Consider the following 43576-nt stretch of genomic DNA (forward strand, 5'->3'; position numbering starts at 1 on the left):
AGCGGCGTACGTCCGCCCGAAGACCGCGCGGAGGTTCGCCTCGATCTGGCCGAACTGGTCCGAGCTCGTGCCCTCGTGGCCGAAGTACATCCGGTCCGTGTCGGTGGTGATCGGCATGATCGACCGGCTGACCGACACCCGCGGCTCGCCCTCGTGGCCGGCCTCCTTCCACGCCTCGCGGAAGACCTCGATCTGCTTGCGCTGCTGGACGTGGAACGGCTCGCCCGTCTCGTCGGCCTTCAGCGTCGAGCTCATCAGGTGCATGCCCTTCTGGGCCGCCCACCGCGCGGTGGCGTCGGAGGCGGCGCCCCACCAGATGCGCTCGCGCAGGCCCGGCGAGTGCGGCTCGATGCGCAGCAGGCCGGGCGGGTTGGGGAACATCGGCCGCGGGTGGGGCTGGGCGAACCCCTCCCCCTCGAGGACCTGGAGCAGCACCTCGGTGTGCCGGCGCGCCATGTCGGCCTGGTCCTCGCCCTCGGCGGGGGCGTAGCCGAAGTAGCGCCACCCGTCGATCACCTGCTCCGGTGATCCGCGGCTGATGCCGAGCTGGAGCCGGCCGCCGGAGATGAGGTCGGCGGACCCGGCGTCCTCGGCCATGTAGAGCGGGTTCTCGTAGCGCATGTCGATCACGCCCGTGCCGATCTCGATCCGGCTGGTGCGCGCGCCGACGGCCGCGAGCAGCGGGAACGGGGAGGCGAGCTGGCGGGCGAAGTGGTGGACGCGGAAGTACGCCCCGTCCGCGCCGAGCTCCTCCGCCGCGACGGCGAGGTCGATCGACTGCAGGAGCGTGTCCGACGCGGAGCGCACGTGCGAGTGCGGCGAGTCGGTCCAGTGGCCGAAGTTGAGGAACCCGATCTTCTTCATGACTGGTTCAACGCTCAACCACCGTCGTTGTTCCCGCGACGCCCACAGCCCGCCGAACGTGCGCGGATCGCTAGCGTTGCCCGGGTGATCGACGTCCCGGCCGCACTCGCCTGGGCGGGCGCCGAGGTCGGTGCGTCCGTCCAGGGCTGCGTACGCCTCCACGGCGGCCTGACATCGAGGATGCTCGCCCTGCGGCACGCCGACGGTTCGGAGACGGTCCTGCGGCTGATGACCAACGAGCCGTGGCGCACCCACGGCGCCGAGCTCACCACCCGCGAGCGGGACGCCCAGCTCGCGATGGCGGGCACCCCGGTCCCCGCGCCGACGACGCTCGCCCTCGACGCCGAGGGCGCGGTCGCAGGCGTCGCCGCGCACCTCATGACGCGACTCCCCGGCGCCCCGATGACCGACGTCGACGGCGGCTCGGTCCGCGCCATGGCCGACCTGCTGTCGACCGTCCACGCGCAGTGGCCGGCCGAGCCGTTCCGGACCTACCAGTCCTGGGCGTGGCCGGAGAAGTGGGTGGTGCCGGCCTGGACGCGCCACCCGCGTGCCTGGGAGCGCGCGTTCGACGTGCTGGCCGCGCCCGCCCCGGCGTACGCGCCGACCTTCCTGCACCGCGACTTCGGCCACCGCAACCTGCTCTGGTCCGACGGCGCGATCAGCGGGATCGTCGACTGGGTGGAGACCTCGACCGGTCCCGCGTGGCTCGACGCGGCCCACGCGGCGTCCAACCTCGCGGTGATGTGCGCGACGGCGCTGGGCGAGGACCTCCTCGAGGCATACGCGCCCCTGGCCCCCGAGCCGCCGCACCCGTACTGGCTCGTGATGGACGCTGTCGGCTACCTGCCCCCGCCCGGGCGGCCCCCGATGTTCCGACAGGCCGACCAGCTCGCCCGGTTGGACGACTGGCTCGACCACGTCATCCGCAGGCCGAGTGGCGGGACCAGGACTCCGGGGCCGTAGCGGGACGGACGCGCCCGCGCGGCGGGAGGGACAGCCGCAGCACCTTGTGCCACGCGCTGGCGACCTGTTGCAGGAGCGGTCGGCTGTTGTAGGCGAGACCGTGGCGCTCGAAGACCTCGCGCACCGGACCCGCGACCTCGCGGTAGCGGTTGCTCGGCAGGTCGGGGAAGAGGTGGTGCTCGATCTGGTGGGACAGGTTGCCGCACAGCACGTGCAGCAGGGGCGGACCGGAGATGTCGGCCGACCCGAGCATCTGCCGGACGTACCACCTCCCCCGGGTCTCGTCCTCGGCGACCTCCTCGACCTCGAAGGTCTCCACGCCCTCCGGGAAGTGGCCGCACATGATCACGGAGTGGCTCCACAGGTTGCGGGCGACGTTGGCCGCGATGTTGGCGGTCAGGGTGGTGCGGGCCGATCCGGTGAGGCCCGAGAGCAGCGGGTGCAGCACGTAGTCGCGCAGCGCGAAGCGGGCGGCACGACGGGCCGTCGTCCGCAGCTCGCCGCGCAGCCGTGGCGAGAATCCCGTGCGCTCACGCAGCGCCGCCCCGAGATCGAGGTCGTACATGGCCACGCCCCACTCGAAGATGCAGGCGTTGACCAGGTTCACCACCGGCTGCAGCAGGTGCCGCGGCTGCCACTCCTGGGCCTCGTCGACGCGCAGGATGCCGTAGCCGAGGTCGTTGTCCTCGCCGATGACGTTGGTGTTGACGTGGTGCCTGTCGTTGTGGGCGCGGCGCCACTGCTCGGGGGCCGAGGCGTGGTCCCAGTCCCACGTCGAGGAGTGGATCCGCGGGTCCCGCATCCAGTCCCACTGGCCGTGCAGCACGTTGTGCCCGATCTCCATGTTGTCCAGGACCTTGGCCACGGCGAGCGAGGTCGCGCCCAGCCACCACAGACCGCGGTGACGGCTGCCCAGGAGCGCCACCCGGCCGGCGACCTCGAGGCCGGTCCGTACCGCGATGACGCGTCGGATGTACGCCGCGTCGTCGGCACCGCGGGACGCCAGGACCTGCTCACGGAGCGCGTCCAGGTCCCGCCCGATCTCCTCCACCTCGTCGTCGGTGAGGTCGGCGTACGAGCGACCGGACAGGGTGGGGGCGGACGGGGTGGCGTGGGAGTGCCGGACGAGAAGGGCCATCGCACCCAGTGCCCCACCCCGCGCTGCCCATGCGTGGACGTCAGTGGGCCGCGAGGTCCCGGCTTCGCTTCCCCAGCACGACGCCGAGCCCGATCATGCCGAGCCCGAGGCCGAGGTGCAGCCAGTCGTCCGCGGCGTTGAGGGGCATGAAGTTCGCCTGGGACGTCTGGTCGACGAGGAGTCCGTAGAGCCAGAGGACGAGGTAGGTCGCGCCCCCGCCGAGGAGGAAGGCCCGCGCCGAGCGGACGGTCCGCGCGAGCGCGATGCCGGCTGCGCCGAGGAGCAGGTGCACGAAGTTGTGCAGGATCGAGACCTGGAAGATGCCGAGCAGCTCGGCGTGCGACTGGTGCCCGGCGGCGCGGAGGCCGTCGGTGCTCGTCGTGGTCCCCGGGATGAACCCCAGCACGCCGACCAGCACGAAGGCGACGCCGACCAGCGCGGCGGCCGCCTGGACCGGTGACCCCTGGGTGGTCCGATCGGTGTGGTGGTGCGTTCTCTGGCTCATGACCGTTCCGTACCCCCTCGACCTGCTGAACAGCCGCGACCCCACCCCGACAGGCGTGGCGTGGCACCCGTGGCACAGGTCACGGTCTGGACTCGTCGCGACTGGGTACGTCACGGGCCCACCTGCCGCGCATCCGACGAGAGGACCCCCGCGTGAACCCCATCCGCACGGCCACCGGACTCATCCAGCTCCCCGCCCACGCCGCAGCAGCGGCAGCCGGGACGGCGGCAGGCGTCGCCACCACCGGTGTACGGACCACCGCGCGCGTCCTCGGCTGGGTCGCCGGTCGCGTCACCGGCCCGCCCGCGCAGCAGTCGCCGTGGGCGACCCGTACGGACTCGCCCCGACAGGACTCCGGCGTCGCCGCGCCGGGTGCGACCCGTACGCCCGCCCCGCCCGCGTCTGCCGGGGAGGAGACGCCCGCGACGGCGGCTCCCGCGACGGCGGCTCCCGCGGCCGCGGCACTGGCGAGGAAGGCCCCCGCGAAGAAGGCCCCCGCGAAGAAGGCCCCCGCGAAGAAGGCCAGGAAGGCCCCGTCCAAGAAGGCCGCCGTCGTGGCGCCCGCGCTCGGGCTGACCGAGGCCGAGGCGGAGGACGTGCTGCGCACGCCGTCCAGGATCCCGGCGGCGGGTGACGGGATCAACCCCGACACCACCGAGACGGACCTCCACCAGCCCGGCACCGAGCCGCTGATGGACCCCGCGACCGTGAAGGCGGTCGCGAGCGAGGCCGAGGTGCTGCAGCGGGCCGCCGACCCCGACAAGGGCTGACCCACAGCCGACCCAGCCGGGTGTCGGTCCCCCGGCCTACCCTCGGACCATGCACCGGATCTTCACCACCAGCGTGGCCTCGGTCTACCCGCACTACGTGGCCAAGGCCGAGCGCAAGGGCAGGACGCAGGCGGAGGTCGACCAGGTCATCGAGTGGCTGACCGGGTTCGACGCCGCCACCCTGCGCCGCCACCTCGACGAGGGGACGACGTTCGCGGAGTTCTTCGGGGCCGCGAGCCTCAACCCCCGCGTCGACCAGATCACGGGCTCGGTGTGCGGGGTCAGGGTGCAGGAGGTCGAGGACCCGCTGATGCGGCAGATCCGCTACCTCGACAAGCTGGTCGACGAGCTGGCCCGGGGCCGTCCGATGGACAAGGTGCTGCGCAGCTGAGCGGGACGGACGCGGTGGCCCGCGCCCTCACTCCTCGCCGCTCCGCCGGCGCAGCCAGGTGAGCGGGTCGCCGTCGTCGACCGCCAGCCCCTGAAGGCGCAGCAGGTGACGGACGAGCTGGCGTCGCGCGGCGGCGTACGTCACGACGTGCGCGAACACGCTGCCCAGCACGAAGCTCTCCGGCGGGTCGCAGAGCGCGTCGACCAGCCGGTCCCCCCACGCCCCGCGAGCGTCGAGGTCGCGGACGGTGGCGAGCCACCGCGGCGCGACCTCGTCGTGGCGGGCGAGGAGGCTCACCGGGTCCCGCTCCCCCGCGGGCGGGAAGTCCGCCCCCTCGATGGCGGCCAGCCAGATCTCCTTGCTCGCGACCTGGTGCTCCAGCAGCTGGGCCAGCGACTCGTCCGGACCGTCGAAGCCCAGCACCTGCATCGACGGCAGGCCGGTCGCCTCGTACGCCTCGCTCGGCACACCCTTCGCGAGGTCGAGGAGGTGGCGGGTGTCGTCGAGGTCGTGGCGGACGAGGTGCTCGGTGATCGGGTTCATGGCCTGCTCCGTGGACTGCACCCACAGCGAGGTGGGCGGGTGGAAGTGGATGCCGTTGGGCGCCGGCAGCCACTGCCGGACGGCCGGCGTGCTGGGCGGGTGACCGAAGGCGCGCGCGTACGCCCGCCCGAAGCCCTCCACGCTCTCGTAGCCGGCCTCGAAGGCCGCGTCGGTGACGCTCGACCCCTGCGCGATCCGCCACGCGGCCCGCTCCAGCATCACCCGCCGACGCATCGCCACCGGCGGCTCGCCGGCGTCGCGCCGCAGGCGACGGCTGAAGTGGAACGGCGAGGAGTACGCACCGCCGGCCATGTCCGCCAGGGTCACGTGGTCCTCGTCCAGCACGGCGTCGAGGAGCTCGCGCAGCCGGTCGCGTCCTGACTCGCTCATGACCTCAGTCTGGGTCACGGGCCGCCGTCGCGACCCGACCGGGATTGCCGTGTGCTCCGGGGGGCGCGGGTCGGGCCTCAGCGCGTCGCGACCGTCCGCACGGACGCTGCGACGGCGCGCGCCCCGACCCCCATCACGACGGTGTAGTGGTTCACCGCGTCGAGACGCTCGAGCCGGAGGCGCGGACGTCGCCGGCGCAGGTCGGCGACGACCTCGGCACCGTAGAGCGGCGGAGCCTCACCGGTCATGCCGTGCTCGGCCACGAGGAGCGTGGCCGGGGTGTCGAGCACCTCCTGCGCCCGTGCGACGTCGGCTCCGACGAGCAGGTCGCGCGAGTCGGCGTCCACGGCCTCACGTACGGTGCGCGACGCGAGCGCGGGCTCCGAGCCGCAGAGGTCGGAGTCGGCGTACGCCTCCATGCGGGGACCCCACTCCCCCGCCAGCGCGGGATGCGCCCGCCACAGTGCACGGTGTGCCTCGTGGTCCTCGAACCGCATGTCGAGCCGACGCAGCGACGGTCCGATCACTGCTTCGGCGACCTCCTCCGGCGACATCGACGGGGGCATCGGCAGCGGTGGCCCACCGTCGACGAGCACGAGGCCGGCGCAGCGATCGGGGTGGCGGTGAGCGGTCACGAGTGCGACGAACGCACCCATCGAGTGACCCACCAGCACCGCTCGCTCGTGCCCGAGCGCGTCGAGCACCGCCACCAGGTCGTCGGCGTGCGTCGCCATCCCCCACGGCCCCGGCAGCTCCCGCGAGCGTCCTCGGCCGCGCAGGTCCGGAGCGACCACCTCCCGTGCGGGCAGCTCGTCAGCCAGCCACCCCCAGGAGAGGTGGTGCGCGGTGACGCCGTGCACGGCGAGCACCGGAGGGTCCGGCACCTGGGTGGTCCCGCTCGCGGCGAGGGACGGGTCGCCGGACCACCGACCGACGTGGAGAAGCCCGCCGCGGACCGGGACGGTGACCGCGCCGTAGCGACTCACGACGAGAGCAGGGCGACCTGGTCGGCCAGCGAGGCGGGCTCGGTCCAGGGCTCCAGCGCGCGCAGGCCCTCCTCGGTCGCGGCGAGCTCCTCCACGGTCGGCACCTCGTCGAAGACCACCCCCGGTCCCTCCACGACGGCCACCCGGGCGTACCGACCACCCGCCACGGACCAGATGCTGCCGGTCTGGGTGCAGTCGGGGTCGGCGAGCCAGGCCACGAGCGGCGAGACCCACGCGGGGTCGAGCCGAGCCAGCACGTCCTCGGGCAGGACGTCCTCCGTCATGGCCGAGCGCGCCAGCGGCGCGATCGCGTTGACCCGTACGCCGGCACGCGCGCCCTCGAGCGCGAGGGTGCGGGTCAGCCCGACGAGCCCCATCTTGGCGGCCGAGTAGTTGGCCTGCCCGAAGTTGCCGTAGAGGCCGGAGCCCGACGACGTCATCACGACGCTGCCGCCCCCCTCCTGCAGGTGCGGCCACGCAGCCATGGTGACGTGGAAGGCGCCGAGCAGGTGCACGGCGAGGACGTCCTCGACCATGTCGGTCGTCATCTTGGCGAACGACTTGTCGCGCAGGATCCCGGCGTTGTTGACCACCACGTCGAGCCGCCCGAACTCCTCGAGGGCCGCTGCGACGATGCGGTCACCGCCGTCGCGGGTGTCGACGCCGCAGGTCACGCCGACGGCACGACCGCCGGCTGCGCGGACCTCCTCGACGACCGGTCCGGGGTCGGCGACGTCGTTGACGACCACGGCGGTGCCGCGCGCGGCCAGCGCCAGCGCGTGGCTGCGTCCCAAGGCGCCTCCGGCGCCCGTCACGACCGCCACCCTCGACTCGTGCGAGCTCATGCGTTCTCCTCTCCCCAGCGCACGACGGTCGCGGCCCAGGTGTATCCGGTGCCCGCGGCGAGCGCGAGCACGTGGTCTCCGTCGCGCACGTCGCCGGCGGCGACGGCGCGGTCCAGCGCGAGCATGGGGTCGACACCGCTCATGTGACCGGTGTCGTCGAGGTAGGACGCCCGGTCGGCGGGGATCCCGAGCGCGTCGACCAGCTCGTCGTGCATCGACCGCTTCATGTGGATCCCGCAGAGGTGCGACACGTCGGCGAGGCTGATCCCGGAGCGCTTGCACGCGACCTCGGCCGCGCGCACGAAGTTGGGCAACGACACCGGGTCGAGGCGCGCCTTCATGTCGGCCGGGTCCTCCACGCTGAGCAGGTGCCGGCGCTCACGGACCGTCTGCTCGCTGGCCGGCTCCACGCTGCCGCCCGCCGGGACCTTGACGTGGCGGCTGAAGGAGCCGTCGGTGATCATGTGGCTGCCGAGCACCTCGTTGCGACCGAGACCGCGCTCGAGCACGGCAGCCGCCGCACCGTCGCCGAAGTTGTAGGTGAAGCGCGAGCCGGGGTCGTCGTAGTCGACCAGGTAGGACTCCCGGCACGCGGCCACGAGCAGGACACGGCGCAGCTCGTCCTCGGCCAGCAGCATGTCGCGAGCCACCCGCAGTGCCACCGGGGTGCCGCAGGACACGTAGTCGAGCTCGAGGGCGAAGGCCTCCGTGCACCCGAGGCGGTCCGCGACCCGCGGGGCGACCTGCCAGACCGCGTGGTCCTTCCAGGTCGAGCCGTAGTAGACGACGGCGTCCACCTCGCGCGGCTCCAGCCCCGCCGCGTCGAGCGCTCGCTGACCGGCCGAGACGGCCATGTCGCTGACGTGCTCGTCGGGGGCGGCCACGTGCTTGCCGCGGACGCCGAACTTCTCCGCGACCACGGCTTCCGGGATGCCGCTGGCGAGACCGATCTCGCGGGCCGCCATCCACCGCTCGGGCAGGTAGTGCGCGGTGGCTGCGATGCCGACCGTCCTCATGCGTCTCCCCTGGTCGCCAGTCCACGCTCGACGAAGCCCATCACCTGGTCGAACACGTCGTCGGGCACCGTGTCGGACTCGCCCCACAGCACCCAGCGGGCGCCGACCATCTCGCCGATGGCCATCAGGATCCACGACACGACCTCGGGATCGGCCTCGCCGATCTCCCCCGCCGCCATGGCCGTACGAAGCCCCTCGACGTAGCCGATCGAGATCCGCTCGTAGTGCTCGCGCAGGATGTCGGGCGCCACGATCTCGGCCTGCCGGATGATCCGGTAGAGGGCGGGGTGCTCCGCGACGAACTCGAAGTAGCCGCGGAAGCCGAGGCGCTCGCGCTCCGCGCGGGTGGAGCCCTGGTCCGAGCGCTCCCTCATCGCGTGGCGCACGCGCCGGTTGAGGTCGCGCACGAGCTCGTCGAAGACTTGCTGCTTGCTCTCGAAGTAGAGGTAGAACGTGCCTTGGGCGACCTTGGCGGCCTCGGTGATCTTCACGATCGACGCGTCGTGGTAGCCGTGCTCGGCGAACACGGCCTCCGCCGCCTCGAGCAGTGCCGTACGCGTACGCACGCCGCGGTTCGTCAGTGCCCGGCCGCCGGCACCGCTGGGTGCCGGGTCCACGTCCCAGGTGGTGCTCATCGTGCCGCTCCTTCGTGCTCGTGACGGGCGCCGTCGTGCGCGGCCCCGGTGGCGGCCTGGTCGGGCTGCTGGACCGTCCCTGTCCTTGATCCTCCCGCGACTGCGGTCGCGACGTCGCCCCCGCCACGCCCGGTCCGTGCGGGGCGCACGCGGGACACGAGGCCCGCCACTCCTCCGGGCACGAAGAGCACGACGATGACGAACAGCACCCCGAGGGCGAACAGCGGCTCGGACAGCGGCACCCGTACGACGGCCGGCAGGTCCTGCATGCTCGGAGAGGTGGCGAGCTCGGCGAGCCGGTGGTCGAGGTAGGTGTAGAGCATGCCGCCCACGAGCGCACCCCAGAGCCGACCGGCACCGCCGAGCACGACCATCACGAGCAGCGTGAGGGTGAAGGTGGAGGTGGTGACCCGCGGGTTCGCTCCCCCGACGACCAGCACGTAGACCACCCCGCACGCGGTGGCGAGGAACGAGGCGAGGACGAGGACGGTGAGCTTGTAGCGGTAGGGCGACAGCCCGAGGACCTCCACGCGCCGCTCGTTCTCGCGGATCGCCTGCCAGACCCGGCCCGCGGGCGACCTAGTGGCGACGTGGGCCACGACGTACACCACGACGACGAGCGCGAGGGCCAGCCAGTAGACGTTGCGGGTGTTGACGATCCCGACGAACGCCTCGGGCACCTCGCGGAAGGGCAGCGAGCGGCCGAGCTCACCGCCGGTGACGTCGAGCGGGTCGCGCACCACGAAGATCGCACCCGCCTGGGCGAAGGCCAGGGTCACCATCGCGAAGGCGATGTCCTTGACGCGCAGGCACACCGCGCCCACCACGAGCGGGAGCACCAGCCCGGCCACCAGCACGAGCAGGACACCGGAGCCGAAGCCGAGACCCAGCTCGGAGGTCACGACCACCGTCCCGTACACGCCGAGCGCGAAGTAGAGGGCGTGGCCGAAGGACAGAAGGCCGGTGAAGCCGAAGAGCAGGTCGTAGGTCAGCGCCAGGGCGCCGAAGACCAGCATCAGCGCGAGCAGGTGCAGCACGCCCGGGCTGTCGAGCGCGCCGTCGAACACGAACGGCACCTCGCGGTTGAGGAACGGGATCGCCACGGCGAGCCCGAGCAGGGCGACGACGACGACCCGGCGCACGTGCGCGGCGGTCGTGCCGGTCCCGGTGGTGTGGCGCTCGGTCATGCGACCCTCCCCAGGAGGCCTTGCGGACGGACCAGGAGCACGACGGCGAGCATCGCGACGACGATGAGGTCGCCCATGCCGACCGCTCCGTAGTAGTTGGCGTACTGCTGGAGCAACCCGACCGCCAGCGCAGCGAGCGCCGAGCCGGGGATCGAGCCCAGGCCACCGATGATGACCACGATGAAGGCGAAGATCAGCAGGCTCGTGCCCTGCTCGGCGGTGATCGTGCCGAAGAAGGCGCCGGTGAGGATGCCTGCGAGCGAGGCCAGCGCACCACCGATCGCGAAGACCAGGGTGAAGGCCCGGCCGACGTCGATGCCGAGCGCCGAGACCATGTCGCGGTTCTCGACGCCGGCCCGGATGACCAGGCCGTAGCGCGTGCGCCGCAGGAAGAACATCAGGCCGGCGAAGACCAGGGCAGCTGTCACGATCACGACCAGGCGCGAGTTGGGGACCGCGGCCCCGCCGATGCGGGTCACCTCGTTCATCCAGTCCGGCACGACGACGCGGACCGGGTCCGAGCCGAAGACCGCACGGGCGAGGGCGGTGACGGCCAGCAGCAGGCCGACCGTCAGCAGGACCTGCCCGACGTGGTCGCCGTAGAGCCGTCGGACCAGGCCGAGCTCCATCAGGACCGCGACGAGCGTGCCGACCACGAGACCTGCCAGCAGCGCGACGACGAAGACGACCCCGACCGGCAGCACCCCGGTGAGCTCGGTCCCCACCAGCCACGACGCGTAGGCGCCGACTGTCAGGAAGGCGGCGTGGGCGAAGTTGAGCACGTCCATCAAGCCGTAGATCAGCGACAGCCCCGACGCCACCAAGAAGTAGAGGCCGGCCAGACCGAGACCGGTGACCGTGAGGAGCAGGAAGGTCGTCATCGGTGCGCACCCCCGTGGTGCACGCCGAGCAGCTCCTGGGTGAGCGCCTCGTCCTCGAAGAACTCCGGCGCCGACCCCTCGTGGACCACCCGGCCCTGGTCGAGCACGACGACGCGGCGAGCCATGTGGCGGATCACCGCGAGGTTCTGCTCCACCACGACCGTGGTGACGAGCTGCGCCATCTGCTCCAGGGCCACCGCGACCTCACGGACCAGGTTGGGCGCGAGACCCTGGCTGGGCTCGTCGATGAGCAGGAGCCGGTTGTCGTCGTTGAGCAACGCGCGAGCCAGGGCGAGCATCTGCTGCTCGCCGCCCGACATCGATCCCGCGCGCTGGCCACGACGCTCCTTCAGCCGCGGGAACAGCTCGTGCACGAGGTCGTAGCGGTGCCCGGCTCCGGGACGCTCGGCGAGACGCAGGTTCTCCGCGACGGTCAGGCCGGCGAAGACGTCCCGGTTCTCCGGGACGTAGCCCACGCCACGGCGTACGACGTCGTGCGTCGTCGAACCCGACACGTCCTGTCCGTCGAGGTCGATCGAGCCGCGCCGTTCGACCAGGCCGAGGATGCTGCGCAGGGTCGTGGTCTTGCCGGCGCCGTTGCGGCCCAGCAGTGCGGTGATCTGACCTGCAGGGACGGTGAAGCCCACGCCGTGCAGGATGTGCGACTCGCCGATGAAGGCGTCGACGCCGTCGAGTCGCAGGATCGGCGTGGCGGCATCCGGCGGGTCGTTCTCCGGCGCAGTGGGGACCCGGTGGTCCGGTCGAGTGGTCACAGGGGTTCTCCCAGGTAGGCGGTCTGCACCGTCGGATCGGCCATGACGGTGTCGGGCTCGTCGCAGGCGAGCAGCGACCCGTGGTGCATGACGGCGATGCGGTCGGCGAGGCCGAGGATCAGGTCCATGCGGTGCTCGACCATGACGATCGTCGTGCCCCGGGCGTGGATCCGTCCGATGAGGTCGATGACGGGCGGCAGGTCGTCGGCACCCATACCGGCGGTGGGCTCGTCGAGGAGCAGGACGCGTGGCTCGCCGGCGATCGCGATCGCCAGGTCGAGCTTGCGCTTGTTGCCGTGCGAGAGGTTGGCGGCCGTCTCCGTCGCCCGGTCCGCCAGGCCCACCGTCTCCAGCGCCTCCTCGGCGCGACGCACCGCCTCGTCGCCGCGCCCGATGCGTCCGAGCAGCCGTGCCGATCCGCCGAGGTGGGCCCGGGCGGCGAGGCGTACGTTCTCCAGGACGCTCAGGTGCGTGAAGAGGCTGGTCACCTGGAAGCTGCGGGCCATGCCGCGCCTCGCGCGCTGGGCGGGCGTGAGGCGGGTGACGTCGTCCCCGGCGAGCTCGATGCTGCCCGACGTCGGCCGGTAGAGGCCGGTGAGGAGGTTGAACAGCGTCGTCTTGCCGGCACCGTTGGGCCCGATCACCGCGAGGAACTCGCCCTGCCGGACGTCGAGGTCGACGTCGGAGACGATGCGGACCCCGCCCACGGCGAAGCCGAGCCCGGAGGTCCGCATCACCGGGCGGCCCGCGGGGGCCGGCACGGCCGGCCCCCGCAGGTCGTGCGTGTCGACGCTGCTCATCACTCGTGTCCTCAGCCCGCGGTCGGCGGCGCGATGTCGGCCGGGTCGAGGGTGTCGGCCAGCTCAGGGGTGAGGCTGCCGATCTCGCCGGACAGGGTGGCGGTGAACATCGGCTGGATGAGGGCGTGGTCGTCCTCGCGGACCTGCTGCTCGCCCTTGGGGCCGGTGAACTCCCAGCCCTCGAGGGCGTCGACCATCGCCTCGACGTCCTCTCCGCCCTCTGCGACCGCCTGCACGACCATCTGGGCGGCGACGAAGCCGTCGTTGTGGAAGATGTCGGCCTCCACGCCCTCCTCCTCGAGGTAGGCGACGAGCGCCTGGTTGGCCTCGGTGTCGCTGGCCTCCGCGAAGTAGTGGGACAGGAAGTCGATCTTCTGCGCGGCCGGACCGAAGCTGTCGAAGGAGGCGCGGTCAGCCAGGCCGGTCACGACGGTGGTGCCGTCGAAGACGCCCTGCTGGGACAGCGACTGCCACATCGCGTTGGTGGTCTCGCCGGCCCACGCCACGAAGACCAGGTCGGGCTGCTCGTCGACGACCTGGCGGGCGAACGGGGTGAAGTCGCTGGTCTCGACCGGCGAGAGCACCGGGACCACCTCGGCGCCCTGGCCCTCTCCGAGCACGGCCTCGACGGCGGCCACGTTGGCCTGGCCGAACTCGTAGTCCTGGGCGAAGACGACGACCTTCTTGCCCTCGAGGTCGCCCACGAGGCTCGCCGAGGTCATCACGTCCTGGTAGGTCTGACGCCCCGAGCGGAAGGTGTAGTCGTTGATGCCGGTGATGCCGTCGGTGGCCGCGGCGCCCGAGATGTAGAGGAACTGGTTCTGCTCGGCCAGCGGGGCGACCTGCACTGCGACGCCGGAGGAGACCGGGCCGGTGATGATCTGCGTGCCGTCGCCGACCATCGACGTGACGGCGGCCGTGGCCTTCGCGGGGTCGGTGCCGTCGTCGGCGTACTCGATCTCTAGCGCGCGGCCGTCGACCTCGCCCGTGCCGTCGGTGGCGTAGTCGATCCCTGCCTCGAAGCCCTCCTTGAACTGCTTGCCGTAGGCGGACAGCAGACCGCTCTGGGAGGTCACGACGCCGACCTTGACGGCGCCTTCACCGCCCTCGGCGCCGCTGCCGGCGGTGGAGTCCTCCGCGGCACAGGCGCTCGCGACCAGCGCGAGGCCGGCGGCGACGACGCCGATCCGGCCGGACGTGACGATGGGGCTCTGGGGCATGTCATCCTCCTCGGGACCTCTCAACCTGAGAGGTGGTTCATGTCTCATACTTGAGGTCGTACGCGGCTGTGTCAAGCGTCACAGCGAGATTGGCCGCCCGGTCGCGGCCCGGGGCTAGGGCGCCGTGATGCCGCCGGCGAGCACGAGGGCCTCGCCCTCGGCGATGACGTCCCCGCCCTCGCCGCGGCAGGTGGTGACGAGGTAGACCAGGCGCTTGTCCGGCACCACCCGGACGACCTCGACGACAGCTTCCAGCGCCTCCCCCGCGCGAGCTGCCCGCCGCGGTCGGAGCACCTGCTTGAGGTAGTTGGTGCCCGGGCCGGGCAGGTGCACCCCGAGCAGCGTGGAGAACAGGCCGGCCACCAGCGGCTCGGGGACCTCCGAGCCGCAGACGTCGCCGCACAGCTGCTCGTGGGCGGCGAGGTCGTCGCGCGTGAAGGTCCGGCGGACGGCATGGGTGCGCCCGACCGCGTCGTCCCACCAGGACCGTACGTCCGGGGTCGACCCGGGCGTCGCGTCCGCGCTCATCGCGCCGCCTCCAGCACGCACTCGCCGGTGAGACCGACCGTCCCGTCCTCGTGCACCACGCGGGTGCTCCAACGCTCGCGCCCGGTCTCGCCCGCCTGTGGCTCGAGCACCACCCGCACCCGCGCCCCCACGGGCGTGGGGGCGGGGAACATCAGCCGCTGCTCCACCAGGCGCGCCTGCGGTCGGATCCGACGCAGCTCGGCCCGTACGAGCGAGAAGAGGAACATCCCGTGGGCCACGGGCAGCGCGAACGCGGTGGTGGCGGCGTAGTCGGGGTCGACATGGATGGGGTTGTCGTCACCGGAGATCGCGGCGAAGCCGTCGAGGTGGGCCTGGGTGACGTCGAGCGCCGGCGACTCGTGCCACTCCGTGCCGCTCACGACCCCACCCGCTCCGCGCGCAGGACGTGCTTGAGCACCTTGCCGGTCGCCCCGCGCGGCAGCTCGTGGACGACCTCGACCGCGGCGGGCACCTTGTAGCCGGCGAGGTGCGCGCGGCAGTGCCGGCGTACGTCCTCTCCGTCGAGCCGGACGCCCGGCTCCACCTCGACCAGGGCACGGCCCACCTCACCCCAGCGCTCGTCGGGGACCCCGATCACCGCGGCCGACCGCACGCCCGGCAGCCGGAGCAGCACGGCCTCGACTTCGGCGGGATAGACGTTCTCCCCGCCGGAGATGTACATGTCCTTGACCCGGTCGACGACGTAGTAGAACCCGTCCTCGTCCTGGCGGCCGACGTCGCCGCTGCGCAGCCAGCCCCCGACGAAGGCGGCCTCGGTCGCCGCGTCGTTGCGCCAGTAGCCCGGCGTGATCCCCGGCCCGCGGAACCAGAGCTCTCCCGACTCCCCCGGCGCGACATCGCGCCCCTCGGTGTCGACGAGACGTACGTCGACGAAGGGCTGCGGCTTGCCGACCGAGCCGGCCTTGCTGATCGCGTGCTCCTCGTCGAGCAGGAAGACGGTGGGACCGGTCTCGGTCATGCCCATGCCTTGCCGCACCTGCACGCCGGCCGCGTCGAGCCGTTCGAGGAGCGGCACCGGCATCGCCGCGCCGCCCGCCGACCACGAGCGGACACCTGAGAGGTCCGCACCGGCGAAGTCAGGGTGCTCCACGAGCATCTGATAGATCGTCGGGACCCCGAAGAACACGGTCACGCGGTCCTGGAGCAGGCGCAGCGTCTGCGCCGGGTCGAAGCCCGAGGGGATGACCGCCGTTCCACCGACGAACAGCATCGGCAGGACGTAGAGGTTCCAGCCGCCGGTGTGGAACTGCGGCAGCACGGAGAGGAACACGTCGTCGGAGGTGATGCCGGCGGCCATGCCGATGTTGAGGTGGTTGACCAGCGCCATGCCGGCGGTCTGCTCGACGCCCTTCGGCTTCCCGGTCGTGCCCGAGGTGTAGAGCAGGTACCACAGGGCGTCCTCCCCGCGCGGCTCGTGCACGAGCGGAGCCGGGTCCGCGTCTGCGAGCCGCGCCTCGAAGCCGTCGTCGAGGTCGAGCAGGCGGATGCCGCCACGTGCTCCCGGGACGTTGCGCGTCAGCGCGTGGGCGACCTCGGCGTGGGCGGCGTCGTGGGCCAGCGCTACGACGTCGGCGTCGACGAGGATGAACTCGAGCTCCGCGGGGGCCAGGCGCCAGTTCAGCGGGACCAGGACGGCGCCCAGCTTCGCGCAGGCGAAGAGCAGCTCGACCGCCTCGACGCGGTTGTGGGCGAGCGTGGCGACGCGGTCCCCGGCTCGCACGGACCACTCGTCCTGCAGGAGCCGGGCCAGGCGGCCGGCGCGCGACTCGAGCTCGCCGTAGGTCACCGACCGGTCCCGGTCGGGGTCGACCAGCGCCACCCGGTCGGGGTGGAGCGAGGCGCGCTTGGCGGTCAGGTCGGGCAGCTGCATCACGGGGTCCGTTCAGGGTGCGGGCGTCATCGACGCCGTGGTGAACCGGGTGACCCGGTTGCTGATGAGCGAGTCGGTGAAGATCCGGCCCGTGGAGGAGAAGAGGACGTGCTGGGGGGCGAAGAGACCGCCGTCCAGCGTGCCGAGCGACGGGTCGAGCCAGTAGCCCTCGAAGGCGGGTCGGATCTGGCCCGAGGCGTCCGGGGCGAGCCCGGCCGGGCTGGAGTACCTGCGCACCACGAAGTTGAAGCCGTCGCCGACGAGCAGCTTCCCGGAGGCGGGGTCCAGGTCGATCCCGTGGGGCAGGAAGAACTTGTCCGCCGTGATGGTGTCGGGGTGGTCGTAGGTGCCGCCGCCGGCTCCGATCCGGCCGACGTACGCGCCGGTGTCGGCGCGGAACACGTTGATGCGCTGGTTGCGACGGTCCACGGCGTACACGCGGCCGCCGCCCGCGGCGACGTCCTGGACCTGGTCGAAGGTGCCGCTCGCGCCCTGGCCGAAGAAGTTCGGACCGTAGTTCCAGTCGGTCTGGTGGTCCTGCCCCTTGCTCGCGTCGCGACCGCCGGCGACCCAGTCGGTCGTGAGCGTGGCGTTGACCCGGTCGTAGGTGAAGCGCCAGAGGTGGTCCGACGAGGTCGTGACGAACACGCCGAGGCGCGACGACGTCTCCGCGACGACGTCGATCGCGGTCGGCAGGTTGCCGTCGAGGAAGGAGATCGCCGGCTGGGGACGTCCGCCGGTGCGGTAGGTCAGGTTGAAGGTGGTCGCCAGCGAGCCGCTGCCGGTGTAGAGCCGCAGCGAGGTGTCCGCGACGTAGGGCCACGGCAGCGTCGCGTCCGAGGCGACCAGGGCGGCGACCCGACGGTCGTCGCCTCCGGCGCCGGTCCGGAACGTGGCCAGTCCGGTGACGCCCCACATCAGCTGCGACCCGGTGAAGCTGCCGAGGCGGGCGCCGTCGGTGGAGTACTGCTCGATGACCGAGTTGGGGGTGTCGCTGACGAGGATCGTGGCGGGCTGGGTGCCCTGGGCGGGCAGCTCGACGAGGGCCGAGGCGTAGTGCAGCTGGCCGGGCAGCTCGCGCGGGTGGCCCCAGAACTCGTGGTCGGTCGCCGTGCCGACCCCGTCCGAGACGGAGCAGCGCAGGATGGTGCCGCCCGAGGGGCCTTCCCAGCACTTCTTGATGCGGTGGTTGCCGGTGTCGCTCACGAGCACGACGGGGGCGTCGTCGTAGAACGTGCCCCAGGCGACCACGTCCTCGGTGACGCGCGTGCCGTCGGGGCGCAGCAGCGGCACCGCGTCGTTGGGCAGCTGCATGCTCTCGTCCTCGAGACCGGCCGTGGCGGGCGTGCGCATGTCCACCTGGTGCAGACCGAGCTTGCCGTAGGCCCACCTCGCGACGGCATCGGCTGACTTCGAGGTCCTGTAGGAGGGCGCGACGCCACTGCCCGCCAGGTTGTCGAAGCGCAGGATCCGGCCACCGTAGGTGTCGGCCACGAACAGGTTGCCCTGCGTGTCCACCCGTACGCCTCGCGGTCGCTTGAGGTGCTCGACGCTGCCGCTCGCGGTGAAGCGACCGAGGATGTCGAGCAGCGTGAGGGTGCCGTTGGTCGCGACCTCGAAGAGCTTGATCCGGTTGTTCCCGTTGTCGGTGACGTAGAGGAATGTCCGGGTGCCGGTGCGGTACCAGGTCTGGCCCTGGGGGATGCGGAAGCCACTGACCTTCGCCGGGCTGCCGGCGTAGTCGTCGTACGACGTGGAGTCGGTGCCCCAGTCCTTGTCCTCCCCCGGGAGCACAGGACCGGCGCCGACGTGGCGTCCGGTGGCGTCCGTCGCCCCGACGGTGGTCACGAGGGAGGCCTGCCACGTGGCCGGGTCGAGGCGGAAGCCCTTGATCCGGTTGTTGAACTCGTCGGAGACGTAGAGCAGGCCCTGCGGCAGGACGGTGAGGTTGCGCGGCAGGGTCAGGTCCTGCCCGCCGCCGTTGCCCTTCTGCCCGATCGACGTCACGTAGCGGAAGGCATCCGGGTTCGCCGGGTCGGTGCGGAAGAAGTGGATGCGGTGGGTGCCGACGTCGTTGACGTAGAGACCGGCCAGCCGGTCGTCGTCGGCCTCGGTCTTGGAGAGGAAGGCGATGCCGAGCGGCGCGGTGATCACCGGGACGCTGCCGTGCGGGCTGGCCGGGTCGAGGCTGGCGCCGTCGGACTCCAGGGCTCCGACCTGACGACCGTCGAGGTCGAGCACCCGCACGACGTGGTTGCCCACGTCGGCGACGTAGACGCGGGCCGCCGACGGCGCCCCCGTCATCGTGTCACGGTCGTAGGTCACGGTCGTGGGGCTGGAGAACTGGTAGCGCTGGCGCGGCACCTCGCCGGTGAGCGACGAGGACCGATCCTCGTCGGCGAAGGCCACGACGCCTGCCGGGGGTGCCGGGTCGGCGACCGCGACGGTCCCCAGCGATCCGACCGTGAGGAGGGCGGCTCCCGCCGCTGCCACTGCCCTGCGCTTCATGCCTGCTCCTGTGCTCGGTGGCCGAGGAAGGCCTGCATGCCCGCCCGCGCCTCGTCGGTGCCGATCTGTGCCACGAACTCCTCGAGCTCGGCGTCGAGCCCTCGGCGTACGTCGTCGAGGTCGCTGCGCATCAGGCGCTTGGTGCGCGTCACAGCCCCCGGCACCATCCGCGCCAGGTCGCGCGCCACCTCGAGGGCACGGGCCCGTGGATCGTCGGCCGTCTCGTCGACCAGCCCCCACTGCGCAGCGAGGTCGACCTCGACCGTGCGGTTGGTGAGCTGCCAGGTCGCGGCACGGGCATGGCCGACGCGACGCGGCAGCAGGGCGGTCCATCCGCCGTCGGGCGAGAACCCGACCCGGACGTACCACGGCGCGAAGCTCGCCCGGGGACCGGCGACGACGACGTCGGCGGCCAGCACGAGACCGAGCGACCCACCGGTCACGGGACCCTGCACGGCGACGACCAGCGGGACGTCGAGCGCGAGGAGGTCGAGCACCGCCTCGTGGAGGACGCCGACGATGCGCCGGGCGTACGTCTCGAGCTCCGTGCCCTCGCGGGAGGCGAAGGCAGCGACGTCACCGCCGGTGGAGAAGCTGGGTCCGTCCGCCGACAGCACCACGGCGCGCACTCCGGGGTCGGCCGCTACCGTGGCGACCTCCGTGCGCAGCTGCTCGAGCAGCTCCGGGACGAGTGCGTTGTGGCGTTCGGCGCGCGAGAGCGTGAGGACCGCGACGCCCTCGTGCGACTGTCGGCGGACGAGGTCATGCCGACCGGGCGCCGAGACGGGTTGTGGCAACGGAGCGCCTTCCGAGATCAGAACATGACAGGTGGTTCATGTCTCATTCTGTGAGTGCGCCGACCCTGTGTCAAGAGTCACACGACGTCGGGCCGGTGACGGGTCTCGTACATGCGCACCGCCACGACGAGGCCCGACACGGCGGTCAGCGCGGCGACGGTCCAGACAGCGGCAGGGACGCCGAGGGCATCGGCGACGATGCCGGCCAGCAGCGCCCCGACGGCGAACCCGCCGTCGCGCCACAGCCGGTAGACGCCCACCGCGCGAGCCCGCCAGGCCGGGTGCGCCACGTCGCCGATCGAGGCGAGCAGCGTGGGGTAGACCATCGCGGTCCCCGCCCCGAGGAGCACCGCGGCGACGGCCCACAGGGAGAACGACTCGGCGAGCGCGATCAGCGCGAGGGCCACGGCCTGCAGCCACATCCCGCCGGCGATGAGCCACTTGCGGCCCCACCGGTCGGACAGCGCCCCGGTGACGAGCTGGCCGGCTCCCCACACGGCCGGGTAGAGGGCGGCCAGGACACCGATCTCGCCGATCGACAGCCCGGCAGCGGCGAACAGGATCGGGAACAGGCCCCACGCGAGCCCGTCGTTGAGGTTGTTGACCAGACCGGCCTGGCTGGCCGAGGAGAGGGCCGGCTCCTTGAAGCTGGTCTGCACGAACACCTGGCCGTTGGTGAGCTCGCCGTGGAGGTGGTCGTGCTTGCCGTCGGCCCGCGCCACGTGCCCCGTCGCCTCGAGGCGGGCGTGCTCGCGGGTCTCCTCGACCACCAGGGCCGACAGGCCGAGACCGAGTGCGGCGAAGGCGATGCCGAGGAAGAACGGTTCCGGGCGCAAGCCGTACGCCTCCGCGACGTAGCCGGTGGCCAGCGCGGTCGCCGCGACCGCGGCATAGCCGGCGGCCTCGTTCAGGCCCATCGCCAGTCCTCGCCGGTCAGGGCCGACCAGGTCGATCTTCATCACCACCGTGGTGGACCAGGTCAGGCCCTGGCTCACGCCGAGGAGCACGTTGGCGACGATGATCCAGGTCCACGACGGCGCCCAGATGAGCATCAACGGCACCGGGACGGCGACCAGCCAGCCCGCCACCAGCACCGGCTTGCGGCCGAACCGGTCCGACCACGTGCCGGCGAAGTAGTTGGTCGCGGCCTTGGAGATGCCGAAGACCAGGATGAAGCTCAGCCCCGCGGTGTAGGCGGTGATGCCGAACTCCTCCGCGCCCAGCAGCGGGAGCACGGTCCTCTCCTGGCCCAGCATGCCGCCGACGAGGGCGTTGACGACGACCAGCAGTGTGAACTGCGCGGCGTTCTGGCGCAGCCCGAGCTCGACGCGGCGAGGCGTGCCGCCGGGCCGGGGCTCGGCGTTCGACCGGTCACCCATGGCGCCACCTCCGGAGGACGGGTGCTCGACCGCCCGTGGCGCGGATCAGAGCTGGGACAGCGAGGGTACGACGTGCTCGCCGAGCGACCTGACGAAGGCGACCGGGTCGACGTGCAGCGGCATCACGTGCACCTCGTCGACGCCCACGTCGGCGAGGGCGCGCATCTCCTCGACGAAGGCGGCCGCGCCGGCGGCGTCCTGGCCGACGGTCCCGTTGTAGAGCACCGTCCTGCGCACCTCGTCGTACGGCCGGCCCTCGCGCTCGCACCAGTCGCGGAGGACGGCGAGCTTGTGTGCGACCTCGTCCGAGCCGGCCCCGGCCGCGGCGAACACGTTGCAGGCGTCGGCGTACTTCGCGACCAGGCGCAGCGTCTGCTTCTCCCCGCCTCCGCCGACCATGATCGGCGGGTGGGGCCGCTGCAGCGGCTGCGGCGAGTTGATGGTCTCGGCCAGCTGGTAGTGCGTGCCGTCGAACGGGCCGTCGTCGTCGCTCCACATCTGGCGCACGATCCGAAGGGTCTCCTCGAGCCGCTCGAAGCGCTCGGCGAGCGGCGGGAACGGGACGCCCAGGGCGCGGTGCTCCCGCTCGTACCAGCCCGCCCCGAGACCCAGTGCGGCCCGCCCTCCGGAGAGCACGTCGAGGGTCGACACGATCTTGGCGAGCAGTCCCGGGTGGCGATAGGTCACCCCGGTCACGAGGAGCTGGAGCTCCACCGACGTCGTGTGCGCCGCCAGGAAGCCGAGCGCGGTGTAGCCCTCCAGCATCGGGTCGTCGGCGCGCGACAGGAACTCGAGCTGGAGGTAGTGGTCCATGAACGAGAGGTTGTCCAGCCCGGCCTCCTCGGCCGCCCGCCCGGTCGCCGCCAGGGTGGGGCCGATCGTCTCCGGACCACCGGGGAGGGCGAAGTCGACCAGGTGCACGCCGAGCCTCATGGCAGCTGCTCTCTTCCGCCGTGCCCGGTCAGCGCACGACCTTGAAGTTGAAGTGACCGGTCCCGAGCGAGCCCATGAGTCGCAGCCAGACCGGCAGCAGCATCTCGGTGCCGCGCGCGGTCTCGATGCCGCCGAGGTCGATGACGTCGTCGTGACCGAACGACTCCAGCAGCTCGACGACGGTGGCCTTTGCCGTGGCGTCCTCACCGGAGACGAACACGGTGCTCGACTCCCCCAGCGCCCGCGGCTCGACCATCAGCGAGGCGGTGAGGGTGTTGAGGCTCTTGACGACCTTGGCCTCCGGGAAGGCGCGCTGGACCTGCTCGCCGAGCGAGTCGGTGTCCTTGACCGAGAGGGTCGGAGGGAAGCCGGCGGAGAAGTCCAGTGGGTTGGCGATGTCGACGAGGACCTTGCCGGCCAGGTTGTCCGCGCCGGCCAGCCCGAGCACCTCGAGCGTGGCCGCACCCGAGGAGGCGTTGACCACCAGGTCGGCCCGAGCGGCCGCGTCCGCGAACGTGGCGACCTCGACCTCCGGATGGGCATCTCGCCAGGCCGAGAAGGGCGCATTGCCCATCTGGTCCGGCTCGGTGCGGGCCAGCGTCGCCTGAGGGTCGCGGGTGCCCACCACGACGGAGTGGCCGAGGTCGGCCAGACGACCGGCGATCGCCTGGCCGACCATGCCGGTGCCGAGCACTGCGACGTGCATGGGGAGCTCCTTCGCGAAAGGACGTGGCAGACGGAGAGTCTGCCCCTGCGACGGACGCTACTCGCGAGAAGCCACCTGTCACAGGGCGTGGCGGATCCCGTCAGCCGAGGACGGAGGGCGGGAGCTCGAGGTCCGGGACGAGCTCGATGAGCAGCTGCCGGACCCGACCGTCGATGTCGGCGATGACGGCGCGCACCGTCTCCTCGTCCTGGCCGCCCGGGTCGGCGACCGGCCAGTCGACGTACCGCACGCCGGGGACGTACGGGCACTCCTCCCCGCAGCCGAGCGTGATGGCCAAGACGGAGGCCTCGATGGTCTCGCGCGTCAGCTTCGTCGGGGTCTCGCCGGACGTGTCGAGCCCGAGCCTCTCCAGCGCGTCCGCGACCTCGGGGTGGATGTGCTCGCCCGGCTGGGTGCCTGCCGACAGGGCGTTGACGCGCCCGCCAGCGTAGTGCTCGGTCAGGACACGGGAGATGACCGAGCGGCCGCCGTTGCGGATGCAGGCGAAGACCACCTGCGGCACGTCGGTCGAAGTGCTCGGGGTCGTCGCGGGTGCGGCTGTGTCGTGCGTCGTCATCCGGTACTCCTGGGGTCGGCGGGGTCGTGGTCGGCGTGGTGGTCGGGCTGGTGGTGCGGGTGCGGGACGACGACGTCGTCCGCGGCGCCCGCGACGTCGGGGAACAGGTAGCGGACCAGCCCGATGCCGAGCAGCCCGCCGACGACCTGGGCCCCGACGAAACCGGGCACGGAGGCGGGGTCGATGCCGGCGAAGGTGTCGGAGAAGATCCGGCCCACGGTCACGGCGGGGTTGGCGAAGGACGTCGAGGCGGTGAACCAGTAGGCGGCGCCGATGTACGCGCCGACGGCCGACGCCGCCATCGCTCCACGTCCGGTGCGGGCGAGGGCGAAGATCAGCGCGACGAGGCCCGCCGTGGCGACCACCTCGGCGACGAGCAGGTTCGCGCCGGCGCGCTCCTTGCCCGACAGCTCGGTGATGTCGATGTCGAACATGACGTTGGCCAGCACGGCGCCGGCGACGGCGCCGGCGGACTGGGCGAGTGCGTACGCACCGACCTCGCCGCCGGAGAGGCCAGTGCCGGCGCGGCGCCCCAGGAGCCAGTCGGCTGCGGACACGACCGGGTTGAAGTGGGCGCCCGAGACCGGCCCGAACAGCAGGATCAGCACCGTGAGGCCCAGTACGGTCGCCGTCGAGTTCTGCAGCAGCTGCAGGCCGACGTCGGTCGGGGAGAGCTGCTGCGCGGCGATGCCGGACCCGACGACCACGGCGACCAGGAGCGCCGTGCCGAGGAGCTCGGCCACCAGACGTCGGTGCAGCGGCACCCCGCTCATGCGCGGCTCCCCGCGTGCTCGAGGCGGGGGGCCAGGTCGGCGACTCGGCCGGCGAGGTCCTCGTACACGGCGTCGAAGGCTGCGTCGGTGCCGACGGCCACCGGGTCGGGCACCGACCAGTGGCTCACGCCCGCGAGGCGGACCGGCGTCCCGGGCTTCGTCTCCGAGGGGTGCTCGGCCGGGCCCAGCTCCTCGTGCGCGGCGTCGCACACCGTCACGACGTAGTCACCACTGCGCAGCAGCCCCTCGAGTGCCTGCGGGCGATCCTGGACCAGGGTCAGCCCGTGCCGTCGCGCCGCTGCCACAGCACCCGGCGCGACCGCAGGGCCGGGGTGCGTGCCCCCGGACGCGACGGGGATGGGGCTCGCCCGGTGCCACAGTGCGGCCGCGAGCTGCGATCGCGCCGAGTTCGCCGTGCACACGAACACCACGCGCTCGACCCCCGGCGCCTCCTCGGCCCCAGCGGTCGCGGCGGGCAGCAACCCGGACAGGCGGTCACGGTGCAGACGGAGGTACGTACGGCGCCGGTCGGCGTGCGAGCGGTGGCGCGACACGATGCCCGCCTGCTCCAGCACCTTGAGGTGGTGGGCGAGCAGGTTCGAGGGTGCGCCGAGCTCGCCGCGCAGCTCGCTCGGCGAGGCGTCCCCCGCACTGAGGAGGTCCACGATGCGCAGGCGAGCCGGGTCGGCCAGCGCCGCCAGGGCTGCCACTCGCTCGTCGAAGTCCATCGTCGTCCATTCACTCAGTTACGTTTGAGTCAACCATGACTGAGACATCGGGTGGGGCGCAACTCATCGGCCCAGCCCACCGCCCTACCGCTTGGTCAGCGCAGCAGCCACCGCACGAGCCGAGGGACCCACGCCGGCCAGGGTGGCGGACGCGGGGCCGGTCCAGTCGCCGTACCCGACCAGGTGCAGCCGAGGTTCGTCGAGCGCGCGGGTGCCGGACGGCCCGCCGACCGCGACGTGCCCGGCCGACGTGCGGAGCCCCAGGGGTCGCAGGTGTCGCAGCGCGGGGCGGAACCCGGTGCACCAGATCACGGCGTCGCACTGCTGCGTCGTGCCGTCGGCCCAGGCGACACCGTCGGGGGTGAGCCGGGAGAACATCGCTCGCGCGTGCAGGACGCCGCGATCGCGGGCGTCCTTGACGCTGGCGACCATGACGATGTCACCCAGCCCGGCCACGCCTGCGTGCTCGCGACCCTGCTCGAGCGCCTCGATCCGCGCTCGCGCGGTCGCGAAGAGCACCCGCCCGTCGACGTCGTCGGGCAGGAACCGTGGTGGCCGGGTGGTCACCCACGTGGCGTCGGCGACGGTCGACACCTCCGCGAGGATCTGCGCCGCGGAGTTGCCCCCGCCCACGACGACGACGCGCTGCCCGGCGAACTCCTCGGGGACGCGGTAGCCGGCCGCGTGCAGCTGGCGGCCCGCGAACGTACGCATCCCGGGGTATGTCGGCCAGAACGGGCGGTCCCAGGTGCCGGTCGCGGACACGACCGCGCGAGCCGAGAGGGCAAGCCCCGGCGCCTCGACGAGCAGGCGGCCACCGGGATCGTCATCGGCACGGCGTACGGACTCCACGCGGTGCGGTCGCTGCACCTGCAAGCCGTACCTCTCCTCGTAGCGGGTCAGGTACTCCACCACGTGGTCGCGCGTGGGGAAGCCGCGGGTCGCGTCGTCCCACGGCGGCATCATCCATCCCGGGAGGGAGGAGAAACCCGCCGGCGAGAACAGGCGCAGGCCGTCCCAGGTCCGGGGCCACGCCCCGCCCGGCCGGTCCGCGGCGTCCACGACGACGAAGTCGCGACCCGGTACGAGTCCCGCGCGCCGCAGGTAGAACCCGGTGGCCAGACCGGCCTGGCCGCCGCCGATGACGACGACCTCGACCTCACGCCGCTGCGGGACCCCGGCAGCGACCTCGGGGGTCGGGGCCGTCCGGTGGTCGTCGATGGTGCGTGCTCCTTCCTCGGGCCGGGGCACCAGCATCCCACCGGCGTCCGGGGTGTCGCGCGTCCCCGGCAGCCACGGGTCCAAGGACCGCATCGACACCGGCCACCACGGCTCCCCCAGCGGCGCCGAGCTCGTCGACCTGCTCGACGCCCCCGAGGCCGAGGACGCCCTGCCGGCGTGGTGCGACTGCGGCCCGCGCACGCTGTCGCGGACCGCGCTCCTGGCCCACCTGCGCGACGGCACCCGCACCGTCCACCTGGAGTGACGGGCGTGGCGGGCGCGCACATGCGAAAAACCCTCACAGTCAGACTGTGAGGGTCTTTCGGATTTGTAGCGGGGGCAGGATTTGAACCTGCGACCTCTGGACGCCATCAGGGGCGTCGCGGCTACTGCTGCTTCGGGCGGGATACTACCGATTCGCTCGGTGTAGTGAGGGATTCGCCCTCGCTTCCGGTCTCAGGATACCCGTTGGGTGCGGACACGGGCCGGGTGTTTCTGGACCGTAAGTGGACATGGTTCGAAACCCCTCCAGGTCCGCGATGAGGAGCTCGATCGAAGCGCGTCGAACCGTCCACACGGCCCGAGCATGGTTCCTGGCTCTGATCCCGAATTCCTCGGCGCCGATCTCCGTTCGGACGTGATCGCTCTCGGCTGCGCCAGATCGGAGATTGCTGACTGCTCCTACACAGCCTGCACATAGACCGCGGGGTCATCTTGGCGGCATCGACCGACCTGAAGGAGTCCTCCATGAGCGTGCCCGTCTCGACCTTTGCTCGGCGCTCAACCGCCGCCCTGGGTGCCGCAGCCATCACCATGCCACTTGTGCTCTTCCCCGCTTCGGCGGGGAGTGCGACCTCCCAATCGGCCGATCAGGCCGGTAGAGCTGCGCTCCTGGCGCCGCTGGCCGATCCCCGCTGGATCGGCGGCCCTCGGCCCGTCGGACCCGACTCGCGGCGATGGGCCACGTCGCCGTACGACGCTTCCACCTCGGCATCGACGATGCTCGACGTCACCACGGCCGATGCGACGCAATCCTCCGGGGTCGTGCTGGTGTCCACGACGGTTGACTTCGGAGCCGGCGAGGCGGCCGGGACCGGGTTGGTCCTGGACGGGGAAGACGGCCTGGTAGTGACCAACCACCATGTCGTCGAGGGTGCGACGCGAGTCATGATCAGCATGCCCGGCACCGACGAGTCCTACCGGGCAACCGTGCTGGGTACCGACGCAGAGAAGGACATCGCCGTGCTGCGTCTGCACGGTGCTCCGGACGTCGCCGAAGTGGCTTTGGACGACGACGGTGTGGCCATCGGTAACGCGATGACCGCAGTTGGGGACGCGGGCGGGGACGGCGGCAATCTCACGGCGGCGGCAGGCACCGTGACCGGGCTGGGTGAATCGATCACCGTCACGGAGGACGACGGAAGCCAGAGCACCTTGACTGGCCTGCTCGAATTGGACGCCGACGTGATCTCGGGTGACTCGGGCGGCGCCGTGCTCGACGCCCAGGGCGAGGTGGTCGGGATGACCGTCGCTGCCTCGTCCGGCTACGGCGACATCGTCGGCTACGCCATCCCGATCCAGCGAGTTGAGCGGGTGGCGGCGAAGGTCGTAGCCGGCGAGGAGTCAGGATCCCTCGAGCTGGGTTACGACGCCTTCCTAGGCGTGTCTCTGGTCTCCGGCACCGGCGCGCCGGTGGTAGCCGGCGTCGTGGACGGTCTAGCGGCGGACGCCTCCGGTCTCACCGCTGGGGACACAATCACCGCGCTCGACGGCTCTGCGGTGTCGACGATCGCCGACCTACAGCGCGTCATCGCGGCCCATCAGCCGGGTGATGTCGTCTCCATGAGCTGGACACGTGCCGAGGGCGAGCGACACCAGGCACGCACGGCCCTGTCTCGCGCGCCGATCGCCTGACAAACACCACGGCTGCCTGGCCTCTCAGGGGTGTTCGGGCTCCGTTCCGATCGTGAGGTTGGGGCGAGGTCATGCCTCCCGCAGGGTTCGTGCACAGGAAACTCACAGGTACCGTCAGCAAGATGCCGCCCATGGAACAACAGCAGGTCCCTGCGCTCACCCGTCCCGACGGTTCGCCACTGCGGCTGTTAGTGGTGGACGACGAGGTCAACATCGCGGAGCTGATCGCGATGGCGCTACGCTACGAGGGATGGCAGGTGACGACCGCCCACACCGGCTCCAAGGCCGTCGCGGCGGCCAAGGAGTCACGCCCCGACGCCGTGGTCCTCGACATCATGCTGCCCGACTTCGACGGCATGGAGGTGCTCCGTCGGCTTCGTTCCGGCGACCCGGGTGTCCCGGTGCTGTTCCTCACCGCCCGCGACGCCGTCGAGGACCGGGTCGCCGGGCTGACGGCGGGCGGCGATGACTACGTCACGAAGCCGTTCTCGCTCGAGGAGGTCGTTGCCCGGTTGCGGGCGCTGATGCGTCGGGCCGGTGCGCAGCAGGCTGCCTCTTCCTCGTTGCTCAGCGTGGGTGACCTGACCCTCGACGAGGACAGTCGCGAGGTGTTCCGGGCAGGAGCCGAGATATCGCTGACCGCGACTGAGTTCGAGCTGCTTCGCTTTCTCATGCGAAATCCACGGCGGGTGCTCAGCAAGGCACAGATCCTGGACCGGGTATGGAACTACGACTTCGGCGGGCAGGCGAACGTGGTCGAGCTCTACATCTCCTACCTGCGCAAGAAGATCGACGCTGGCCGCGAACCGATGATCCACACCATGCGCGGCGCCGGATACGTCCTCAAGCCGGCCTCGTGATGGGACGAATGCGGACGCTCACCTGGCGGCTCGTCGCGATTGCCGTCCTACTCGTGGCCGTCACGGCCATGGCCATCGGAGCAGTCACCACGCTCGCCATGCGGGACACACTCGACGCCCGGCTGGACGCGGATGTGCGGGATGCCCTGATGCGCACCGTCGGGGGGCCCGGCGGACCGCGCCCCGGCGGCGACTTCGGACCGGGACAAGCGGTGGGCACCGTCACAGCGGTGGTGCCCGACGCCGGCCGGACCACGGGACAGAGGCTTGCCGAGAGCGAGGACGGTTGGCCCGAAGCGACCCCGCTGACCGACGCCCAGCTCGACGCCCTGACCGATGTCACGGCAGGCGACCAACCGGTCTCCGTGGACCTTCCAGGCCTGGGTTCCTACCGAGTCCTGGCCGCCGATGTGGCCGGCGGCCAGGTGGTCGTCGGTCTGCCCGGCGCCGAGGCCGAGGCCACGGTCGATGACCTGGTGCGGCTCGAGCTGCTGGCCACGCTGTTGGGCATCGCCGCTGCGGCCCTCGTCGGCACACTCGTCGTACGCCGTCAGCTGGCACCGCTGCGAGACGTGGCCCGGACCGCCCACAGGGTTGCCGAGCTGCCGCTCGCCACCGGGGAGATCGACCTCGACGAGCGGGTGCCGGAGCGGCTCACCGACGAACGCACCGAGGTCGGGCAGGTCGGCAGCGCCCTGAACACCCTCCTCGATCATGTCGAGAACTCGTTGGCCGCCCGACACCGCAGCGAGCTGCAGGTGCGACAGTTCGTCGCCGATGCCTCACACGAGCTGCGGACGCCGCTGGCCACCATCGCCGGGTACTCCGAGCTCGCCCGCCGACGACCCGACGACGAGGTCGCGCTGCGCACCGCACTGACCAAGGTCGACGAGGAGTCCCAGCGGATGACCGCCCTGGTCGAGGACCTCCTGCTCCTGGCCCGTCTCGATGCGGGACGGCCGCTGGCCCAGGAGACGGTCGACCTGACCAGCCTGCTGCTCGAGGCCGTCACCGACGCCCGTGTCCTCGCACCGGAGCACCACTGGCGACTCGAGCTCCCTGAGCACGCCGTGGAGGTGCGGGGCGATGAGCAGCGCCTCCACCAGGTGATCACAAACCTGCTGACGAACGCCCGCAAACACACGCCCCCTGGGACGACCGTGACCGCCGCGGCGAACGCTGGCGGTTTCAGCGTCCACGACGACGGTCCCGGGTTCGACGCGGAACTGACCGAACGGGCGTTCGAGCGATTCACCCGTGGAGATCGTGCGCGACACCGGGAGGGCGGCGTCGGCCTGGGTCTGGCCCTGGTCGCGGCAATCGTCGACGCACTCGGCGGGCAGGTCACCCTCGAGAGCCGCCCGGGTGACACAACAGTCACGGTGTGGCTGCCCGAGGACTGAAACGCCCGGAAGCACGGGAGGTACTCCCTCCTGCGCGCCGGTCGGCAAAGCCATTGCTGCGTCGTGCCGAGGCACGACGCAGCGGTCTGGCCGCATCAGGATCCTTCGGTGATGACCTCACGCACGGCGTCTGCCTCGTCGGCGACGGTGTCAGCGTCGACCAGGTGGCCCGCCTCGCTTGTCAGGAGTGCAGCCCACCGGTCGACGATCTCGTCGGCCCGTCCGCTGGTGTAGAGGCTCTCGGCAAGGTCGAGCTTCGCCTGCTCGACCAGGTCCGCCCACACTTTCACGGCGGTGAACCGCTCCACCAGGACGTTCGACCTGCCTCCGGGTCCACCGGAGCCTCGTTCGGGGCGTTCTCCGGTCGGCGGTTCGGGCATTCCTTCGGGCCGCTCGCCAGTCGGCGGTTCGGGCATTCCTTCGGGAGGTTCGCCGCCGAAGCCCGTTCCGCGATCTCCATCGGGAAGACCGCCATCGGGGCCGCCCCCCGGACCGCCACCGAAGGCGAGGTTGTGGTCCCAGGCCACGACGGTGAAGCCGTCCGACTCGGCGTCGTAGCGCAGGTAGGAGTTGTTGCCAGGACCGTCGATGTCGTCGAAGTTGGCAACCAGGTCCTCGAACGCCAGGTAGCGGGCGAAGGCATCGATGTCGAGCCGTTCGGGCAGGCCGCTCTCGAATTCTGCGTCGGTGCTGTTGTTGAGGAAGTCCAGGAAGTCGATGAGCGGCTCGAGGTCGTCCTCACCGGTCTCCTGATCGAAGACGTCAGAGTAGGAGTCGGGGTCAGTGCCGCGCCACGACCAGTCTCCACCGGCCTCTGACTTGTAGAGCAGTCCGTCGGTGCTGAAGTGCTCGACCGCCCATGCCTCGTCGAGCGCCTGTACGACGAGCCGCAGCCGGGGCTCGCCACCGTTGACGGAGAACGAGGTGGCGACAGCGTGCTCGCTGGCAAGACCGGCCTCCGTCAGCAGGTCGAGGGCGACCGCCTCGTTGAGCGCGGTCTCGGAGTCGTTCGACCGCACGACGAAGTCTGTCCAGCCGTCGAGCTCCTGGCCATCGACGAACTCGTCGAGGCGCACGAGCCACGGCAGGTCGGCCGGGTCGGCGTCGTCGTCCACACCGCGGAGCGAGGAGTTGCCCTTGAGCCGCAGGCCGACCGTCTCGAAAGTCGTTCCGTCGATGGTGGCGGTTGCCTCGATCCACTCCTTTTCACCGGACTCCTGGTAGGTGTCGATCATCGCGGTGACCGCCTTCTCGTCGACGTCGACGCTGATGTCGTGCAGCACTTCTTCGTCCCAGACACCGGTGCCGCCGCCCGAGGAACTCGTGGCTTTCTGGAACCCGCTGGCCGTGGAGGTGGAGCCCGTGCCGCTGACCGAGCAGCCTCCCAGGGCGAGCACGGCGGCCGTTGCCAGGCTGATCGCGGGTCGGGTGAGATGAGGCTTGATGGGGGTCATGCGGCTGCTCCTTCGGTGACGCGGAGGGTGGCGGCGAGGTGACGGGTGGTGACCCGGTGCCATCGGTTGCCGGGCAACTCGGGGGTGAGCAGGGAGAGTCCGGTTCCGTACTTGGAGATCCGGGCGGGTCGGTGCCCGAGCTGCCACAGCGTGCGGTCAAGTGGTCCGGCGGTGCGGCCCGCGGACTTGGTCTCCACGACGAGCACGTTGCCTGCCTCAGCGCGACCCGATGCCGATGTCCAGGAGAGGTCGAAGTCGATGGTCGCCCGCCCGGCGCCCGCGGGCAGCAGCAGTGTCGTACGCCGGTAGCTGGTGGTCAGCGTCGCCACCAGCCCGCGCGGGTCGATCTCGGGCGAGCCGGCGGCGACGAGTCGTTCGCGCACCCAGTCCGCAGCTTCCACGCTGATCTCGTCGCGCGACGCCACGTCGTAGCGCAGGCGTTCCTTGACCGTGACGCCCCGGGTGCCGCGGGTCTTGACCTCCAGCCAGCACTCGCCGGTGTCTGCATAGAGCCGCGTGCGGGCCTTCCAACGACGCCGGCGGGGATGGGCCGAGGCCGCCCAGCTTGTCAGGTCGGTGGTGTCGAGGTACGTCGACTCATACCGGGACTTGCGCCGGCCGTCGATCTCGAGGACACGCAGGCCGGGGACGCCCATGAGCATTGGCGCCAGGTCGTCGAGCGGGATGACGTACTTGCGGTCGGTGCGCACGAGGAGCTCCGAGGCGGCGTTGAGGGCGTCGAGTCCGACGGCGGGAAGGGTGGCGAGGGCGTCCATGTCAACGGGCCGATCCGCGAGTGGCGAGTCCGACCGCACGACCGCGCTCGGGGTCGGGGACGGGGATGGTGGCGCGCGGCGCCGGTGCGTACCGGACGTCGACCGTGGTTGCGTCGTTGACCAGGTCCACCCGGACTGGCACGGCGCGGTGGACCCGGGCGTCGAGCACGAGTTCGAGCCGCTCGACGAGGGCGGCCTCGTCGGTGATGGCTGAGTCCAGCACCACGATCTGTTGGCGGGCGCCTCGCTGGAGCAGACCGCTGTCGGCGACCGCGATGACGACGACCAGCAGACCCATGAGCACCACGGCCAGTCGCGGGTCACCTGCGCCGAGGCCACCGAGCAGGCCCAGCGCCAGGGAGGCGAAGTAGTAGGCGATCTCGTGCTGGCCGAGCTCGGCCGAACGCAGCCGGATGATCGAGAGCACCCCGAAGAGACCCAGTCCGAGCCCGACCGTGGCGGCGCTGCTGGAGAGCGCGATGGTGACGGCCAAGACTCCGACGTTCACCGCGATGAAGGCGGTGACGAGGTCTCCACGGCGGTGCCGCGGGAAGTAAACGGCAAGGGCGAGCACGAGGACGGCGATGAGATCCGCGCCGGCGAGCAGGTAGGTGTTCATGCGGGTGATTCCTCCGGGTTGGCTGGGTGTCCCTGAAGGTTCACCGGCCCACCTGTCGCCGGGCTTCCGCGACGCTGTGCCGCAACTGTGAAGGCGTCGGCACGTCGGTCACACGGGGGCGACGGGTGGGGCACAGGCTCCGGACAGACGCGCCGGACACGGTCATGGGGTATCCCGACGAGAGGAGTCCACCATGCCGACTCGCACGCCTTCCCCCACCCGTCCCGGCTTCCTCGTGGGTGGGATCACTGCCCTCGCCCTCACCGCTGGCAGCAGCGCCTGGGCCCTGGACCGCTACGTGGTGGACCACGTCCAGGTGGCCGACGCCTCGGCCTACGAGGCCGCGCACGGCAGCGACGGCACCGTCCTGGACACCGACCAGGCGGTGCTCACCGACGACAGCTGGAGCGCCGACGGAACCACGATCACGGTCCGCGAAGTGTCCACCGGGACCGGCGACCAGGCGGTCACCTATTTCGTGGCCGACCTGGTGCTCAGCGACGCCACGGTGCTCAAGTCCGCGTTCGCCGGCGACTCCTTCGGCACCAACGTCATCGACGAGACCTCCGACATCGCCGAGCAGAACGGCGCGATCTTCGCCATCAACGGTGACTACTACGGCTTCCGCGACACCGGCATCGTGATCCGCAACGGCGTCGCGTACCGCGATGAGGGCACCCGGGAGGGATTGGCGTTCTACCGCGACGGGCACGTCGAGCTGTACGACGAGACCGCCACCGACGCCCAGAGCCTGGTTGATGCGGGCGTCTGGAACGCCCTCTCCTTCGGTCCGGCACTGATAGCCGACGGCCAGGTGCTCGACGGCATCGACGACGTCGAGGTCGACACGAACTTCGGCAACCACTCCATCCAGGGCGACCAGCCGCGAACCGCGGTGGGCGTCATCGACGACAACCACCTCGTCCTGGTCGTGGTCGACGGCCGCGACACCGGCTACAGCGCCGGAGCGTCGATGACCGAGCTCGCCACCCTGATGCGGGGCCTGGGCGCGACGACGGCGTACAACCTCGATGGCGGCGGTTCCTCGACGATGTACTTCAACGGCGAGGTCATCAACCGGCCCAGCAACGGCGGCGAACGCGGCACCTCCGACATCCTCTACGTCCGGGGCTGATCCGGTGTCCTCGCTGACCACCAGCCCGACAGCGCCGCCCCCGGCCGCTGAGGCGGCTGCTCCCCCGACCGTCCTCATCCCCGCCTATCGCCCAGGTCCGGCGATGCTCCGCACGCTGGCCCAGCTGCGCGCGGCCCGGCCAACGTGGCCGCTGGTCGTGGTCGACGATGGCACCGGGAGCGCGTTCACCGATGTCTTCGACGCAGCGACCGCCCTGGGCGCAGAGGTTCTCACCCACGCCCGCAACCGAGGCAAGGGCGTGGCGCTCAAGACCGGGTTCGAGCACGTCGCCCGAACCCGGCCCGGCATGGCCGTGGTCTGTGCGGACGCCGACGGCCAACACGCCCCGCGCGACATCATCGCGGTCGCCGACCGGCTCGGCGCCGACCCCCTCGAACGCAGGCTGGTGCTCGGCACCCGCGGGCTCGACGGGCCGATCCCGCTGCGCAGCCGCCTCGGCAACGACCTCACCCGATGGCTCTTCACCGCCGCCACACACCTGCGACTCTCCGACACCCAGACTGGGCTGCGCGGGATCCCGCCCGGCCTCCTCAGCTGGGCGACCAGGGTCCCCGGCGACCGCTACGACTACGAACTGCAGATGCTGTTGCGCGCCGCGCGCGCGGGCATCGGGCTCGACACGGTCCCGATCGACACCATCTACCTCGACCACAACAGCTCATCGCACTTCCGGCCCGTCGTCGACTCGCTGCGCGTCTACGTTCCACTGGTCTTGTTCCTCGCCTCGTCGCTGGCCACCTTCGCGGTCGACACGGTCGCGCTCCTGCTCCTGGAGGCGCTCACCGGTGACCTGCTGCTCTCGGTGGTCGGCGCACGGCTCACCAGCGCGGGCATCAACTTCGCCGTCAACCGACGCGTGGTCTTCGATCCCAGGCGCCGCTGCCGCACCGGCCCCGCCCTGGGCCGCTACGCCGCGCTGGCCGCCGTGCTGTTGGTGCTCAACTATCTGACCCTCCGCGCGCTCACCCAGGTCGGCCTGGATCTGCTGCCGGCCAAGCTGTTGACCGAGCTCGGGCTGGTGTCCCTCAGTTTCGCGATCCAGCGCCGAATCGTGTTCGCCGCACCTTCACAGCGGGCTCACAAGGTCATGCCACCGCGCCAACAGGTCGGTTGAGCAGCATCGTCCTCACCGGCCGCCACCGCGGCATCGACGACGCAGGACACCATCCCCGAAAGGTCCCACTCCATGCGACTTCCCAAGCTCCGGCGGGCCTTGGCCGCGACCGTGGCCGCCGCCGTCCTCGCCGGCTGCGGTAGCACCGCGGCCAGCGACTCCAGCACGAGCGCCGGCACCACGAGAAGCAGCGTCGCCGACACGACCTCGGCCGTCTCCGTGACCGACGCGACCACGGTGGCCGACGCGCTCGCCGACAACATCGAGGTGGATGCCGGCGATACGTCGTACGACGAGGCTGACGTCGTGGACGTGAGCCTCGCCGACTCGTCGGCGACCTCCGACAGCGACGCGGTCACCAGCGAGGACGGGACGGTCACGATCACCGCGGCCGGGACCTATCGTCTCCACGGCGAGCTGGCCGGCCAGGTGGTCGTCGACAGTGCGGCCGACGGGGTCGTCCGACTCGTCCTCGACGATGCGACCATCACCTCCGAGACCACGTCCGCGATCAACGTCGTCGACGCCGAGTCCGTCGTGGTCGTGCTCGCCGACGGCAGCGACAACTCACTCACCGACGCCTCGACGTACGACGACACCTCCGAGGAGGCATCCACCGGGGCGCTCTACTCCACCGCCGACCTCACCATCGGCGGCTCCGGCTCCCTGACCGTCACCGGCAACGCCAACAACGGCGTCGTGGGCAAGGACGGCCTGGTCATCAGCGGCGGATCCATCGAGGTCACCTCCGTCGACGACGGCATCATCGGCAAGGACTACCTCGTGGTCTCCGACGGCGACGTCACCATCGACTCCGTCGACGACGGCCTCAAGTCCGACAACACCACCGACGCCGGCGCCGGCTTCGTGCTCGTCGAGGGCGGGTCGATCCAGATCAGCTCCCAGGACGACGCCGTCAAGGGCGTCCAGGTCCTCGTCTCCGGGGGTGCCATCGACGTGGCCGGCTCGAACGAGGCCATCGAGGGATCGCTGATCATCATCGACGACGGTGACATCGAGCTGCACTCGGCCGACGACGGGATCAACGTCACGTCCTCTGACGACAGCGCCGCCACCGACGGCACCGCCGGCGGCCAGCCCGGCATGGGCGGCGGCGGGATGGAAGCCGACGACTCGCTCAACCTCGTCATCAACGGCGGAACTATCGAGGTGTGGTCCAGCGGTGACGGACTCGACTCCAACGGCTACGCCACCATCACGGGTGGGGACATCACCGTCTACGGCCCGACCAGCGACGGCAACGGAGCCCTCGACGTCAACGGCACCTTCGCGATCACCGGCGGCACCCTGATGGCCACCGGCAGCTCCGGGATGATGGTCGCCCCCTCGACCGACTCAGCCCAAGGGTGGATCGCCACGGCGCTCTCGACCACCGCTGTCGCCGGCTCCGAGGTGGTGATCACCGACGCCGACGGCACCGAGATCGCGGCGTATACGGTCGCGAAGGACTTCGCCTCGGTCGTCTACTCCTCCGCCGACATCGAGCAGGGCGCCACCTACACCCTCAGCGTCGACGGCACCGAGATCGCCGTCACCGCGGGCGACGCTCCCGCAGGCGGCCGAGGACCGATGGGCGGCTGAGCCGACCCCACCCGCACACACCACCAACGAAGGAACGAGCGATGAGCACCCAGTACGAGCAGACCACCGTCCCTGAGACCACCACCGACCCGGCCACCGAGAGCGGTCAGCCGGCAGCCAACGAAGCACCAGCCACATCGGATGGACCGCGGAGCTGGCGTCGCCTGTTCCCCCGCGGACGCTCTGCGATCGCCGCCGGCATCGTGGCCGGCGGCCTGGCTATCGGCGGTCTCGGGTTCGGCGCCGGGTACGCCGTCGCCGACCGAGACGCACAGACCAACCCGACCCAGCAGGTGCCCGGGTTCGACCGGGAGGGCGATGGGTTCAGGCCACCCATGGATGGCCCGCCAGGCGGTCCGATGGATGGCCAGATGGACGGTCAGCCCGACGGCCAGACCAATGGAGGCGGCGCCGCGGGCGATGCACCCGACTTCGACGGGGACGGCCAGCCCGACGACTCCTCCACCGACTCCAGCCAGGACTCAACCCAGAACTCGGCCACACAGGGCTGACCCCGAACGACTCACCCCGGCCCGCCACTCCCCCGAGGCGGCCGGGGTGAGTCCCTTCCTGGGCGCGGCGGTTCAAAGGGTCTCGAGTACGACCACGTCCTCATCGCCGACATCGCCATGCACCTCCAGGTCAACGACCTCTACGTCGCCTTGACTAGGGCCAGGAAGTCCATCCACATCCTCGGCGCGACAGACACCATCACCCTCGTCGAATCGCCGAGGTAGGCAACTCTGGTCTGCATCGGGTTGCTGGACTACGGCGCAACCGGACTTTCAAACCTGCATCCGAAGCCCACGCCGAGCGTTCCCGTCATTCTGGGCGGATTGATGGGTCCTCCCGCCGCGCGCGAGCTCCCACTCAGGGACGGAGAGCTGCTGACGACTCCACGAGGCCGTCGCGTTCGAGCATCGCGAGCACATCGGCGACCGTGGCGGGCGGGTTCGCCATCGCATCGGCGATCCGCTGGACCGCGCCGTACACCGTCTCGCGGCCGAGGTCGATCTGGTCGAGGATGAAGTCGTCGGGAGACTTAGCCTCCATGTCCCACGGCTCGAGCGCGGCAAGGGGAAAGTCCTTGAGGTTGTTGGTGACGATGACCTGGGCGCGGGCCTTGATCGCTGCGGCGAGCACGTGCCGGTCGTCGGGGTCGGGTAGCTCGAGCGCGTCGATGAGCGGCTCGAAGCCGGTGACCAGACAGTCGCGGACGGTCTTGTTCATCAGCTCCCGGGTACGGGCCAGCTTGTGTGGGTCGAGGTCGGGCCGGTTCCGGTCAGGTTGCGGAACACCTCGTCGAGGATCTGGTCGGTCCACTTCGCTTGAACGAGTCCGGCTTGGGCGATGCGGATGAGCAGGTCTCGGAGCGTGCTCGGGTAGAGCACGTTGGCGTCGTACAGGACGACGAACGACACCTCAGAGCAGGCCCATCTCTTGGTTGAGTCTGGTGAGCTCGTCGGCGGCGTCGCGCCGTGCCTGGTCGTCGCGGGCCATGTAGGCCATCAGGGACTGGGCCTTGATCCGGCGGTGCTTGCCGACCTTGCGGTACTCGATGTCCCCTGCGTCGAGCAGCCCGATGAGGAAGGGCCGGCTGACGTTGAGCAGCTCGGCTGCCTGCTGTGTGGTGAGCTCGGCATGGGCGGGCACGACCGAGACGCCCTGGCCGGAGGCCATGTGTGCGAGCACCCGGGCGAGGAGTTCAACCGCGCTGCGCGGGACGACAAGCGTCTCCGCGGGGTCGTCGGCGACGACGAGCCGGATGACGCTGTCGGTGTGCGTGGCGAGGTAGTCCTTGACGTGCGGCAGCGCCTCGACGGCGGTGGTGATGTCGGACTCGTCGGGCTGGACGGGGGCGAGTGCCAGGGCGGTCATGGTGGCTCCTCTCTCAAGACTTCCATTATTCGCAATATTCGAAGCAAACGCAATAGATCAACGTCCCGGGTTCGTCAGAGGTTCCCGAGGTCGAGGCGCAGCGCTTCGGCGGCGGCGCGCTCGGCGGCGGTGGCGCGGGTGTAGCGCACCAGCATGTCGGTGCGGGACCAGCCAGCCACGGCCATCAGTCCGGATTCGGAGCCGCCGGCGGCGAGCCAGCGGTGGGCGGCGGTGTGCCGGAGCCGGTGCAGGTGGAATCCGGTGATACCGGCGTGCCGAGCGCGGCGGCGCAGGGCCTGGTTGAGACCGTCGTAGCCGAAGGTGGCGCCGCGCTCCCCCAGCCACAGCCGCGGACCATCGGCGGCCGGGTGCTGGTCGCGTTCGGGGAGATAGCGGCGGATTGCGGCGATCGTGGTCACGCCGACCGGGATGGTGCGCAGGCCTCCGCCCTTGCCGCGGCGGATAGTGATCCGGTGGATGTCGAGGTCGAGATCGGCGAGGTCGAGGGCCACGACCTCGCCGGCCCGGATACCGGTCTCCAGCATGAGCCGGATCAGGGCCTCGTCGCGGCGGTGGTGCAGCTTCTCGTCGGGTCGGTGGACCGGGTGGGTGCAGGTGGCGATCAGGGCGCGCAGCTCGTCGTCGGAGAGCGGGAGCACGATCGGACGCCGCTGCGCTGGCCCCTTGACGCCGACGAAGGGATGGCCGGGCAAGTGCCCGGTGGCGAGCAGCCAGTCAGCGAAGCGCTTGACCGACTGCTTACGTGCGAGCACGGTGCCGGGTGCGCTGCCGGCCTCGAGAAGGTCGGCCATCCAAGTCTGCAGGGAGGTCCGGAGCATCGGGGCCGCGTCGGCTGCGGCGCACCAGTCGAGGTAGCGACGCGTACCGGAGACGTAGGCCTCGATGGTGCCGGGCGTCTTGTTCTCGGCTCGGAGCGCGAGCTCCCACTCCGGAAGCAGACCGAGTAGTGCGGCGGGGGTGGGATCGATGGGTTCCATACTCGACGGAAGCAGACGACTGCGCCAGCGACGACCTCGCGGCCGCTGCGATTCAGCCCACGTCAGGCTGGGTCCAGATTTCGCGACAGTAAGTGGTACCTGGATCAAATCTCTAAATGCTTTCAGGCTCGGAATCCGTAGATTCCGAGCCTGAAACTTGGTAGCGGGGGCAGGATTTGAACCTGCGACCTCTGGACCTCCAGCGCGTGTGCGTTCCGCCGCTGGCGCTTTTGACCCCACTTGCCGATGTGTGCTCTGACCTGCACAGATGCGCACAACCCGCCGTGTCGGCTCCAGATCATCTTGACGTTTTCTGCTCGGATCAGCCGGCTTGCGCTGGCGTTTTCGGGACATAAGCGCGGCGTGACTCGAATCGCAGTCGGCTCGGAGGATGAGCCACGATTCGCGCCTGTTCGTGCCCAACTAGGATCGGCGGCATGCGGGACCTCCGAGCACCGGCCGGGACACGCGGCGCGCGCTACGCGCTGGCCGCCGTGGCCGTCGCGCTGTTCGGTCTTCTGTCGATGCATGGTTGGGGATTTCACACCGGCGCCCACACCATGGGGGCAACATCCCCGAGTGCGAATGTCATGATCGCCGCAAGCGGCCCCCTCAGTCATGACCACTCCGGGCAAGCGGCCAGTGAGCCGGATACCTCCGAACCGATCGTCGCGGGTCATCCAGTGGGAATGAGCTCTGAGGAGCCCATCGGCGAGAACGGTGCGGGGCTTCTTGGCCTCTGCCTAGCCGTGCTGGCCGGCCTGGTGCTCGGGATCGCACTCCTGCTGGTGCGTCGGGGTGTCCGCATCCCCCGGACCCTGCTGCCGGCATGGCAGCCCCGACTGTTCATCGGGCGTGACCGGGACCCGCCCAGCCTCGGCATGCTCTGTGTGATCCGCTGCTGACAGGCATTCGTCACGAGGCGCCCACGTTTGGGCGGCTCGTGGTTTCGCCTGCCCAGACACCTGATCACACAGATGGAGAAACACTCATGCGCAAGTCGCTGATCACCGCCGTTGTGGCGGCCTCGCTGTTCACCCTTGCCGCCTGCAGCAACGACGACGACACTGACACCGCGGCCAGCCATAACGAGGCCGACGTCACCTTCGCCCAGGAGATGATCCCCCACCACCAGCAGGCCATCGAGATGGCCGACCTCGCCGAATCACGCGCTGAAGGCCAGGAGGTCAAGGACCTCGCCACCGACATCGAGGCAGCCCAAGGCCCCGAGATCGAGACTCTGACCGGCTGGCTGGAGTCATGGGGCGAGGACGTCCCGGATCAGGGCATGTCGGGCATGGATCACGGCGACATGTCCTCCGACGACATGGGCGGAATGATGACCGAGGACGAGATGGCCGACCTCGAGGCGGCCTCCGGCGCGGAGTTCGACCAGATGTTCCTCACCATGATGATCGAGCACCACGAGGGTGCGATCGAGATGGCCATGACCGAGCAGTCCGAGGGCGAGTTCCCCGAGGCCGTCGACATGGCCAAGGAGATCGAGACGACACAGGCGGAGGAGATCCAGACGATGCAGGACCTGCTGAAGTCCTGATCTCGTCCCTGGGGCCCGAACAGGACGGAACTCCTGCGCCTGCCCGGCACCAATCCTCGCCTCGGAGCCGCCCTCATGTACAGACCCCGCATCGCCCTCACAGGCATCCTCCTCGGCGCCGCTCTCCTCTCGGGCGGCTGCGTCAAGGACACCCCAGCGACAGCGCCGCCCGCCGATGAGGAAACGAGCGTCGGCCACATCCACGGTCTCGGCGTCGACCCGGCCGACGACAGCCTCTACGTCGCCACCCACTTCGGCCTGTTCCACGTCGACCAGAGCGGCCGGCCGAGCCGGGTCGCAGACCGGTATCAGGACACGATGGCGTTCACCGTCGTCGGCCCTGGCCACTTCCTCGGCAGCGGGCACCCGGACCTCCGCGAGGACCTGCCCGCTCACCTGGGCCTGATCGAGTCCACCGACGCCGGAGAGACGTGGACGGCCCTCGCGCTTCTGGGCGAGGCGGACTTCCACATCCTCGAACCCGCCGGCGACGTCCTCTACGCATACGACGCAACCTCTGCCCGCCTCCTGCGCACCGAGGACCGGAAGAGCTTCGACGAGACATACCGAGGTCCGGTCATCAGCGTGGCGGCGGTCGATGACAACGACCTGCTGATCGCGACCAACGGCAAAGGCCAGCTCCTCAGCATCAACACTAGGTCCGGCGAGACCCGTGAGCTCGGCGGCCCGAGCATGATGTACCTCGACACCACTGCGGACGGGACCCTGGCCGGAATCGACGTCGACGGCGTCGTTCGGGTCAGCACCGACACCGGTCGAACCTGGCGCGAGGTCGGATCGATCGGCGGCCAACCCGCCGCGTTCACCATCAGCGACCAGGGTTGGTACGGCGCCACCGAGACGGCCGTCTACCGCTCCACCGACGGCGGCGACACCTGGTCGCGCGTGCTGTGAGGGACGATGAGCGAACGCCAGGCGGCGCATCGACGCGGTGGATCCCATCGCGCGCCGCGTCGCAGCGCCACGAAATGGCTGACCGGACTGGCCGTGTTGGCGACGACTGCCGCCGTGGCTGTGCCCGCCGCGTTCCTCGCCCGCGACGCACCGGATACCGAGGGGGCGAGCCGTCGCACTGCTGTTGCGGCCCCGCCGCCGTCCGCGCCGTACCCTGACCCGACTCTCAAGGGCGAGCGACCAGACGGCGAGGTCGCGGTCGGTCGCGATCGTGACCCAAATCCCAAGCGACCGCCCTCCCCCGCCACTCGCATCCCGGAGCGCGGCCCCGGCACCTTCGAAGTCGCCGCCGCATCACCGCTCGGGTCACAGGACGGGGTGACTTACCGGGTCGAGGTCGAGCAGGGTCTGCCCTTCAGCAGCATGGATGTGGCGCGCTTGGTCGAAGCAACCTTGGCCGACCAGCGCGGCTGGGCGACGCGACACACGCTCGTCCGCGTCGAGGGTCATGCAGACCTCCGCATCGTTCTGGCCACCCCCGAGACCGCCAACGACCTGTGTGCGCCGCTCGACACGGACGGCCGGCTCTCGTGCCGCAACGGGGGCAACGTCGTTCTCAACGCCTGGCGGTGGCAGTTCGGCGCAGACAGCTACGCCGGTGGCCTTGCGGCATATCGGCGCTACGTCATCAACCACGAGACGGGCCACGCCTTGGGCTATCCCCACGTCGGATGTCCCGGTTCCGGAAGGCTCGCGCCGGTGATGTTGCAGCAGACGAAGGGTTTGGCCGGTTGTCGGCCGAACCCATGGCCGTCGCGGGTAGATCTCCTCACCCACTGACGCCACCGTCGATCGGTCGTGCATCCCGACGTGTGGTCCAGAGCGCCCCCGGCTTGCGTTGGGCTCCCGTGCTCTCACGCATGGTGGCATACGCGAGGCAGATGGACGGGTTGAATCTGCGACCTCTTGATGTTGAGCAGGCATTCCGCCCAGTCGTGCTAGTCGTTGTGAAAGTGTGCTTTGACCTGCAAGCACGTCGGCTGACGCACTTGTGTGGTCGCGCTCGCTGCAACCGCATTGGGCCGGGTGTTGCGGGTGTTTACGTCTAGTAGAAGACCACAATACGGGCCCGTCAGGTACTCAGCGGCCGGGGAGTCGGGCACGGTCAAGTCCCGAGTGGGGGACTGCTGCACGGATAGGTGACATCTGATCTGTGGTGCCGAGAGGTGCCGCTGGAAGGATGTGCACTGTGCCGAAGCCGTACCCCCAGGAGTTCCGCGACGACGTGGTCCGTGTCGCGAGGAACCGTGAGCCAGGTGTCCATATCAAGCAGATCGCTGCCGACTTCGGCATCAGCGAGTCGTGCCTGACGAACTGG

General features: G+C 70.9%; 47 protein-coding genes and 1 pseudogene (1 of these 48 only partly in view). 16 read left to right on the forward strand and 32 right to left on the reverse strand.

Annotation, left to right across the window (positions count from 1 at the left end; all coding sequences use genetic code 11):
* Nucleotides 1-864 carry the 5' portion of an LLM class flavin-dependent oxidoreductase gene (locus tag IE200_RS11575; RefSeq protein WP_191279627.1) on the reverse strand. 159 nt of this gene lie to the left of the window's left edge, so 864 of the gene's 1023 nt are visible here — the first part of the coding sequence; it begins with the start codon at nt 862-864; its stop codon lies off the left edge, out of view.
* A gap of 84 nt (nt 865-948) precedes the next feature.
* Here IE200_RS11575 and IE200_RS11580 point away from each other — a divergent pair, with 84 nt between their 5' ends.
* On the forward strand, nt 949-1830 hold the full coding sequence (locus IE200_RS11580) for a phosphotransferase family protein (protein ID WP_191279628.1): 882 nt from the start codon (nt 949-951) through the stop codon (nt 1828-1830).
* Here IE200_RS11580 and IE200_RS11585 read toward each other — a convergent pair.
* Nucleotides 1787-2968 (reverse strand): fatty acid desaturase family protein, encoded by a 1182-nt coding sequence (locus IE200_RS11585; RefSeq protein WP_191279629.1) that lies wholly within the window; start codon nt 2966-2968, stop codon nt 1787-1789. The two genes, IE200_RS11580 and IE200_RS11585, sit on opposite strands and share 44 nt — an antisense overlap.
* Nucleotides 2969-3008: 40 nt before the next feature.
* Complete coding sequence (locus IE200_RS11590) at nt 3009-3473, reverse strand: DUF4383 domain-containing protein (protein WP_191279630.1); 465 nt, start codon at nt 3471-3473, stop codon at nt 3009-3011.
* A gap of 152 nt (nt 3474-3625) precedes the next feature.
* On the opposite strand from IE200_RS11590, the gene IE200_RS11595 reads away from it, so the two are divergent.
* Both IE200_RS11595 and IE200_RS11600 read left to right on the forward strand, forming a co-directional pair.
* Entirely contained in the window at nt 3626-4243 is a 618-nt protein-coding gene (locus tag IE200_RS11595; RefSeq protein ID WP_191279631.1) for a hypothetical protein, read from the forward strand.
* A gap of 49 nt (nt 4244-4292) precedes the next feature.
* Nucleotides 4293-4634, forward strand: a complete 342-nt coding sequence (locus tag IE200_RS11600) for a DUF2200 domain-containing protein (RefSeq protein WP_191279632.1) — start codon at nt 4293-4295, stop codon at nt 4632-4634.
* 27 nt (nt 4635-4661) lie between these two features.
* Here IE200_RS11600 and IE200_RS11605 read toward each other — a convergent pair whose 3' ends face one another.
* The 22 genes from IE200_RS11605 to IE200_RS11710 form a co-directional block, all read right to left on the reverse strand.
* Nucleotides 4662-5567 (reverse strand): helix-turn-helix domain-containing protein, encoded by a 906-nt coding sequence (locus tag IE200_RS11605; protein WP_191279633.1) that lies wholly within the window; start codon nt 5565-5567, stop codon nt 4662-4664.
* A gap of 77 nt (nt 5568-5644) precedes the next feature.
* Complete coding sequence (locus IE200_RS11610; RefSeq protein ID WP_191279634.1) at nt 5645-6553, reverse strand: alpha/beta fold hydrolase; 909 nt, start codon at nt 6551-6553, stop codon at nt 5645-5647.
* Entirely contained in the window at nt 6550-7398 is an 849-nt protein-coding gene (locus IE200_RS11615; protein ID WP_191279635.1) for an SDR family NAD(P)-dependent oxidoreductase, read from the reverse strand. The genes IE200_RS11610 and IE200_RS11615 overlap by 4 nt, the downstream gene beginning before the upstream one ends.
* The gene (locus IE200_RS11620) at nt 7395-8414 is read right to left on the reverse strand and encodes a 3-oxoacyl-ACP synthase (protein ID WP_191279636.1); all 1020 of its coding nucleotides are present in this window, start codon (nt 8412-8414) and stop codon (nt 7395-7397) included. The genes IE200_RS11615 and IE200_RS11620 overlap by 4 nt, the downstream gene beginning before the upstream one ends.
* Nucleotides 8411-9049, reverse strand: coding sequence for a TetR/AcrR family transcriptional regulator (locus IE200_RS11625; protein ID WP_191279637.1), 639 nt, complete (start codon nt 9047-9049; stop codon nt 8411-8413). The genes IE200_RS11620 and IE200_RS11625 overlap by 4 nt, the downstream gene beginning before the upstream one ends.
* Complete coding sequence (locus tag IE200_RS11630) at nt 9046-10236, reverse strand: branched-chain amino acid ABC transporter permease (RefSeq protein WP_191279638.1); 1191 nt, start codon at nt 10234-10236, stop codon at nt 9046-9048. The genes IE200_RS11625 and IE200_RS11630 overlap by 4 nt, the downstream gene beginning before the upstream one ends.
* A complete protein-coding gene (locus IE200_RS11635; RefSeq protein WP_191279639.1) occupies nt 10233-11117 on the reverse strand; it encodes a branched-chain amino acid ABC transporter permease in 885 nt (294 codons plus the stop codon). The genes IE200_RS11630 and IE200_RS11635 overlap by 4 nt, the downstream gene beginning before the upstream one ends.
* The gene (locus tag IE200_RS11640; RefSeq protein ID WP_229856421.1) at nt 11114-11890 is read right to left on the reverse strand and encodes an ABC transporter ATP-binding protein; all 777 of its coding nucleotides are present in this window, start codon (nt 11888-11890) and stop codon (nt 11114-11116) included. Before IE200_RS11640 ends, IE200_RS11635 begins: the two co-directional genes overlap by 4 nt.
* Nucleotides 11887-12690, reverse strand: coding sequence for an ABC transporter ATP-binding protein (locus IE200_RS11645; protein WP_191279640.1), 804 nt, complete (start codon nt 12688-12690; stop codon nt 11887-11889). Before IE200_RS11645 ends, IE200_RS11640 begins: the two co-directional genes overlap by 4 nt.
* An 11-nt stretch (nt 12691-12701) precedes the next feature.
* Nucleotides 12702-13910, reverse strand: coding sequence for a substrate-binding domain-containing protein (locus IE200_RS11650; protein WP_191279641.1), 1209 nt, complete (start codon nt 13908-13910; stop codon nt 12702-12704).
* Between the two features lie 114 nt (nt 13911-14024).
* Nucleotides 14025-14438: a hotdog family protein gene (locus IE200_RS11655; RefSeq protein WP_191279642.1), complete on the reverse strand. Its 414-nt coding sequence runs from the start codon at nt 14436-14438 to the stop codon at nt 14025-14027.
* Complete coding sequence (locus IE200_RS11660; RefSeq protein WP_191279643.1) at nt 14435-14818, reverse strand: MaoC family dehydratase; 384 nt, start codon at nt 14816-14818, stop codon at nt 14435-14437. The genes IE200_RS11655 and IE200_RS11660 overlap by 4 nt, the downstream gene beginning before the upstream one ends.
* Nucleotides 14815-16329 carry an acyl-CoA synthetase gene (locus tag IE200_RS11665; protein ID WP_191279644.1) on the reverse strand — a complete coding sequence of 505 codons (1515 nt, stop codon included), beginning with the start codon at nt 16327-16329 and terminating at the stop codon, nt 14815-14817. The genes IE200_RS11660 and IE200_RS11665 overlap by 4 nt, the downstream gene beginning before the upstream one ends.
* Nucleotides 16330-16341: 12 nt before the next feature.
* Nucleotides 16342-18837, reverse strand: a complete 2496-nt coding sequence (locus tag IE200_RS11670; RefSeq protein ID WP_191279645.1) for an NHL repeat-containing protein — start codon at nt 18835-18837, stop codon at nt 16342-16344.
* A complete protein-coding gene (locus IE200_RS11675) occupies nt 18834-19634 on the reverse strand; it encodes an enoyl-CoA hydratase/isomerase family protein (RefSeq protein ID WP_191279646.1) in 801 nt (266 codons plus the stop codon). Before IE200_RS11675 ends, IE200_RS11670 begins: the two co-directional genes overlap by 4 nt.
* Before the next feature lie 77 nt (nt 19635-19711).
* On the reverse strand, nt 19712-21013 hold the full coding sequence (locus tag IE200_RS11680) for an MFS transporter (RefSeq protein WP_191279647.1): 1302 nt from the start codon (nt 21011-21013) through the stop codon (nt 19712-19714).
* A gap of 45 nt (nt 21014-21058) precedes the next feature.
* Nucleotides 21059-21946 (reverse strand): LLM class F420-dependent oxidoreductase, encoded by an 888-nt coding sequence (locus tag IE200_RS11685; protein WP_191279648.1) that lies wholly within the window; start codon nt 21944-21946, stop codon nt 21059-21061.
* Nucleotides 21947-21974: 28 nt separating this feature from the next.
* On the reverse strand, nt 21975-22652 hold the full coding sequence (locus IE200_RS11690) for an NADPH-dependent F420 reductase (protein WP_191279649.1): 678 nt from the start codon (nt 22650-22652) through the stop codon (nt 21975-21977).
* A 100-nt stretch (nt 22653-22752) separates the two neighbouring features.
* Complete coding sequence (locus IE200_RS11695; protein ID WP_191279650.1) at nt 22753-23229, reverse strand: arsenate-mycothiol transferase ArsC; 477 nt, start codon at nt 23227-23229, stop codon at nt 22753-22755.
* On the reverse strand, nt 23226-24002 hold the full coding sequence (locus tag IE200_RS11700) for an aquaporin (protein ID WP_191279651.1): 777 nt from the start codon (nt 24000-24002) through the stop codon (nt 23226-23228). Before IE200_RS11700 ends, IE200_RS11695 begins: the two co-directional genes overlap by 4 nt.
* Nucleotides 23999-24730, reverse strand: a complete 732-nt coding sequence (locus IE200_RS11705; protein WP_191279652.1) for an arsenate reductase/protein-tyrosine-phosphatase family protein — start codon at nt 24728-24730, stop codon at nt 23999-24001. The genes IE200_RS11700 and IE200_RS11705 overlap by 4 nt, the downstream gene beginning before the upstream one ends.
* Before the next feature lie 84 nt (nt 24731-24814).
* Nucleotides 24815-25981, reverse strand: coding sequence for an ArsO family NAD(P)H-dependent flavin-containing monooxygenase (locus IE200_RS11710; RefSeq protein WP_229856423.1), 1167 nt, complete (start codon nt 25979-25981; stop codon nt 24815-24817).
* Nucleotides 25982-26003: 22 nt separating this feature from the next.
* Here IE200_RS11710 and IE200_RS11715 point away from each other — a divergent pair, with 22 nt between their 5' ends.
* The 4 genes from IE200_RS11715 (at nt 26004) to IE200_RS11730 (ending at nt 30128) form a co-directional block, all read left to right on the forward strand.
* The gene (locus IE200_RS11715) at nt 26004-26216 is read left to right on the forward strand and encodes a hypothetical protein (RefSeq protein WP_191279654.1); all 213 of its coding nucleotides are present in this window, start codon (nt 26004-26006) and stop codon (nt 26214-26216) included.
* Nucleotides 26217-26698: 482 nt separating this feature from the next.
* Nucleotides 26699-27865, forward strand: a complete 1167-nt coding sequence (locus IE200_RS11720) for a S1C family serine protease (RefSeq protein ID WP_191279655.1) — start codon at nt 26699-26701, stop codon at nt 27863-27865.
* Between the two features lie 131 nt (nt 27866-27996).
* Complete coding sequence (locus tag IE200_RS11725; protein ID WP_191279656.1) at nt 27997-28725, forward strand: response regulator transcription factor; 729 nt, start codon at nt 27997-27999, stop codon at nt 28723-28725.
* A gap of 149 nt (nt 28726-28874) precedes the next feature.
* Nucleotides 28875-30128, forward strand: coding sequence for a sensor histidine kinase (locus tag IE200_RS11730; protein WP_229856424.1), 1254 nt, complete (start codon nt 28875-28877; stop codon nt 30126-30128).
* A 95-nt stretch (nt 30129-30223) separates the two neighbouring features.
* Here the strand turns inward: IE200_RS11730 and IE200_RS11735 are convergent, their stop codons facing one another.
* From IE200_RS11735 to IE200_RS11745, 3 genes are read right to left on the reverse strand one after another with little or no spacing between them, the layout of a single operon-like run.
* Nucleotides 30224-31582 (reverse strand): CotH kinase family protein, encoded by a 1359-nt coding sequence (locus IE200_RS11735; RefSeq protein ID WP_191279658.1) that lies wholly within the window; start codon nt 31580-31582, stop codon nt 30224-30226.
* Nucleotides 31579-32358, reverse strand: a complete 780-nt coding sequence (locus IE200_RS11740) for a polyphosphate polymerase domain-containing protein (RefSeq protein WP_191279659.1) — start codon at nt 32356-32358, stop codon at nt 31579-31581. The genes IE200_RS11735 and IE200_RS11740 overlap by 4 nt, the downstream gene beginning before the upstream one ends.
* Before the next feature lies 1 nt (nt 32359).
* The gene (locus IE200_RS11745) at nt 32360-32977 is read right to left on the reverse strand and encodes a DUF4956 domain-containing protein (protein WP_191279660.1); all 618 of its coding nucleotides are present in this window, start codon (nt 32975-32977) and stop codon (nt 32360-32362) included.
* Between the two features lie 193 nt (nt 32978-33170).
* Here IE200_RS11745 and IE200_RS11750 point away from each other — a divergent pair, with 193 nt between their 5' ends.
* The 5 genes and pseudogenes from IE200_RS11750 to IE200_RS21200 form a co-directional block, all read left to right on the forward strand.
* Entirely contained in the window at nt 33171-34112 is a 942-nt protein-coding gene (locus IE200_RS11750; protein ID WP_191279661.1) for a phosphodiester glycosidase family protein, read from the forward strand.
* A gap of 4 nt (nt 34113-34116) precedes the next feature.
* Nucleotides 34117-35247: a bifunctional glycosyltransferase family 2/GtrA family protein gene (locus IE200_RS11755; RefSeq protein ID WP_191279662.1), complete on the forward strand. Its 1131-nt coding sequence runs from the start codon at nt 34117-34119 to the stop codon at nt 35245-35247.
* A gap of 72 nt (nt 35248-35319) precedes the next feature.
* Nucleotides 35320-36849, forward strand: coding sequence for a carbohydrate-binding domain-containing protein (locus tag IE200_RS11760; RefSeq protein WP_191279663.1), 1530 nt, complete (start codon nt 35320-35322; stop codon nt 36847-36849).
* A 41-nt stretch (nt 36850-36890) separates the two neighbouring features.
* Nucleotides 36891-37361, forward strand: coding sequence for a hypothetical protein (locus IE200_RS11765; RefSeq protein WP_191279664.1), 471 nt, complete (start codon nt 36891-36893; stop codon nt 37359-37361).
* An 84-nt stretch (nt 37362-37445) separates the two neighbouring features.
* Nucleotides 37446-37586, forward strand: a pseudogene (locus IE200_RS21200) (hypothetical protein); the annotation flags it as partial.
* A gap of 133 nt (nt 37587-37719) precedes the next feature.
* Here IE200_RS21200 and IE200_RS11775 read toward each other — a convergent pair.
* From IE200_RS11775 to IE200_RS11785, 4 genes are all read right to left on the reverse strand, one after another.
* On the reverse strand, nt 37720-38079 hold the full coding sequence (locus tag IE200_RS11775; RefSeq protein ID WP_229856426.1) for a PIN domain-containing protein: 360 nt from the start codon (nt 38077-38079) through the stop codon (nt 37720-37722).
* Nucleotides 38079-38270, reverse strand: a complete 192-nt coding sequence (locus IE200_RS20750) for a PIN domain-containing protein (protein WP_229856428.1) — start codon at nt 38268-38270, stop codon at nt 38079-38081. Before IE200_RS20750 ends, IE200_RS11775 begins: the two co-directional genes overlap by 1 nt.
* A 1-nt stretch (nt 38271) precedes the next feature.
* Entirely contained in the window at nt 38272-38727 is a 456-nt protein-coding gene (locus IE200_RS11780; RefSeq protein ID WP_191279665.1) for a helix-turn-helix domain-containing protein, read from the reverse strand.
* 74 nt (nt 38728-38801) lie between these two features.
* Nucleotides 38802-39725, reverse strand: a complete 924-nt coding sequence (locus IE200_RS11785) for a tyrosine-type recombinase/integrase (RefSeq protein WP_191279666.1) — start codon at nt 39723-39725, stop codon at nt 38802-38804.
* Between the two features lie 437 nt (nt 39726-40162).
* Here IE200_RS11785 and IE200_RS11790 point away from each other — a divergent pair, with 437 nt between their 5' ends.
* The 4 genes from IE200_RS11790 to IE200_RS11805 all read left to right on the forward strand — a co-directional run bounded on the left by IE200_RS11790 (nt 40163) and on the right by IE200_RS11805 (nt 43038).
* Nucleotides 40163-40630, forward strand: a complete 468-nt coding sequence (locus IE200_RS11790) for a DUF6153 family protein (RefSeq protein WP_191279667.1) — start codon at nt 40163-40165, stop codon at nt 40628-40630.
* An 86-nt stretch (nt 40631-40716) separates the two neighbouring features.
* The gene (locus IE200_RS11795) at nt 40717-41283 is read left to right on the forward strand and encodes a DUF305 domain-containing protein (protein ID WP_191279668.1); all 567 of its coding nucleotides are present in this window, start codon (nt 40717-40719) and stop codon (nt 41281-41283) included.
* Between the two features lie 75 nt (nt 41284-41358).
* Nucleotides 41359-42198 (forward strand): F510_1955 family glycosylhydrolase, encoded by an 840-nt coding sequence (locus tag IE200_RS11800; RefSeq protein ID WP_191279669.1) that lies wholly within the window; start codon nt 41359-41361, stop codon nt 42196-42198.
* Nucleotides 42199-42204: 6 nt separating this feature from the next.
* A complete protein-coding gene (locus IE200_RS11805) occupies nt 42205-43038 on the forward strand; it encodes a DUF3152 domain-containing protein (RefSeq protein ID WP_191279670.1) in 834 nt (277 codons plus the stop codon).
* The last annotated feature ends 538 nt before the right edge of the window (nt 43039-43576 follow it).

Origin of the sequence: Nocardioides flavus (ex Wang et al. 2016) (genome assembly GCF_014653115.1) — a bacterium.
Lineage (GTDB): Bacteria > Actinomycetota > Actinomycetes > Propionibacteriales > Nocardioidaceae > Nocardioides > Nocardioides flavus.

What these genes read in the sequence shown, in the direction of transcription:
- IE200_RS11705 (WP_191279652.1), bottom strand. Translation starts at nt 24,730, where the DNA reads ATGGACTTCGACGAGCGAGTGGCAGCCCTGGCGGCGCTGGCCGACCCG.
- IE200_RS11760 (WP_191279663.1), top strand. Translation starts at nt 35,320, where the DNA reads ATGCGACTTCCCAAGCTCCGGCGGGCCTTGGCCGCGACCGTGGCCGCC.
- IE200_RS11680 (WP_191279647.1), bottom strand. Translation starts at nt 21,013, where the DNA reads ATGGGTGACCGGTCGAACGCCGAGCCCCGGCCCGGCGGCACGCCTCGC.
- IE200_RS11645 (WP_191279640.1), bottom strand. Translation starts at nt 12,690, where the DNA reads ATGAGCAGCGTCGACACGCACGACCTGCGGGGGCCGGCCGTGCCGGCC.
- IE200_RS11730 (WP_229856424.1), top strand. Translation starts at nt 28,875, where the DNA reads ATGCGCACCGTCGGGGGGCCCGGCGGACCGCGCCCCGGCGGCGACTTC.
- IE200_RS11740 (WP_191279659.1), bottom strand. Translation starts at nt 32,358, where the DNA reads ATGGACGCCCTCGCCACCCTTCCCGCCGTCGGACTCGACGCCCTCAAC.
- IE200_RS11615 (WP_191279635.1), bottom strand. Translation starts at nt 7,398, where the DNA reads ATGAGCTCGCACGAGTCGAGGGTGGCGGTCGTGACGGGCGCCGGAGGC.
- IE200_RS11695 (WP_191279650.1), bottom strand. Translation starts at nt 23,229, where the DNA reads ATGACGACGCACGACACAGCCGCACCCGCGACGACCCCGAGCACTTCG.
- IE200_RS11685 (WP_191279648.1), bottom strand. Translation starts at nt 21,946, where the DNA reads ATGAGGCTCGGCGTGCACCTGGTCGACTTCGCCCTCCCCGGTGGTCCG.
- IE200_RS11785 (WP_191279666.1), bottom strand. Translation starts at nt 39,725, where the DNA reads ATGGAACCCATCGATCCCACCCCCGCCGCACTACTCGGTCTGCTTCCG.
- IE200_RS11625 (WP_191279637.1), bottom strand. Translation starts at nt 9,049, where the DNA reads ATGAGCACCACCTGGGACGTGGACCCGGCACCCAGCGGTGCCGGCGGC.
- IE200_RS11775 (WP_229856426.1), bottom strand. Translation starts at nt 38,079, where the DNA reads ATGAACAAGACCGTCCGCGACTGTCTGGTCACCGGCTTCGAGCCGCTC.
- IE200_RS11735 (WP_191279658.1), bottom strand. Translation starts at nt 31,582, where the DNA reads ATGACCCCCATCAAGCCTCATCTCACCCGACCCGCGATCAGCCTGGCA.
- IE200_RS11690 (WP_191279649.1), bottom strand. Translation starts at nt 22,652, where the DNA reads ATGCACGTCGCAGTGCTCGGCACCGGCATGGTCGGCCAGGCGATCGCC.
- IE200_RS11700 (WP_191279651.1), bottom strand. Translation starts at nt 24,002, where the DNA reads ATGAGCGGGGTGCCGCTGCACCGACGTCTGGTGGCCGAGCTCCTCGGC.
- IE200_RS11620 (WP_191279636.1), bottom strand. Translation starts at nt 8,414, where the DNA reads ATGAGGACGGTCGGCATCGCAGCCACCGCGCACTACCTGCCCGAGCGG.
- IE200_RS11780 (WP_191279665.1), bottom strand. Translation starts at nt 38,727, where the DNA reads ATGACCGCCCTGGCACTCGCCCCCGTCCAGCCCGACGAGTCCGACATC.
- IE200_RS11765 (WP_191279664.1), top strand. Translation starts at nt 36,891, where the DNA reads ATGAGCACCCAGTACGAGCAGACCACCGTCCCTGAGACCACCACCGAC.
- IE200_RS11745 (WP_191279660.1), bottom strand. Translation starts at nt 32,977, where the DNA reads ATGAACACCTACCTGCTCGCCGGCGCGGATCTCATCGCCGTCCTCGTG.
- IE200_RS11590 (WP_191279630.1), bottom strand. Translation starts at nt 3,473, where the DNA reads ATGAGCCAGAGAACGCACCACCACACCGATCGGACCACCCAGGGGTCA.
- IE200_RS11585 (WP_191279629.1), bottom strand. Translation starts at nt 2,968, where the DNA reads ATGGCCCTTCTCGTCCGGCACTCCCACGCCACCCCGTCCGCCCCCACC.
- IE200_RS11750 (WP_191279661.1), top strand. Translation starts at nt 33,171, where the DNA reads ATGCCGACTCGCACGCCTTCCCCCACCCGTCCCGGCTTCCTCGTGGGT.
- IE200_RS11795 (WP_191279668.1), top strand. Translation starts at nt 40,717, where the DNA reads ATGCGCAAGTCGCTGATCACCGCCGTTGTGGCGGCCTCGCTGTTCACC.
- IE200_RS11650 (WP_191279641.1), bottom strand. Translation starts at nt 13,910, where the DNA reads ATGCCCCAGAGCCCCATCGTCACGTCCGGCCGGATCGGCGTCGTCGCC.
- IE200_RS11805 (WP_191279670.1), top strand. Translation starts at nt 42,205, where the DNA reads ATGAGCGAACGCCAGGCGGCGCATCGACGCGGTGGATCCCATCGCGCG.
- IE200_RS11655 (WP_191279642.1), bottom strand. Translation starts at nt 14,438, where the DNA reads ATGAGCGCGGACGCGACGCCCGGGTCGACCCCGGACGTACGGTCCTGG.
- IE200_RS11630 (WP_191279638.1), bottom strand. Translation starts at nt 10,236, where the DNA reads ATGACCGAGCGCCACACCACCGGGACCGGCACGACCGCCGCGCACGTG.
- IE200_RS11665 (WP_191279644.1), bottom strand. Translation starts at nt 16,329, where the DNA reads ATGCAGCTGCCCGACCTGACCGCCAAGCGCGCCTCGCTCCACCCCGAC.
- IE200_RS11600 (WP_191279632.1), top strand. Translation starts at nt 4,293, where the DNA reads ATGCACCGGATCTTCACCACCAGCGTGGCCTCGGTCTACCCGCACTAC.
- IE200_RS11670 (WP_191279645.1), bottom strand. Translation starts at nt 18,837, where the DNA reads ATGAAGCGCAGGGCAGTGGCAGCGGCGGGAGCCGCCCTCCTCACGGTC.
- IE200_RS11720 (WP_191279655.1), top strand. Translation starts at nt 26,699, where the DNA reads ATGAGCGTGCCCGTCTCGACCTTTGCTCGGCGCTCAACCGCCGCCCTG.
- IE200_RS11725 (WP_191279656.1), top strand. Translation starts at nt 27,997, where the DNA reads ATGGAACAACAGCAGGTCCCTGCGCTCACCCGTCCCGACGGTTCGCCA.
- IE200_RS11800 (WP_191279669.1), top strand. Translation starts at nt 41,359, where the DNA reads ATGTACAGACCCCGCATCGCCCTCACAGGCATCCTCCTCGGCGCCGCT.
- IE200_RS11635 (WP_191279639.1), bottom strand. Translation starts at nt 11,117, where the DNA reads ATGACGACCTTCCTGCTCCTCACGGTCACCGGTCTCGGTCTGGCCGGC.
- IE200_RS11790 (WP_191279667.1), top strand. Translation starts at nt 40,163, where the DNA reads ATGCGGGACCTCCGAGCACCGGCCGGGACACGCGGCGCGCGCTACGCG.
- IE200_RS11605 (WP_191279633.1), bottom strand. Translation starts at nt 5,567, where the DNA reads ATGAGCGAGTCAGGACGCGACCGGCTGCGCGAGCTCCTCGACGCCGTG.